Here is a 56,128-nt window from a genome sequence, read left to right as displayed (position 1 = left end):
TGCTGGAAGGCACGCTCGATGTCGCGATGGGCAGCTTCACCGCTGCGCAACCCGTCCTGCAAAGCGATCGCGGCACTGTATTCGCAGTGCATTCGAAAAAGGTCGACGCACTTCCGAACGTCAAGACTCTGCCTGAACAAGGCGCGACTTCGAAGTTCTTCACCGTGAGCGGCTTCACCGGCTGGGCGCTGCCGAAGGCCACGCCGCAACCGATCGTCGATCGGCTGGCGCAGCTCTGCGTGGCGGCCAACAGCGATCCGAAGGTGAAAGAAGTTCTCGCGACTTTCGTGCTGGAGCCGGCGCTGGGCTTCAAGGAAACCAACGCTTTGTATCAGCAGGAATTGCCGATCTGGATGGAAAGCGCCAAGGCGCTCGGCCTGGAGCCCGTCTAGGCGAGTATTGTTCCTGAAACCTGAACGCCGCTGACGCGTATCCTGTTCACGGTGTGCGATCCCTGCGAGGATAGCCGCCGGTCAGGATCGTTCTCATGCGCGCGTTTACTTTTGCGATCGCACTTATGTTCAGCGGCGTGCCCGGCGTGCGGGCGGCGGACGATGCCGGGTCCGCGCAAGCGGTCATCGCCTCCCAGCTTGAGGCTATCGGCCGCGGGGATGCCGCCGCGGCCTATTCCCACGCCGCGCCGGCGATCCAGGGACTTTTCACCGGGCCGGACATTTTCATGAGCATGGTCCGGCAAAGCTATGCGCCGCTCGTTCGTCCGAAACGCGTCGAGTTCGGCAAGTCGGCGGGGTCCGACGGAAAGATCGCGCAGCATGTGCACATCGTGGACAGCGACGGTGTGGCATGGGAGGCGCTCTATACACTGGAGCAGCAGCCGGACGGGACCATCAAGATCACCGGATGCTCGCTTCTGAAAGCCGATCAGGAAGCGTGAACTCGTTTCAGTTGAAATGACAGTTCACGCCGATGCGGACGATACCGCTACCGGCCGGTCTTTCCGACGCGTTCATAGGCTTCGACCAGATGACGGCGCATCAGGTCGGCGGCCGCGTCGCCGTCGCCGCGGATCATCTCTTCGAGAATGCGGCCGTGTTCTTTCCAGACGCTGATCGACATGCCCGGATGGCGCAGCACTTCGCCCATCGCGCGGCGCAGATGCCGCCAGTGCAGCCGCATGGTCTCGGCTATCAGGGGATTGCCGGAAAGATCGTGGATGAATGAGTGGAAGTCCATATCGGCCTGAAGGCTGGCGCGGCTGTCGCCGGCGGCCACCAGCTTGCGGCCGTTTTCAACCAGTGCACGCCCGCGCGCGATGGATTCCCTGGTCAGGCGCGGAGTCGCCAGCTTGACCGCAAGCGGTTCGACCGCCGAGCGGATCTGGTAGATCGCCTCGAAGAAATCCGGATCGACCGCGGTGACGGTCAATCCCTGACGCCCCTGCGCAAGAAATCCCTGCGCCTTCAACACCGCCAGCGCGTGGGTCACCGGCTGCCGTGAGACATTCAGGCGCGCGGCGATGTTCTCCTGGGTGAGGCGCTCGCCCGGCTTGAACGTGCCGTCGCACAGGGCATCGAGGATCACCTCATAGACCTGATCGACCAGACTTTTCGGCGGGGCCAGGGACTCGAGCACTTCTCCTCCGATGGAATCATCGCTGTGCGGCTGCATGGTTGCTGCTTGACAGGGTGGGGCGCAAGCCGCATCCTGAGTTTAGAATACTGAATTCAGAATGCAATACTGACTTACCGTAGGGTGGTTCGCACCGCCGACGGCCGAGGGTGCAGAAGCGCTCCGGGACGAAAAACAAGATCCGGGAAACGACCTGAAACAAACAAGGAGGATCGTCATGAAACTGACCCCTGAGCAGCTCGAGCAGTTCCGTACCGAAGGCTGGCTGTTCCTGCCTGAGCTTTTCAACGCCGAGGAAGTCGATGTCCTGCGGCGTGAAGCCGTGTCGATCTATGACGAGCAGCGCCCCGAAGTCTGGCGCGAGAAGAGCGGCGCGCCGCGCACCGCCTTTGCCGCGCATCTTTATAACGAGGCGTTTCGCCTGCTCGGCGCGCATCCGCGCATGATCGAGCCGGTCGAGCAGATCTTCGGCGAGAAGGTCTACATGCATCAGTACAAGATCAACGCGAAGTCCGCGTTCACCGGCGACGTCTGGCAATGGCATCAGGATTACGGCACGTGGAAGCGCGACGACGGGATGCCAAAGCCGCTTGCGATGAACATCGCGGTGTTCCTGGATGAAGTGATGCCCATCAACGGCCCCCTGATGCTGGTGCCGAGAAGCCAGAACGCCGGCGACCTCAAGGCATCGCACGATCTTGCGACCACGTCGTATCCGCTCTGGACGCTGGATGAGGAGACCGTAACGCGCCTCGTCAAGGAGGGCGGCATTGTCGCGCCGACCGGCAAGCCGGGCGGCATGCTGATGTTCCACGGCAATTTGGTGCACGGCTCGGCGGGCAACATTACGCCGTATCCGCGCAAGATCGTCTATCTCACGCTGAACTCGGTTTCGAACTACATCCGCACGCCGACGCGGCCGGAGTTCATCGCGCATCGCGATTTCACGCCGATCCAGACCGTGGATGACGATGCGCTGGTTCGCTACGCGCGCAGCCATCGTCAGGCGGCGGAATAGCACTCCTCGTCATTGCGAGGAGCCACTAGCGCGTTTACGCGCGTCTTCCACGCGCTATGGCGACGAAGCAATCCAGTCAGTTCGAGAGTGGATTGCTTCGCTTCGCTCGCAATGACAAGGTGACGGCCATCTTTCTTCCGAGAGTTCGTCTCCATGAATCTGCATCACCTTCTCGAAAAGCGCCGCGTGGCGGGAAAGCCCGTGCGTGTGGCGCTGATCGGCGCCGGAAAATTCGGCTCGATGTTTCTCTCTCAGGTGCCGCATACGCCGGGCCTTGAGGTGCCGGTGATTGTCGATCTCGATCCGGAGCGCGCGCGGGACGCCTGCCGCACGGTGGGCTGGGACGATGCGCGGATTGCCGCCACCACCTTCACCAAGGATGGCGCCGCAGCGATCGCAGGCAATGTGGAAGTGATCGTCGAGGCGACCGGCAATCCGTCCGTCGGCATCCGCCATGCCCGTGCGGCGATTGCGGCGGGCAAGCACATCGTGATGGTCAATGTCGAAGCCGACGTGCTCGCGGGTCCGCTGCTGGCGGATGAAGCGCGCAAGGCGGGCGTGGTCTATTCGCTCGCTTACGGCGATCAGCCGGCGCTCACCGCCGAGATGGTGGACTGGGCGCGCGCCACCGGTTTCAAGGTTGTCGCTGCGGGCAAGGGCACCAAGTACCTGCCGATCTATCACGACGTGACGCCCGCCGGGGTGTGGGGTCACTATGGTTTGACCGCTGCCGAAGCGCAGTCGGCCGGCATGAATCCGCAGATGTTCAACTCGTTTCTGGACGGCACCAAGTCGGCCATTGAAATGGCGGCGATTGCAAACGCCACCGGACTTGATGTGCCCTCCACCGGCCTGCTGTTTCCGCCGTGCGGCGTCGATGATCTGCCGCATGTGATGCGCCCAACCGACAAGGGCGGCGCGCTGGAGAAATCCGGCGTGGTGGAAGTCGTCTCGTCGCTGGAGCGGGATGGCCGTCCCGTGTTCCGCGATCTGCGCTGGGGCGTCTATGTCGTGCTGGAAGCGCCGAATGATTACGCCGCCGACTGCTTCCGTCAGTACGGATTGAAGACCGATTCCTCAGGGCGTTATGCCGCGATGTACAAGCCGTATCATCTGATCGGGCTTGAGCTGAACATCTCGGTGCTGTCGGCCGCGCTGCGCGGCGAGCCGACGGGGCAGCCCCAAGGTTTCCGCGGTGATGTCGCGGCTGTCGCCAAGAAAAATCTGCGCGCAGGCGAAATGCTCGACGGCGAGGGCGGCTATACGGTGTGGGGCAAGCTGATGCCGGCGGCCGAAAGCCTCAAGACCGGCGCATTGCCCATTGGGCTCGCGCATCATGTCAAATTGACCAGGGACGTTGCGCATGGCGCGGTGGTTCGCTGGTCGGATGTGGAAATCGATGCCAAGAACGATGCCGTCGCTTTCCGCCGCGCGATGGAAGCAAAGTTCTCTCACTAGCAGAGCCCATCCATTGAAGTGCTGCAAATGCGATCTGACTCCCTCTCCCGTGGGGAGAGGGTTGGGGTGAGGGCGTAGAATCTATCTCGAGGCGCTACCGCGTCACATGCGCCGAGACGGCGAGCCACTGGCCGCCGATCTTCGCCCACACATCGGTGTAGCGCCCGCCGCCCGCGCTGCCGTCCGGCATCACATAGCTCGTGCGCGCGTGGATGATGGCCGCGTCGCCGATGATCCGGATCAGCACGTCCTCGGCCTTGAGATTCCTGATCGCGATGGGCCTGGCGGTCTGCTTCAGGAATCCGGCGCGATCGACCAGCGAGCGATCGGGATTCGAGCAGTAGAAGTCAGGCGCCAGGATTTCATCGAAGCGTTTGACGTCGCAGGTCTGCACCGAATTGATGTAATCGCGGTTGAGAGCAGTGAGGATGTCGTGATCCGAACTCATGGCAGAACCTCCGTCTCCGGCTTCGCTTTCGGCCCGATGGATGTGAACACGTAGCGCCATCCGATCAGCAGGCTGCGCAGCGCAAGCCATCCGATGATCAGATTGGAGAGCACAAAAATCGGCAACGCCAGATGGGCGATGACGCCGGTTTCTCCGCGCTCAATGAACCGCAGCGCGGCGAGCGGCAGGGCCGAGACGCCGAAGCTGTAGGCCCACGCGGCGAGCGAGAACGGCTGTTCGCGCAGCCATGGAATCAGCCGCAGCATCACCAGGGCCTGAAACAGCGCATAGCCGAACAGCATGTGGGCGAGATGATCGGGCGGTCCGCTGGTCACGGCGAGATAGGCGACCGAGCCAACCGCGGGCGGCGCGAGATGGATTCCCATGGTGGCGCGGAGTGCAACCGGAATGCCATGCGCGAGCAGCCGCGTGAGGATGACCGATTCCATCACGATGATGGAAAAGAAGCCGACACCGAAGAACAGCAGTCCCGCATCGGGATAACCGAAAAGGCCGCAGGCGATAGCGCTGACAAAACTGCCGCCGACGGTCGGCATGTAAAGCACCGGGGTTGTGGTTTCGGTCGTCCGGCCTCCGATCCACAGCCCGCCGACGCCCCAGACAGTAAACGCAAGCTGTCCGGCCACGCCGCAGATAAACAGGCCGAATGCAATGCGCGGCAGGTACGGCGCGATTGACCAGGCGGCGATCATTGTCGTCATGGGAATGAGCACGACAAAGAAGGACTGGATGGGATGAACGATCTCGGCCATCGCGGCTTCGGGGGCCTGAATCCATTTCAGGATGTAGACCGAAAACCAGATCAGCCAGATGGCGGACGCGGTCAGGGCCAGCGTTTCGCCGATGATGCCCGGCACGCCCCAGACATGGGAGGCGCTACGCCAGCCGGCGCCAAGCCCACCGATGCCAAGAACCATACCGAACATGGTCGCGGAAAATTTCGAGATGTCGATACGCACGGCTTGCCTGTTCTTTTTGGGATTGTCCGGAGGGCTGCTTAGGCCGTAAGGGTTTCTAGCAATCGGGAGGATCGATCACAATGGACTTCGCCCTGAACCCGCAGCAGGAATCCATTCGCGATGCGATTATGAAAATCTGCGCCCGCTTCGACGATACCTATTGGCTCGAGAAGGATCGCACCGGCGGCTTTCCGCACGAGTTTTACGACGCGATGGCGCAGGCCGGCTGGCTCGGCATCTGCATTCCCGAGGAATTCGGAGGCTCCGGTCTCGGCATCATGGAAGCCGCCATCATGATGCGCGCAATCTCCGAATCCGGCGCAGGCATGTCGGGCGCCTCCGCGATCCACATGAATGTGTTCGGGCTCAATCCGGTGGTGGTGTTCGGCAACGATGCGCAGCGCGCGCGCATGCTGCCCGGCATTGTCGAGGGCCGCGAGAAAGCCTGCTTCGGGGTGACCGAGCCGAACACCGGACTCAACACCACGCAACTCAAAACCCGCGCGGTGCGCAAGGGCGACAAATACATCGTCAACGGCCAGAAAGTCTGGATCTCGACCGCGCAGGTCGCGCACAAGATTCTGCTGCTGGCGCGCACCACACCGCTGGAAGAGGTGAAGAATCCGACCCACGGTCTCAGCCTGTTCTATGCGGATTTCGACCGCGAGCGGGTGAAGGTGCATGAGATCGAGAAGATGGGCCGCAAGGCTGTCGACTCCAACGAACTCTTCTTCGCCGACTTCGAGATTCCAGTGGAGGATCGTATCGGCGAGGAGGGCCGGGGGTTCGAATACATCCTGCACGGCATGAATCCCGAGCGGGTGCTGATCGCGGCGGAAGCGGTCGGTCTCGGCAAGCTCGCGCTCGATCGTGCAGCGGCTTACGCGAAGCAGCGCATCGTGTTCAACCGGCCGATCGGACAGAATCAGGCGATCCAGCATCCGCTGGCGAAAAACTGGATCGATCTCGAGGCGGCGTGGCTAATGACCATGTCGGCAGCGTGGCAATACGATCAGGGATTGCCGTGCGGCCCGGCCGCGAATGCGGCAAAATATCTTGCGGGCGAGGCGGGTTTCGACGCCTGCCAGCAGGCGGTGATGACCCACGGCGGTTTCGGCTACGCCAAGGAATATCATGTTGAGCGTTATCTGCGCGAAGTGATGATCCCGCGCATTGCGCCGATCAGCCCGCAGCTGATTCTTAGTTTTATCGGCGAGAAAGTTCTGGGGCTGCCGAAATCGTATTGAAGCACGCAAGAAAAAGACCGGCCCCAAAGGACCGGCCTCTCAAAGTTGTCGCGTCGCCAAACGCAATTACAGTTTCTTGTTTACGGCATCCGCGGCTTTGTTCACCGCGTCCTTGGTGGCTTCCTTCGCGTCGCCGACAGCCTTCTGGCCATGACCCTTGGCTTCCTGAATGGCGCCTTCGCCCTTCAGCTTGTCCGAGCCGGTAGCTTCGCCGATACGCTGCTTGGCCTTGCCGATAACTTCGTTGGTAACGCCCTTGATTTTGTCGGTGGTGCCGCTCATTACAATCTCCTTTTGAATGTTCGCGGACACAACGGGCGAGTTGACGAGATGTTCCTCATTTGCTGATTTGCCATGAACACGCGCTTGTGACGCGTTACTGAAATTCGGGAAGGGACCCGCGATGTCACACGATCATCATCATCACGATCATTCGCATGATCATTCCCATGCGCACGACGACGAGCGCTGGAAGCATGACGGTGTGCGCGTGATTCCCGGCAATCAGCTCGACTCGAATGTGCCGTCCACCAGCGGCATGGACCGCAAGGCTGCGATCAATTTCGCGCGGGTCGGCGCGCAGAAGCTGTGGGCCGGAACGGTGACGATCAGGCCGGATGCAAAGACCGGCGCGCACCATCACGGTCATCTGGAAAGCGTCATTTATGTCGTGAAGGGCAAGGCGCGCATGCGCTGGGGCGAACATCTCCAGTTCACCGCCGAGGCAGGGCCGGGCGATTTCATCTTCGTGCCGCCTTACGTGCCGCATCAGGAGATCAACGCCAGCCCGGACGAAGTGCTCGAATGCGTGCTGGTGCGCAGTGACGGCGAAGCCGTCGCCATCAATCTGGACATCGAGCCGGTGGAGAAGCCGGAGACCGTGTTGTGGGTCGATCCGATTCACCGCGACCCTGCGGAGAAGGCCTGAAATCACCGGTATCCGGGGATGGACAAAGGGCGGTTCCGCGGCGGTCCCGAAAACGCCTTTGAAGCCAAGTGTTTGCAGTGCGACATTCTGACTACTGACGAATATTGACAATCGTCAGTCGTTACTAGAAGCTCCCGGGATAATCCCAAGGGAGCTTCCGATGCGCCGCATCTCCGAATTCGCAAGCCAACGCAATGGCTTGGCCATTCTCGCCTTGATTATTCCTGCCCTGGCGCTCGGCGCCTGCAGCAAGGAGCAGGCCCAGGAGGGCGAGAAGGGGCGCCCGGTTCTGGTGGCGACGGTCCACTATCAGTCGCAGTCGCCGGAGCGCAGCTTCGTCGGCACCATCCGCCCCCGCATCGAAACCGACATGGGCTTCCGCGTGCCCGGCAAGGTGGCCAAGCGCCTCGTCGAGGTCGGGCAGATGGTCGATGTCGGTCAGCCGCTGGCGACCCTCGACGAGGTCGATCTCAAATTGCAGGCCGAGCAGGCCGAGGCTGAATTCCGCGCCGCGACCGGTGTGCTGGCGCAGGCAAGCGCGGCCGAGGGCCGCGCCAAGGAACTGCGCGCCAGGGGCTGGTCAACCGAAGCGCAGCTCGATCAGGTGAAGGCGGCAGCCGACGAGGCGCGGGCGCGTCTCAACCGCGCCGAGCGCTCGGTCGAACTCACCAAGAACAGCCTGTCCTACGCCCATCTGGTCGCCGATACGCGCGGTGTGGTCACCGCGACGCTGATCGAGCCGGGTCAGGTGGTGGCGTCGGGTCAGACCGCGATCCGCGTGGCGCGCTCCGCCGAGAAGGAAGCGGTGGTCGCGATTCCGGAAACCATGGTCAGCTTTGCCAAGACCGGCGAAGCGAGCGTGACGCTGTGGTCCGAGCCGAACAAGAAATATGTCGCCAAGCTGCGCGAGATCGCGCCGGCCGCCGATCCCGCAACGCGGACCTATCTGGCGAAGTTCTCGCTGCCCGGCGCGGATGACGCGGTTTCGCTCGGCATGACCGCGACCCTGACGCTGGCCGATCCGGTGACCGAGCGCGTGGCGCGGCTGCCGCTGTCGGCGCTGTTCAGCCAGGGCGACGGACCCTCACTCTATGTCGCCGACGCCAACACCGGCGCGGTGTCGTTGAAGCCGGTGGCGGTGAAGGCCTATGAGACCAACGACGTCATCATCACCAGCGGCGTCGAGGAAGGCGCCAAGGTCGTGGTGCTCGGCGTGCAAAAGCTCGATCCGGCCCAGAAGGTCCGTGTCGTTTCGTCGCTGTCGTTCTGATTTAACGCACAGACATACCGAGGGTCCGATGAAGCGATTCAATCTTTCCGCCTGGGCCGTGGCGCACCCGACGCTGATCCTGTTCTTCATCGTGATGCTCGGCATCGCGGGCTTTTTCTCGTACGAGCGGCTCGGCCGCGCGGAAGATCCGTCATTCACTATCAAGGTGGTCATCGTCAACGCGATGTGGCCTGGCGCGACGGCCAAGGAAATGCAGGAGCAGGTCGCCGATCCGATCGAGAAAAAGCTTCAGGAACTGCCGTACTTCGAGAAGGTGCAGACCTACACCAAGCCTTCCTTCACCGCGATGACCCTGACCTTCAAGGACTACACGCCTGCGAAGGAAGTGCCGCAGCTTTTCTATCAGCTCCGCAAGAAGCTCAGTGACATCAGGAACGATCTTCCGCCGAACCTGATCGGTCCGAATATCAACGACGAATACGGCGACGTCGATTCGATTCTCTACATGCTGACGGGCGAGGGCACGGACTATGCCCAGCTCAAGAAAGTGGCCGAAGGCCTGCGCCAGCGCCTTCTCAAGACGGAGAACGTCACCAAGGTCAACCTGTACGGCACGCAGGACGAGCGCGTGTTCGTCGAGTTCTCGCACGCCAAGCTGGCGACGCTCGGCATCACGACGCAGGCGCTGTTCGATTCGCTGGCCAAGCAGAACGCAGTGGTTCCGGCGGGCACGGTTGAAACGTCGTCGCAGCGCGTGCCGCTGCGCGTCACCGGCGCCTATGACAGCGTCAAGGCCGTGGCCGAAACTCCGGTCGAGGGCAATGGCCGCGTGTTCCGCCTTGGCGACATCGCCATGGTCACCCACGGATTCGTCGATCCTCCGACCTATCAGGTGCGCCAGGAAGGCAAGCCCGCGATCGGCGTCGGCGTGGTGATGGCGAAGGGCGCCAACATTCTCGAGCTTGGCGAGAGCATCAAGAAGGCGACCGCGGAATTCATGGCGGCCGTGCCGCAGGGCATCGAGATCGAGCAGATCGCCGATCAGCCGAAAGTGGTCGAGCACGCGGTCAGCGAGTTCGTGCATTCGTTCGTGGAGGCGCTGGCGATCGTGCTGTTCGTCAGCTTCCTCGCACTCGGCTGGCGCACCGGTATCGTCGTTGCATTGTCGGTGCCGCTGGTGCTGGCGATCGTCTTCATCGTGATGAATGCGATGGGCATGGACCTGCATCGCATCACCCTCGGTGCGCTGATTATCGCGCTCGGCCTTCTGGTCGACGACGCGATCATCGCGGTCGAGATGATGGTGGTGAAGATGGAGCAGGGATGGGACCGCGTGAAGGCGGCCTCCTTTGCCTGGGAATCTACCGCGTTTCCGATGCTCACGGGAACGCTGGTCACGGCCGTTGGCTTCCTCCCCATCGGCTTTGCCAATTCGTCGGTCGGCGAATATGCCGGCGGCATCTTCTGGGTGGTGGCGATTGCGCTGATCGCGTCATGGTTCGTCGCGGTGATCTTCACGCCCTATATCGGCGTCAAGCTGCTGCCGAACTTCAATCATGGCAAGCATAACCATGATCCGCACGCGATCTATGAGACGCGGATGTATCGCGGCCTGCGCCGCGTGATCGAATGGTGCGTGCGCCGCCGCGGCACCGTCGTGCTGGCGACGGTCGGTGTGTTCGCGCTGTCGATCGTCGGCTTCGGTCATGTGCAGCAGCAGTTCTTCCCGCTGTCGGAACGGCCGGAGCTGTTCCTCCAGTTGCGGTTGCCGGAAGGCACCGCGTTCAACGTCACCAAGGAGAGCGTGAAGAAGGCGGAAGCGCTGCTCAAGGACGACAAGGACATCGCCACCTACACGACCTATGTCGGTCAGGGGTCGCCGCGTTTCTGGCTCGGCCTCAATCCGCAGCTTCCGAACGAGGCGTTCTCGGAAACGGTGATCGTTTCGAAGGACGTTGCCGCGCGCGAGCGCATCAAGTCGCGGCTGGAGAAGGCCGTGGCCGATGGCGCGCTATCTGAAGCGCGTGTGCGCGTCGACCGCTTCAACTTCGGCCCGCCCGTCGGCTTCCCGGTTCAGTTCCGTGTTGTCGGCCCGGACACAACGACTGTGCGTGACATCGCCTACAAGGTGCGCGAGGTCATGCGCGGCAACGACAAGGTGGTCGATCCGCATCTCGACTGGAACGAACAGACCCCATACCTCAAGCTTGCCGTCGATCAGGATCGCGCCCGTGCGCTCGGCCTGACGCCGCAGGACATTTCGCAGTCGCTGGCGATGCTGATCTCCGGCGTGCAGGTGACGACGCTGCGCGACGGCATCGAGAAGGTCGGTGTTGTCGCCCGCGCCGTGCCGTCGGAGCGGCTCGATCTCGGCCGTGTCGGCGATCTGACGATCTATTCGCGGGGCGGCGTTGCCGTGCCGCTGTCGCAGATCGCCAAGATCGAATACGCACACGAGGAGCCGATCCTGTGGCGGCGTAACCGCGACATGGCGATCACCGTGCGCGCCGATATTGTCGACGGCGTACAGGCGCCGGACGTCACCAATGCGATCTGGCCGAAGCTTGAAGGCATTCGCAAGAGCCTGCAACCGGCTTACCGCATCGAGATCGGCGGCGCGATCGAGGAGTCCGAAAAGGGCAATGCGTCGATCAACAAGCTGTTCCCGCTGATGGTGATCGGCATGCTGACGCTGCTGATGATCCAGTTGCAGAGCTTCTCGCGGCTGGTGCTGGTGTTCCTGACCGCGCCGCTCGGCATCGTCGGCGCTTCGCTGGGCCTGAATGTTGCTGGAAGCCCATTCGGCTTCGTGGCGCTGCTCGGGCTGATCGCGCTGGCCGGCATGATCATGCGCAACTCGGTGATTCTGGTTGACCAGATCGAGACGGACGTCGAGCATGGCCTGACCCGGCGCGAAGCCATCGTCGAAGCCACGGTTCGCCGTGCGCGGCCGGTGGTGTTGACGGCGCTGGCTGCGATCCTGGCGATGATTCCGCTGTCGCGGTCGGCCTTCTGGGGCCCGATGGCCATCACCATCATGGGTGGATTGTTCGTTGCAACATTCCTGACCCTGCTGTTCCTGCCCGGCCTCTATGCGCTATGGTTCAGGAAGAGTCTGGACGAACGGGGCGAGGGTGTGGTTCCGGCGCCCGCGCAGCCGGGCCAGATCCGGCAAGCGCCGCCGCTGGCGACCGCCGCCGAATAATCGAACCTTGAGTATGACACTGACATGACTCTGCTTCACGACAGCGATACCGATTCCGAAAAGAAGGCGTGCATTCTCGCGACTGCGGAGCGCCTGTTTCGCGATGTCGGCTATCTCAAGACCACGGTCGCCGACATCGCCAAAACGCTCAAGATGTCGCCGGCGAACATCTATCGCTTCTTCGATTCCAAGAAGTCGATCCATGAAGGTGTGGCGCGGCGGCTGATGGCTGAGGTCGAGGATGCCGCGGACGCGATTGCGGCCAAACCGACGCCGCCACGCGAGCGGATGAAGGAATTGCTCGCCACGGTCAGTGTGATGAATGCCGAACGCTTCGTTGGCGATGCCAAGATCCACGAGATGGTCGCCATCGCAATGGAAGAAAGCTGGGATGTATGCGATGCGCATATCCAGCGCATCGTCATGGCCATCGGCGCAGTGATCGCGGACGGCGCCAAGAGCGGCGCGTTCAACGTCAAGGACGTAGAGCTGGCCGCCAAGTGCGTCTGCGCCGGGATGCTGCGGTTCTTCCATCCGCAGATGATCGAACAGAGCGCCAAAAAGCCGGGGCCGAGCCTCGATCAAATGATAGACTTTATTATCGCCGGCCTTACGCTGGGCACCCCCGACCTCTCGGGTGGCACAGCTGCAGGCAAAGCTATTTATGGCTGATTTTCACTACTACGAACCCTCAAAAGGCCACGGCCTCCGGCACGATCCCTTCAATGCCATTGTTGGTCCCCGGCCGATCGGCTGGATTTCATCGAAGGATGCCAAGGGACACATCAATCTTGCGCCCTACAGCTTCTTCAACGCCTTCTGCTATGTGCCGCCGATCATCGGCTTTTCCTCGACCGGCTGGAAGGACAGCGTTTCTAATATTCAGGAGACGAAGGAGTTCACCTGGAATCTGGTGACCAAGCACGTCGCCGAGCAGATGAACATGACGTCGGCGAGCGTGCCGCACGAAACCGACGAATTTACGATTTCCGGGCTGACCAAGGCGCCGAGCCGCAAGGTCGATGTGCCACGCGTCGGCGAAAGTCTCGTCTCGTTCGAGTGCAAATTGACCCAGATGATCCAGCTCGAGGGCGCTGACGGAAAAAAAGCCGACGCCTGGGTCACCTTCGGCGAAGTTGTCGCGGTCCATATCGACAAGAGCCTGATCAGGGACGGCGTCTATCAGACTGCCGAGGCCTATCCGATCCTGCGCGCGGGACGGATGGGCGACTACGCCCAGATCCGGCCCGACATAATGTTCGAGATGATCCGGCCGCGGTAGCGGCGTTTTGGCTCAAGTCTTGGTGATTTTTGACCGTTTTCCGATTGTTCGGGAGGCCGGCGCGGAACGCTGCGCCGCTCTGCAGGTTATTGAAACATAGGAATTTTTGGGGGCTTTCGCTTTAAACGCGACACACCGCCGAAGCTATTTTCAGCACTACCGCCGCTAGAATGAGGCATGATCTAAACGAAATCTACTCCCGCATTTCGGGTTCATGCCCTAGCATTTCAGCCCCGTGGTTACGCTGGCCTTTCCACAAAAGGATCGTCCCATGAGCTTCTCCTTCCGCCGCGATCTCATCACCCGTCCGATCTTCGCGTGGGCGCACAAGGCGCTGCCGCCGATGTCCGACACCGAGCGCGAGGCGCTCGAGGCCGGCGACGTCTGGTGGGACGCCGATCTGTTCACCGGCAATCCCGACTGGTCGAAGCTGCTGGCCTTCGCTCCGGCAAAACTCACCGACGAAGAGACGGCTTTCCTGAACGGCCCGGTCGAGCAGCTTTGCGAGATGGTCGACGAGTGGAAGGTGAACTGGGAATGGCGCGACCTGCCGCCCGAAGTCTGGGAGTTCATCAAGCGCAACAAATTCCTCGGCATGATTATCCCGAAGGACTATGGCGGCCTCGGCTTCTCGCCCTATGCGCATTCGGAAGTGGTTCGGAAAATTTCGTCGCGGTCGGTGACGGCGGCGGTCACGGTGATGGTGCCCAACTCGCTCGGGCCGGGTGAACTGCTGATGCACTTCGGCACCAAGGAGCAGCGTGACAGGTGGCTGCCCGGTCTTGCGGAAGGCCGCGAGATTCCCTGCTTCGGGCTGACCAGCCCGGAGGCCGGCTCCGACGCCGCGTCGATGATCGACACCGGCATCATTTGTAAGGGCACGTTCAACGGCAAGGAGACACTCGGCCTGCGGCTGAACTGGCACAAGCGCTACATCACCCTTGGCCCGGTGGCGACGCTGCTGGGTCTTGCGTTCAAGGCCTACGATCCAGATCACCTGATCGGCAGCGAGGAAGAACTCGGCATCACGGTTGCGCTGATTCCGACTGACCTGCCCGGCGTCAGCATCGGTCATCGCCATCTGCCGGCGATGCAGGTGTTCCAGAACGGTCCGAACTGGGGCAAGGACGTTTTTATTCCGATGGACTTCATCATCGGCGGACAGGAGCGCATCGGCCAGGGCTGGAAGATGTTGATGACAGCGCTGGCCGCGGGCCGCGGCATCTCTCTGCCGTCGCAATCCTCCGCAGGTGCGGCGTACTGCGCGCGCGCCACGGGGGCCTATGCGCGCATCCGCGAGCAATTCCATGTGCCGATTGGAAAGTTCGAGGGTATCGAGGAGCCGCTGGCGCGCATCGCGGGCACGGCCTACCAGCTCGACGCCGCACGACGGCTAACCTGCGCCGCGCTCAATCAGGGCATTCATCCGGCTGTCGTGTCGGGCATCATGAAGCTGCACGCCACGGAGCGGCTGCGCATCACGGTGGATGATGCAATGGATATTCATGGCGGCAAGGCCGTGATCGACGGGCCGCAGAACTACATGGGCAATCTCTATCGCTCGGTGCCGGTCGCCATCACGGTGGAGGGCGCAAACATCCTGACACGCAATCTCATCGTGTTCGGGCAGGGATCGGTGCGCGCGCACCCCTATCTGCTTAGCGAAATGAATGCGATCGGCGATCCCGACCGGAAGAAGGGTCTCGCCGATTTCGATGCGTCGTTCTGGAAGCATGTCGGCCACGCCATCACCAATACATTCCGCGCATGGGGCCGGAGCTGGACCGGCGGCGCGTTTGCTCCGGCGCCCGAGGCTGGCGCCGCGACCGGTTACTACCGCCAGCTCTCGCGTTATTCGGCAGCGTTTGCGCTCTGCTCCGACATGGCGCTGCTGACGCTCGGCGGTGCGCTCAAGCGCAAGGAAATGCTGTCGGCAAGGCTCGGCGACATTCTCTCCGAACTGTATCTGCTCTCGGCGGCATTGAAACGCTGGGAGGACGAGGGCCGTCAGGACGCGGACTTCCCCGCGCTCCAATGGGTGATGGCAAACGGCATCCGCACCATCGAGAACCGTCTTGCGGAGGTGATTGCCAATCTGCCGAACCGCTTTGTGAGCGTGATCCTCAAATTCCTGATCCAGCCGCTCGGCGCCAATCCGCTCGGTCCGTCGGACAAGGTTGTGCACCACTGCGCGCAAATGATCCTTGCGCCGGGTGCGGTGCGCGACCGGCTGACCGCGGGCCTCTATCATGGCAACGACGATGGTCCGCTGGCGCGGCTGGAGCGTGCGTTCCTGCTGGTCACCGCCAACGAGCCGATCGAGAAGAAAATGCATGCTGCAAAAATCCGAGACTGGAGCGAAGCCGTGAAGAAAGGTGTCATCACCGCCGACGAAGGCGCAAAGCTCAAGGCCGCGCACGATGCGGTCGCGCTGGTGATCGAGGTCGACGACTTTGCACCCGAAGCGCTGTCGCCGATCTACAGGAAGCGGCAGGAGCTGAAACAACCAGATCTCAAGCAGACCTCGCCGGACCGGGCGGCAAGCTGATGGCGCGTCCGGTTTATATTGTTGACGGCGCACGCACGCCGTTCCTGAAAGTACAAGGCGGGCCGGGGCCATTCACCCCGGTCGATCTCGCAGTTCAGGCCGGGCGGCCCTTGCTGGCGCGGCAACCTTTTGCGCCAAATGCGTTCGATCAGGTCATTCTCGGCTGCGTCAATGTCATCGCCGACGAGATGAATCCGGCGCGCGTCGCGGCGCTTCGCCTCGGCATGGGCAAGCGCATGGTGGCGTTCACCGTGCAGATCAATTGCGGCTCCGGCATGCAGTCGATCGACACGGCGTACCGCTACATCGAGGCTGGCAAGGCCGACATGATCCTGGCGGGCGGCGCGGAAGCGCTGAGCTACGCACCGCTGGTATTTCCGCTGTCGGGCGTGCGCTGGTTCGCGAAATTTGCGGGCGCCAAGGACACGCTGTCGAAGGCGGCAGCGTTTCTCAAGGCGCGGCCTTCGGACTTCAAGCCGATCATCGGTCTTGAACGCGGATTGACCGATCCGATCACCGATCTCAACATGGGCCAGACCGCCGAAGTCGTCGCGCATCTGATGGGCGTGACGCGCGAGCAGGCCGATGCCTACGCGGTGGAAAGTCACCGGCGGCTGGCGAATGCGCAGGAGCAGGGATTCCTGAAAGGCGAGGTCGAGACCTCGTTCGCGCGCGACGGCAAGTTCTACGACCATGACGACGGCGTGCGGCCCGATTCGTCGATGGACAAGCTGGCAAGACTGAAGCCCGCCTTCGAGCGGCCATGGGGACAGGTGACGCCGGGCAATTCGTCCCAGATCACCGACGGCGCATGCTGGACCATTCTGGCGTCCGAAGACGCCGTAAACAAATACGGCCTCAAGCCGAAGGCGATCATCGTCGACAGCCAGTGGGCGGGGCTCGATCCGAGCATCATGGGTTTCGGCCCGGTGCTGTCATCCGCCGAACTCATGAAGCGCAACAAGCTCAAATTGCAGGACATCGAGACTTGGGAAATCAACGAGGCGTTTGCCTCGCAGGTGCTGGCGTGTCTGGCGGCATGGAACGACGACAAGTTCTGCCGGGAGGTGCTCGGTCTCGACGGCGCGGCGGGCGAGATCGACCGCACAAAGCTTAACGTCGACGGCGGTGCGATCAGCCTCGGGCATCCGGTCGGCACCAGCGGCAACCGCATCGTGCTTCATCTGGTCAACGCGATGAAGCGGCTCGGCACCCGGCGCGGCATCGCCACCGAATGCATCGGCGGCGGCCTCGGCGGCGCGATGCTGATCGAGACATTGTAAGGGAACGGACATGGACTCACGCATCATGGATGTTCTCAAGGACCGCGTCCTCGAACTCGGACCGGAGCCGCAGGCTGGACCGTACAGGAACTTTAAACTGACGCGCGACAGCGATGGTATCGCCTGGCTACTGTTCGACCGCGAGGGCACCAGCGCCAACACGCTGTCTGCGAGCGTGCTCGAAGAGTTCGAGACCGTCATTGCCGCGCTGGAGCAGGACCGCCCGGCCGGCCTTGTCATTCGCTCGGCCAAGCCGTCGGGCTTTATCGCGGGTGCCGACGTCAACGAATTTCGCGGCGTGACCGATCCGCGCGAGGTCGAAACCCCGATGGCGCGTGCCCATGCGGTGATCGACCGGCTGGAAGCGCTCAAGGTTCCAAGCGTCGCGGTGATCCACGGCTTCTGTCTCGGCGGCGGCCTCGAAGTGGCGCTGGCGTGCAACACGCGCATCGCCATCGACAACGCCCGCTTCGGATTTCCCGAGGTGATGCTCGGCCTGCATCCGGGGCTTGGCGGCACCGCGCGCTTCACCCATCTCGTCAGTCCGCTCGAGGCGATGACGATGATGCTGACTGGCAAGACCATCGATGCACGCAAGGCGAAGTCGCTCGGCCTGGCCGATGCGGTGACGCAGGAGCGGCATGTCCGAAATGCGGTGAAAGACGCGATCTTCGGGCGGCTGCGGCCGCACAGGCAGGGCCTGCTTGCGAGAGCGATGAATCTCGGCCCGGTGCGCGGCCTTCTTGCCAACAGGATGCGCGGCGAGGCCGCGAAGACCGCGCCGAAGGATCATTATCCCGCGCCTTACGCGCTGATTGATCTGTGGGAAAAGCACGGCGGCGATCGCAAGGCGATGCTGGCGGCGGAGCAGGTCTCGTTCGCCAATCTGATGGTGACGCCGACTGCGCAGAATCTGATCCGCGTGTTCTTCCTGCGCGAACAGATGAAGAAGCTCGCCGACGGCCGCAACACCGTGAAGCATGTTCATGTCATCGGCGCGGGTGCGATGGGCGGAGATATAGCCGCGTGGTGCGCCTATCAGGGCCTGCGCGTGACGCTGGCCGACATGAAGGCTGAACCGATCGCCGGCGCGGTCAAGCGCGCTTCCGATCTGTTCGGCAAGATCATCCGCAAGAAGACCGATCTGCGCGATGCGCTCGACCGGCTGATGCCGGACATGACCGGGGAAGGCGTGCGCAACGCCGATCTGATCATTGAGGCGGTGCCGGAAAAGCTCGAACTGAAACAGAAGGTCTATGCCGGGCTCGAGCCTGTGATGAAAGCCGGCGCGATCCTTGCCACCAACACCTCCAGCATTCCATTGCAGGATCTGCGCACCACGCTGAAAAACCCCGAGCGGCTGCTGGGCCTGCATTTCTTCAATCCGGTGTCACGTTTGCAACTCGTCGAGGTGGTGAGCCACGACACTGTCGATCCGCGTGCATTAGCGACGGCTTTGAAGTTTGTCGGTGCCATCGATCGCCTGCCGCTGCCGGTGAAGAGTTCGCCGGGCTTCCTCGTCAACCGCGCACTGACGCCGTACATGCTGGAAGCGATGGTGATGCTCGACGAGAAGGTCGACAAGGCCGTCATCGATGCTGCTGCCGAGAAGTTCGGCATGCCGATGGGGCCCATTGAGTTGGCCGATCAGGTCGGGCTCGATATCTGCCTTGCCGTGGGCGATATGCTGCGCTCGAAGTTCGGCGAAGCCGCGCTCCCGCCAGCACCGGACTGGCTGCGCGAAAAGGTGAAGAAGGGCGAACTCGGCCGCAAGACCGGCAAGGGATTCTACGAGTGGAAGGACGGCAAGGCGGTGAAACTGCCGTCGCCGGTCCAGCCCACCGAGGAGATGATCGACCGCCTCATCCTGCCGATGTCGAATGTCTGCGTCGCCTGTCTGCGCGAAGGTATTGTGGAGAATGGCGATGTGGTGGACGGCGCCATGATCTTCGGCACGGGATATGCGCCGTTCCGTGGCGGTCCGCTGAACTATGCACGCACCCGCGGCGGCGCGAACGTTGTCGCGGCGCTGAAGGCGCTGGAAGCGAAGTTCGGCGATCGCTTTAAACCGGACGCCGGGTGGGATACGTTCGCCTGACACATATTTTCGTTCAGCTTCATTTGACGGATTTCATCGATGGCAGACACGCCCGTTCACGCCGCGCCCGCCCCAGCCGCGCCAGAGGGCGAACTCTCCATTCGCACCATGGCGATGCCTGCGGACACCAACCAGAACGGCGATATCTTCGGCGGCTGGCTGCTCAGCCAGATGGATATTGCGGGCGGTATTTTTGCGTCCAAGGTTTCGAAGAGCCGCGCCGTCACGGTTGCGATTGAAGCTATGACGTTCCGCAAGCCGGTCAATGTCGGCGATGTGGTTTCGGTTTTTTGCACCACGGTCCGGCTCGGCCGCACCTCGATCACCGTCCATATCGAGGCCTGGGTGCAACGCCGGAAGGAATCGCAACTGATTCTCGTGACCGACGGGAACTACACCTACGTCGCTATCGATGACGAGGGCCGTCCGCAACCCATCGGGCAGCGTTCTCCATCCGTCAGCGTCTGACGAGGGATTCTTCCTCAAGACGTTAGGTAATTTTTCGCAACTGTGACGGTTGTACGAATGCGTTCGTCCCGTTTTGTTGCGCTGCACGGAGCCGGCATTGCTATTTTGTCGCGCTGTCCCCGACGATCTTCCGGTCTATGCATTCCAGTTATAAAACTGTCGCGCGAAGCGCCTACAGGTTCGGCGCACTGCACACGCGGGAGTCACTCACCGTTTGTTTTCCGGTCATTTCGGGCTGAATACAGGCTCTCTGCTGTTGGCCCGGGATGTGCATACCAGATCGGTATGAGTCGGAAAGAGGCGGTGTGTTGAAGGCTTCAAGGGGCTGAAACCTTTTCAGCCCTTCGGGGTTATAGCGCGTGAGAAACCCTAAGGACGGGGCACGGGATAGAACATGTCGGACACCTACATCATCGAAGTCAGTTCGGAAGCCGCAGGTATCGTTGTTCGCGAGAAGTCGGGTTTTCGCTTCTTCGCGGCGGTGCATAAGTTCAATCCGCTCGATGGGCGCGTTTTCAAGAACGCGCGCGAAGCTGAACGCGCCGCGACGCGGTTCCTTGCCGGGCAGCTCGATCCGCTTCCTGCATAAACTCTTCCCAAAACGAAAGAAGGCCGGGGTGCAATCCGGCCTTCTTGATTCAGGATACGCGTGAGCGCGTTATTCCGCCGCGGCCTGACGGCCGAGCACCGGATAGTCGGTGTAGCCCTTCGCGCCGCCGCCGTAGAACGTGGCCTTGTCGAAATCGTTCAGCGGCGCGCCCAGCTTCAGCCGCTCGACGAGGTCGGGATTCGAAATGAACGGCTTGCCGAATGCGATCAGGTCGGCCTTGTTCTTGTCCAGCACTTCGGTCGCCAGCTTGAAGTTATAGCCGTTGTTGGCGATGTAGGTGCCGCTGAAGCGCTTGCGCAGGCTGTCATAGTCGAACGGTGCGTTGTCGCGCGGACCGCCGGTCGCGCCTTCAATGACATGGATGTAGATGAGCTTCAGGGCATTGAGCTGATCGACGATGTGGTCGAACAGCGGCTGAGGACTGCTGTCGGACACATCGTTGGCAGGTGTCACCGGCGAGATGCGGATGCCGGTGCGGTCGGCGCCGGCTTCGGCGGCGACGGCCTGTGCCACCTCGATCATCAGGCGCGCGCGATTCTCGATCGGGCCGCCGTAAGCATCCGTACGCTTGTTGCTGCCGTCCTTGGCGAACTGGTCGAGCAGATAGCCGTTCGCGCCATGAATTTCGACGCCGTCGAATCCGGCTTCGAGTGCGTTGGCCGATGCGCGCTTGAAGCTGTCGATGATGCCGGGGATTTCGCCGAGTTCGAGCGCACGGGGCTCGGAGACGTCGGCGAATGAGCCGCCGACAAAGGTCTTGGTATTGGCGCGGATCGCGGAGGGCGCAACCGGCGCGCCGCCGTTGACCTGCAGGCTGGTGTGCGAGATGCGTCCCACATGCCAGAGCTGGATGTAGATGTGGCCCCCGCGCTCATGCACGTGGTCGGTGACCTTTCGCCAGCCCGCGACCTGTTCCTTGGTGTAGATGCCGGGCGTGTCCTGATAGCCCTGGCCCTGCTGCGAGACCTGACTCGCCTCGGTGATCAGGAGCCCGGCGGATGCGCGCTGTCCGTAGTACTCGATGGCAAGCGGATTGGGAACGAAGCCCGCGACAGCGCGGTTGCGCGTCAGCGGAGCCATGACGGCGCGGTTCGAAAGGGTGACGGCGCCGAGCTTGTAGGGATCGAAGAGTTTGGAAACGGACATGGCTGCTTTTCCTGAGGGTGACTTCAATGCAGGTGCATGTAAGTATCCCGGCTCTGAAAACGCAAGTCTCGGCCGGTTGAAAAGTCCTGATTCAGGCAGGCTGAATGGCAGTCATGTGTTCCGTGTTTAAAACACAGGCGCGCGCCGCGAAGAACGATTTCCCTCGCCATGGAGGCAAGGCGATGCAAATCGTCTTCACGCCGTCGATGGGACGAAAAGAAAGCAGCGTAACGCTGCTTTCTTCGCGATTCTTACGCGCCGAGGAAGTCGCGCTTGCCGAGTTCAACGCCGTTGTGGCGCAGGATGTCGTAAGCGGTGGTGCAGTGAAAGAAGAAGTTCGGCAGCGCCATGTGGTTGAGATATTCCTGGCCAGTCACCGTTCGCGTCGTGCCGGGTCCCGAAGGAAACGTAATCTCGCGCGTCCCTGCGCCCTCGAATTTCGACGGCTCGATCGTCTTGATGTTGCTAAGGACCTTCTCGATTCGAGCCTGCAACTCGGCGAATGTATTCTCGGTGTCGGGGAATGACGGAAGTTCAAGCTGCGCGAAGCGTGCAGATGCGCGCACCGCGGCATCGCACGCCGCCATCACCTGCCGCTTGAGCGGATACATGGTCGGGTGCAGCCGTGCGTTCAGCAAAACATCAGGATCGATTGATTTTTCCTTCGCAAAGCTTTCGGCCTTGGCGAGAAATGCAGACATGGCCGTCAGTGTGTGGACAAAGACCGGAACGGAGCCGTCATAGAATGACATGGGGGACCTTTCGGGGAAAATTTTGCCGTGAAGCAGACTGGCCCGATGTAGATGTTCTCTTTGTGCTTGCAAGTGCCGGCAGTTGACAATCAGCCGCCACGCATGCGCGCCAGCAATTCGGCGGTCGGCCATGAATCGGCCGGGAGGCCGTACTTGACCTGCATGGTCTTGATCGCGATGCGGCTTTGCTGGCCGAGAATGCCGTCGATCTTGCCGACGTTGTAGCCCTGCCGCGCGAGCAGCTGCTGCAATTCCTTGATCTCGTTGAACGGCAGTTGCGCAACCGGCGCTGCAGGTTTTCGCATCGGACCTGCGCCTGCGATGCGGGTAGCGAGATAGCCCGCCGTGGTCGAATAGATCAGCGAGTTATTCCACTCGGTGTAGGCGGCGAAATTCGGATAGGCGAGAAACGCCGGCCCGGTGCGGCCCATCGGCAGCAGCACGGAAGCGGGCAGTTCGTCCTTCGGCAGCGGACGCCCGTCGGCATATGTCACGCCCCAAGCCGCCCATTTCGAGCGTGGGTGCTTGATGGTGAGATCGGCCTGATCCCACGGCAGGTTCACGGGCACGCGGATTTCCTGCAGCCACGGCTCGCCGCGCCGCCATTTCAGTCCGTTCGCGATGTAGTTCGCGGTCGAACCGATTACGTCCGGCGCGCTGCGCAGCATGTTGCGATGACCGTCGCCGTCGTAGTCCACGGCGTAATCGAAGTAGTGGCGCGGCAGGAATTGGGTCTGGCCGAGCTCGCCGGCCCATGACCCGATCATCTCGGAGGGCGAAAGATCGCCGCGGTCGATGATCTTCAGCGCGGCGATGGTCTCCTGCCGGAACATCTCGGAGCGGCGGCAGTCATAGGCCAGCGACACCAGCGAGCGCAGCGTCGGCAGCTTGCCCTGCACCGCGCCGAAGTCGCTCTCCAGCGCCCAGAATGCCGTGATCACCGCAGGCGGAACGCCGTATTCTCTTTCGGCGCGCGCAAAGGCCTGCGCGTAGGTCTGGATCAGTTGCTGGCCTTTGACCCTGCGGCCTTCGGATGCCATGCGGCCGGAGAACTCGGTGAAGATCTGGCCGAACACGCGCTGGCCCCGGTCGCGGTTCACGATGCCCTGATCGTACACCATGTAGGGCGAGGCGGCGGCAATCGCGCGCTGCGACACGCCGGCGGCGACCGCGTCCTGTTTCAACTGCGCCAGAAACTGATCGAAGCTCTGGCCGCCATGGCAGCGTGCGCCGGATTGGGCATGGGCGGGGGAGGCGAACGCAGCAGCGCCGACAAGCAGAACGCCAAGCATGGAAGGAAAGCGCAGCATGAGAGTTTCCCCTGAATGTCATGGCCGGGCTTGACCCGGCCATCCATCTAAAATCTTCGTCGATTTGTGCTGCGATGGATTGCCGGGTCAAGCCCGGCAATGACGAATTGGATGTTGTTTACAATTCCCTTGCGTGGCCGAAGCGACACGCGGAAACCAGCTTCCGCAAAAGAAAATGCCCGGCTTTGAGGCCGGGCATTTCGTTGTTGTGATTGTGTCGAGCCGTTCGTTTAGCCGAACTGGTTCATTGTGTTGTGAGCGCCACCGGCCTTGAGGGCCGCTTCGCCAGCGAAGTATTCCTTGTGGTCGTCGCCGATGTCGGAGCCGGCCATGTTCTGGTGCTTCGCGCAGGCGATACCCTGGCGGATTTCCGCACGCTGAACGTTCTTCACGTAGCCGAGCATGCCCTGGTCGCCGAAGTATTCCTTCGAGAGGTTGTCGGTCGACAGCGCAGCCGTGTGATAGGTCGGCAGCGTGATCAGGTGGTGGAAGATGCCGGCGCGCTTGGCCGAATCCGCCTGGAAGGTGCGGATCAGCTTGTCGGCTTCGATCGCCAGCGGCGTGTCGTCATACTCCACCTTCATCAGGTCGGCGCGGTTGTACTTGCTGACGTCCTTGCCGGCCGCCTTCCACTCGTCGAACACCTGCCAGCGGAAGTTCAGCGTCCAGTTGAACGACGGCGAGTTGTTGTAGGCCAGCTTCGCGTTCGGGATCACCTCGCGGATGCGATCGACCATTTCGGCGATCTGCGCGATGTTCGGACGCTCGGTTTCGATCCACAGCAGGTCAGCACCGTGCTGCAGCGAGGTGATGCTGTCGAGAACGCAGCGATCGACGCCCGTGCCGGAGCGGAACTGGTACAGGTTGCTCGGCAGGCGCTTCGGACGCAACAGCTTGCCGTTGCGGCTGATGATCACGTCGCCGTTGCCGACGTTGGATGCGTCAACTTCGTCGCAGTCGAGGAAGCTGTTGTACTGGTCGCCGAGATCGCCCGGCTTGTGGCTGACGGCGATCTGCTGGGTGAGGCCGGCGCCGAGCGAGTCGGTGCGGGTCACGATGATGCCGTTGTCCACGCCGAGTTCGAGGAACGCATGGCGGCAGGCGCGAATCTTCGCGATGAAGACCTCGTGCGGCACAGTGACCTTGCCGTCCTGATGGCCGCACTGCTTTTCGTCCGACACCTGGTTTTCGATCTGCAGGGCGCATGCGCCTGCCTCGATCATCTTCTTGGCGAGCAGATAGGTTGCCTCGGCGTTGCCGAAGCCTGCGTCGATGTCGGCGATCACCGGCACGACGTGGGTCTGGAAGTTGTCGATCTTGTCGATCAGCGCGGCTTCCTTGGCCTTGTCGCCAGCCTTACGGGCAGCGTCGAGCTCACGGAAGATGTCGTTCAGTTCGCGCGCGTCGGCCTGACGCAGGAAAGTGTAGAGTTCTTCGATCAGCGCCGGCACCGAGGTCTTCTCGTGCATCGACTGATCCGGCAGCGGTCCGAATTCGGAGCGCAGCGCTGCGATCATCCAGCCCGACAGGTAGAGGTAACGGCGGTCGGTCTTGCCACCGAAGTGCTTCTTGATCGAGATCAGCTTCTGCTGGGCGATGAAGCCGTGCCAGCATCCGAGCGACTGGGTGTACTTGGTCGGATCAGCATCGTACGCCGCCATGTCCGCGCGCATCACGTCCGCGGTGTAGCGGGCGATGTCGAGGCCGGTCTTGAAACGGTTCTGCAGGCGCATGCGGGCAACCGCCTCGGCGGTCACGCCGTTCCAGGCCGGATGGTCCTTGAGGAGAGCCTCAGCCGCAGTGAGTTCCGCCTTGTATGAAGACGGGCCTTGAATTGCCTGGTCGGAGATTCCGCGCGATTGATAATTCATGGTGGTGTTCCCTTGTGAAGTTGTCCCTGTTTCAACCCATTACGCGGACATTCGCTAGAGGGATTGAAGATAGCTTGTCAGACTTTACAAACTTTCGTTGTAATGCTGTAATTATTTTACAATAGAGGTAAGTCAGTAGGACGATTCCCATGGCAACAGCCACAATCCGCTCGGTTTTCATGGGTCCGCGCCTGCGGCGGCTGCGACGCGATCTGGGGCTGACCCAGGCCGACATGGCGGCGGATCTGGACATTTCCGCGCCTTATGTGGCGCTTCTGGAGCGCAATCAGCGGCCGGTGACGGCGGATATGCTGCTGCGCCTTGCCCGTACCTACAAGATCGATCTCGCCGATCTCGCGGGCGACGGCGGCGCCGATCATACCGCGCGGATGCAGGCGGTTCTGAAAGAGCCGATGTTTGCCGACATCGATATTCCGCCGCTTGAAATCAGCGATATCGCTATCGGCTATCCCGGATTGGCGGAAGCATTCCTGCGGCTCTACACGGCCTACCGCGAAGAACAGCTCGCACTGGCCGATCGCAGGAGCCCCGGTCTGACAGGGGCTGCATCGCGCTCAGGGCCTGGCGGTTTGGACGCCAACGATCCGGTCGCGGAAGTCCGGCGTTTTCTGGCCGCGCGCCGAAACAACTTTGCGGATATTGACGATGCGGCAGAGCGCATTCTTCAGGGGCCCGCGGATCAGGCCTGGCTGATCGAGCGGCTGCGCTCGCGGCATAATCTCCGCGTCCGCCATTTGCCGCCCAATGTCATGCTCGGCTCGGTGCGGCGGCTGGATCGTCACCGCAAGGAAATCCTGTTCGATGACTCGCTCGACACCGCGAGCTTCAACTTCCAGTTGGCTCAGCAACTCGCCTATCTCGAATTTGAAGATGAGATCGGTGCAGCGTTGAAAGCCGGCCAGTTCACCACCAAGAGCGGCGAACTCCTGGCGCACCGGTCGCTCGCGAGTTACGCTGCGGCGGCGCTCATCATGCCGTATTCCGCATTCGTGAAAGCCGCGGAGACGCGCCGCTACGATATGGAAGCGCTGGCGCGCCAGTTCGGAACCAGTTTCGAGCAGACCGCGCATCGCATCACCACGCTGCAAAGGCCGGGCTCCGAGAAGGTTCCGTTCTTTTTGATCCGCGTCGATCCGGCAGGCAATATTTCCAAGCTGCTCGACGGCGCCGGCTTTCCCTTTGCGAAGCACGGCGGAGCCTGTCCGCTGTGGTCGGTGCACGGGGTGTTTAAAACGCCGCGCCAGATTGTGACGCAGTGGCTGGAATTGCCTGACGGCCAGCGCTTTTTTTCCATTGCCCGCACCGTCACCGCCGGCGGCGGCTCGTTCGGCGCGCCGCGTGTGGAGCGCGCCATCGCCATCGGATGCGCGGCTGAACATGCGGAAAAGCTGATTTATACCAGCGATGACTCCGGGCCCCGCGCTGACGCGCCGACGCCGATTGGCGTCGCGTGCCGCGTCTGTCATCGTCCGACATGTGCTGCGCGATCCGAACTTCCGATCGGGCGCGAACTGTTGCCTGACGATTACCGGCGGCTCAGCGTTCCGTTCGGATTTTCGTCCGATTGAGAGTTCATCGCGCGACGGTCTCTTGAGCGCAAGTTCGCCTTATTTTGCAGTGCTTTCTGTGGCGATGACGCGGACCCGCGAACCGCCGGACTGGATTATTGCAAAATTTCCATTACAAAAGCCGCCGACGTGATTAGATAGTGTTCAGATCAGTACACGACGAGAAGCGCAGCGGCTGAAATGCCGGGCATGACTGGAAGCGGATCCGTTTCCGAAACATGCTCACAAAAACAGTCTGGTGCGCTCAAGCTAACGAACGGAGACTCACATGAGCGGCGGCAGCATTTTCTGGGTGATCGGCGGAGAGTTCGGCTCGATGAACTTCCACAAACTCGTGGCGGGCTCGGCACAGGTTCAGGGCCCCTTCAAGACCCGGAAGGAAGCCGAGGACGCCTGGCGTGTCGTCTCCGAAGAGAACCGTCATCGCGGCAGCGTTCGCTTTTCCATCGTGGAAGAGCCGAACCGCTCGAATACCTGACACCGACAACTCCCGGGCGGGTGCGTCGCCCGCCCCAATTTACGGCCCTGTTCCGCTTCCGGACGGGGCCGTTTTCATTTTGGGACATGAACAACGCCATGAAACCACGCGCGAAACGGCCCGAGGCCTTGGCGCGGGAACAGGGTTACTGATAGATTAAGCGTGTCGAAACAAACCTATCGAACCCTAAGGTTTTCAGGTCATGGCGGAACAGAGCGTCCCGAGCGATTCAGCCGGCAAACTGAACCCGTTCCGGTTGCGCGACGCCCTGCGGAAGGCTCGCATCGAGGCCGCCGACCGCACCAGCGTGGTCGTCGATCTGCGCGACGCCGAAGTCGCCCGGCTGGAAATTCTCAACGACGCGCTCGATTCGCTGTTCTCCGAGATTCCGGCCGGAGTCGATCTGTTCGATCGCGGCATCAGCCAGGGCGACACGCCGCGGCTGTGGATCGACGCCGTCGCGCATATCGCGATGGGCCGCGACAAGCGCATCTACCGCTTCGTCCAGGACACCCGCTTCGGGCGCATTGTGATTGCCGAGTCGCACGACATCCCGGTGATGGTCGATGCGGTGACGGATTATATCGCGCGCCGCCTGATCGAACGCGAGCACGCGATGGTGGTGACGCCGGCTCCCGCACCCGTGACGGCTGCCGCTATCCCGGCGAAGCGCCGCAGTGCTGTCTGGACCTTCGCGTTCGGATTCGCCGCAGGTCTCGCCGCGCTGTTCGGCTTCGCGCTGGTGATGGCGCTGCGCGGAATCTAGATCAGTTTCTCATCCTTGATCTCGCCGAGCATCATGCCATCGGCGAACCCGCGCACGCGATGCTGGCAGCGCCACGCATCGCCGTTTCGTTCGATTGAAAACAGATTGTAGGCGGCGGGATGATTGTGCCCGTGCGCCATTGCGGAGGCGGACGGCACGCCGATCGCGGGAATCCGTCCGCGCGGTCCGTCGAGCCAGACGGTGGCATGGCGGTGATCGTGGCCGTGCAGCACGAGTTCGACGCCGTGGCGCGCAACCAGACCCAGCAGTTCATCGGAATCGCGCAATCGCGCCGCCCAGCGGCCCGGCGTTGTCACCGGCGGATGGTGGATCATCAGCACGCGAAACAGCTTCTCGGAGGCAAGCTTCGGCAGCAGCTTCTCGAGATCGCCCCGCTGCTGCTGCCCGAGCCGCCCGGTCGCCATGAAGGGTGCTGTGGGAACAGCAGTGGACACGCCAATCAGCGCAAGCGGGCCGCGCCGCCGCAGATAGGGGAATGTCGCTTCGCTGTTCTTCGCTGCGCCGTCGCCGCGAAGATAGTCCGCCCAGGCTTGCGGAAAATGGTCACGGATGCCGCGCACATAGGCGTCGTGATTGCCCGGCACCAGCGACACATCCTCCGGCGTGCCGACGCTCGTGAGCCATCTGCGGGCTTCGGCAAATTCCAGCGGCAGCGCGATGTTGACGAGGTCGCCGGTGACGGCGATGTGGTCCGGCTGCTGCGCGTGCATGTCGGCCACGAGTTCGCTGAGCACTTCGCGGCGGTGGACCATGTGCCGCTTGCGCCGCCAGTTGAGATAGCCGATCGCGCGCTTGCCCACGAGTTCGCGCAGACGCGGCCGCGGCATCGGGCCGAGATGCGGATCGGACAGATGCGCGAGCACGAACGACGTCATAACCTTTTGTTACATGCGTTATCTCGAAATGTCATGATATTCAGAATGCCGCACATCGTCGTGCCCGGGCTCTTGACGCGGGCATGACGACTTTCTTGATGGTTTGCTGGACGTGGATCGCCGGATAATCCGGCCATGACGGCGTCGGAATTTCGGAACTGATTTTGACGAAGGACATCTCAAACGTTCGCATGAAAATCGAGCCTCTGCTCCGGCGCATGTTTCACGTCTACTGGCGCTTCGCCCGTGGTATGACGCTCGGCGTGCGCGCGGTCGTGCTCGATGGCGAGAACCGCGTGTTTCTGGTGAAGCACAGCTACGTCTCCGGCTGGCATCTGCCGGGCGGCGGCGTCGAGACCGGCGAGACTTTCCTGAGTTCGCTGAAGCGCGAACTGATCGAGGAGGGCCGGATCGAGATGACCGGCGAGCCGCTCCTGCATGGCCTGTTCTTCAACCGCCGGGTGTCGCCGCGCGACCATGTCGCAGTCTATGTCGTGCGGCAGTACCGGCAGGACCGGATGCCTGAGCCCAACCACGAAATCGTGGCCTGCGGCTTTTTCAGGGTCGCGGATCTGCCATCCGACACCACCCAAGGGACAAGGGCGCGGATCGCCGAAGTGCTGGATAACCGGCCTTTGACCGAGGACTGGATTTAACCGCCTCCGTCATTCCAGGGCGCGAGCGTCAAGCGAGCGCACGCGGAATCCAGTCGTTCTGGATTCCGGGCCTGCGCGTGAAGGACGCGCATCCGGAATGACGGCGGGTGAACTCGTGATTGGGCGGAGATTTCAGCTCAGTCGATCCGGTGGGCCGTAGACCGTGCCGACGCCAGATGCTAATTCGCGGTCCATCATGTCCGACCTTTCCCTGACCATCCTGGCCGAAACCCCCGGCGACGAGCAGGCCATCGAGCGCCTGCACGAGCGCACGTTCGGGCCGGGCCGCTATGCGCTCAGCGCCTATCGTCTGCGGGAGCATGTCGATCATCTGCTCGATCTGTCGTTCACCGCGCGGATCGGCACACTGATGGTCGGATCGGTGCGGCAACTGCCGGTCTGCATCGGCAACACGCCGGCGTTGTTGCTGGGGCCGCTCACCGTCGAGCCGCCGTTCCGCGATCGCGGCGTCGGGCGGGCGCTGCTCGATCGCGCGCTGAAGGATGCGAAGGCAAAGGGTCACCGGCTGGTGCTGCTGGTCGGCGACGAAGCCTATTACAGCCGCGTCGGCTTCAAGCGGATTCCGAAGGGGCAGGCGACGATGCCCGGACCGGTCGATCACGCGCGCCTGCTGGTGCATGAACTCGTCGACGGCGCTTTTGAAGGCGTCAGCGGAGCGATCCGTCCGGACTGGACGTTCGCTCCCTCTCCCCGCTGAGCCGCACATCCGATGTCATCCCCGCGAAAGCGGGGATCCATACTCCCTAAAGGTGGAGGTGTGCGCGGGACGTTGCGCCTCTGTGCAGAACAGAGACGCCGATGGTTATGGGTCCCCGCTTTCGCGGGGACGACCCTATGGTGAGATCGCTCAGTACTTCACATTTGCAAACATGCGCACGCCGATGCCCGGCAGCAGCACCTGATCCTTGCTGTAGGATACGGAGTTGCGGATGTCTTCATTGAGCAGGTTGTCGCCGACAACACCGAAGGTGAATTCCTTCGCGCTCCACCAGTCGCTCCTGGCGAGCTTTGTGGTGTAGCTCAGCTCGGCTCGCAGACGGTTATAGCCCGGTGTCGAGGTTTCGATGCCGCCGATGTCGTTCTGCGCGAAGGCGTGCAGCAGGTTGACGCGCGCGAGCCAGTTGGCGTCGCGATAGTAGACGCCGCCGCCAAGCCGCTGCGGCGGGATGCGTGGCACGTTGGTGCCGTCGGTGAAAGTGGCGCGCACGACGTCATACTGTCCCTCGATGCCGAACTGACCCGCCCACACCGGCAGCACGTCATACTGGAACTGGAATTCACCGCCGCGGAAGGTCGCGTCCTTCTGCGAGTAGATCGCCTGATTGAGTTCGAGACCTGGCCCGGCCTGACATGTCACGTCTTCGCAGGTGTTGCCGGTCAGCCGCCGGTAGATAAAGCCGTCGAAGCGCGTGTAGTAGCCGGTCAGTTCGAACCGGAACGGTCCCGTCGCGCGGCGCAGTCCGACCTCGACAGACTTCGCGGTCTCGATGCCGAGATTCGGATTTCCGATATCGAAGGTCGTGGTTGCATCGTGGCCGCCGCGCGAGAACAGTTCGGCGGGTTTGGGCGCGCGTTCGGTGTACTGGCCGGTGATGCTGGCCGCCAGATTCCATGGCAGATTCTGGATCAGGCCGACGCTGCCGCTTTTCGGTGTGAAGTTCAGGTTGCGCGGCGTCGCCGGGCCGATGTCGGCCGGGTTTAGGTTGAGATCGAAAAGGTCCGGAATGAAAGCGGGCGTGGTGCCGCTCAAATTCACATGCTCGACGCGCGCTGCCACCTGCGCCTTGGTGATCTCGCTGAACTTGAACTCATTGAAGATGTACCCGGCGACCTTGGTGTTCCTGTTCGGGTCCCACAGGCCGTTGAGCGGGCTGCCCGGATCGTCCGGGCTCGGCGCGGTCAATTCCTGATGCGAGGCCTGCACGCCGACCGCAGTGGTAAAGGCCGCAAAGCGCAGATTGAGCGGCGCGAACTGCACCTCGAGGCGGCCCTCCTGTTCCTTGTTGGTGAAGGTCTGGCGCACGCCGTCGCTTGAAAAATCAGCCGGATCGGCCAGGCCGATTTCGTTGTGTTTGTAGTCGGTGGCGCCGGCCCAGAACCGGATCACGTCGATCGCCTTGGTGTCGGGGTGATAGTCGCCCTTCACCGTCAGCTTGGTCTGCCGCGCACTGATGCGGGTGCGGTGGTCTTCGCCGTCCTCACCGGGGATGTGATAGATGCTGTTGTTCTGCTGGATGGCTGCGCCGATGAAGCCGCCCGCGAAGAAATACGATCCGCCGATCGATGCGCCGTCGGATTGTGATGAGGAGTTCGGCTGCTTGCCGGCGAATGGCCGCGTCGGATCGAAGCGGTAGGGCGAATTCGGAATGCTGTAGTCTTCGGTCTTGCGCGCAAACGCATCGGCATGGATCGCGACGTTGTTCCCGGCGGCATCGAGCAGCACCGCGCCTTCGCGCCCGAGATCCACGCTGGAGAGCGAAGAGCGCGTCTCGAAACTGGCGCAGGGATTCGACGGCGAGAGTTGCGGCGTCTTGACATTGTATCCGTAGGTCTGGATCGACGGCACCGCGCTGCAGGGCAGGGTGTCCGGAATGCGGTTGTTGCTGGCGCTGACCACGCCGCCGATCGACTGCGACCCGTAGCGCAGCGTTGCCGGTCCGCGGATGACCTCGACCTGATTGGTCGAGAGCGGATCGATCGGCACGAAATGATCTTCGCCAAGATCGGACGCGCCGTTGCTGCCGATGCCGTTCTCGACAATGCCGACGCGATTGACGTCGAGGCCCCGAATGATCGGACGGCTCGATGCGCCGGGCGCGAAGGACGAGCCCGTGATGCCGGGCTTGTTGTTCAGGAGATCGCCGAGCGTCGAAGCCGCGCTGCGCCGGATTTCCTCATTGGGCACCACGGTAACGGTGGCAAACTGATCGGTGACAATCGGCAGTGTGCCCGCAAAGGTTTCGGGGTTGGGCGCAGGGGCAGCGGCTGGCGCTGCGGCCGTGGTGCGGCCCGGCTGCGCGCTATGCCGATGCGGCCGCTGGATCGGGCTCGGCGCCTGCACGACGATTTCGGGCAGCGTTTCGCCGCCGCCAGGGTCAGCCTGCTGCGACCGCGCGGCGCCGTTGACGAGAAGCGCCATGGCGACGGCGGAGCCGCCGGCCAGCGAGGCGCGAAGAAACTTGTACGACATGATGCTTTGATCCTGATGCCGCCTCCGATCCATCGTGTGGGACCGGGCGGCTCACCTCGAATGTCCCGCGATCACCGCTGCGCGGCGACCGTCGGGATCGGACAACAATTCGAGTCAGGCTTGCGGAGGTGCGCGGGAGCGGAATGCGCCGCGGCGGGCGTCGTCCGCGACGGTTTCATAATGGAAGGCGGTCCGGAGCGCCGTGACCGTCAGCGGCATCGTCAGAGAGGGTGGAACTGCTGCGACGAGGGTGTTGGCCATCGCCATGGTTGCGCAGATGGCGCACAGGTCGCGATGGACATCCTGGTCGTGGTCTGTATCGGGCGTCGATGCTTGCGACTGGCTCGCCGCGATACCGGCAACGGCGACATCGTGGTGGCAATGGCCGAACGACAGGCCGAGTTGCAACGCCAGCGCGAACAGCGCCAGCAGCGACAATCTCTTTGCCTTCGATCGCAGCCAGTTCATGAGCCGATGCGCCCCACACCATCCGGTTAGACCCATCCGGTCCGGTTGCCGATGTTATAATATAACATCGCTGGCCGAGGCCAGGGTGTCAACACAGGGGGCTGGAGGGCGTGGCCGAAAGCGGCGGCGCGCGACCCAAAGGACACAGGGCGCGGCTGTTACATGGCTGTCATGGTTGACCGAATCGTAACGAACGGCTGTTCTCATTCGCGCGAGGAGAGCGTGAATGCTCAAGTATTTTGAGAACGTCCGTCTTGTGCGAATGGCGGACGGTAAAACCTACAAGCTCATTCGTGATCTGGGCCTGGTCAAGGGCGGGAAGGGGCTTCGCTGCCACGAAGCGATCATGACCTTCCAGCTCAAGCTGAAGCCGGTCAGCATCCATGTTCCATTGTCGGAGCTGATCTCGATGCTGTCGGTCGCGATGGCCCGGCGTTCGGCCGCTTAACTTTCCGCCGCGTCTGAATTTGCAGCCAGCTTGCTCATTGGCCCAGTCGGCCAATGGCCGAGAAACTAGCGGCCTTCGCGCAGCCAGGTGCTGGCGAATGCGCCGAGCAGCAGCAACAGGCCAATCAGGCCGGCGAAGATCGGCAGCACGCCGATGCCGCGCACCACGCTCGCATCGCGCATCTTAACGCCGAGCCAGCCCTCGCCGCGAAACACGGTCGAGGCGCGCACCGGCAGCACGCGCGGCAGATCGATGCTGCCGCTGTCGGCCACGCGGCGCGCATCGCCGCCGGTCGCCTGAAGCAGCGGACGCAGCGCTTCCGTCGTCGATGTGACTTCCGCGAATTCCTTCGGATTGACCGGGCCGACATTGATCAGCGCCTTCAGCGACCCGTCGGTGGCCTGCCAGAGGCCAAGCTCGTCGGCGCTCACCGACGCGCGCCATTCGCCGGGTTCGCCGGCGTTCAGGGTCACCTGGCGCATCACACCGGATGGAGAGGTAATGGTGACCGGCGACACGGTGTCGGCCATGGTCTGGCGCACCGCGACGAGATCGCGGCCCTCGACTTTCAGCCGCAGTGCTTCCTCGTCGAGATCCGGCTGCTTCATCAGCCAGTGCGACATCCGCCGCAGCAGATCGAGATGCGGGCCGCCGCCTTCATAGCCGCGTGCCCACAGCCAGATGTGGTCGGACAGCAGCAGCGCGACGCGGCCTTCGCCCTGCCGTGACAGCAGCAGCAGCGGCTTGCCGTCGGCGCCTTCCATGATCGGCGGGTTGGCGGGGTTGCGCGTGTCGATCAGGCGGAAGAAGCGGCTCCAGTGCGGCGGCTCGCTGCTGGAGCCTTCAAGCCCGCGCGTCACCGGATGGCGCTTGCCGATATTGCTCAGGCGTGCCGTGAAGGCCTGTTCGCTGACACCGACCGGCTCTGCGGGGAGGATCGCATCGAGCGGCGTGCGCCAGATGCTGGTCGGGCTCGCATAGTCGGGTCCCGCCGAAACCAGAACCGCGCCGCCGTTGCGCACATAGCGGGTGATGTTGTCGAAATACGAAATCGGCAGCACACCCTGCCGCGCGTAGCGGTCGAAGATGATGAGCTGGAATTCGTTGATCTTCTGCTGAAACAGTTCGCGCGTCGGAAATGCGATCAGCGACAGTTCGTTGATCGGGGTGCCGTCCTGTTTCTCGGGCGGGCGCAGAATGGTGAAATGCACCAGATCGACGCTGGCGTCGGACTTCAGCAGGTTGCGCCAGGTGCGTTCGCCGGAATGCGGTTCGCCGGACACCAGCAGCACGCGCAGCTTGTCGCGCACGCCGTCGATGGAAACCACGGCGCGGTTGTTCACCGGCGTCAGTTCATCGTCGAGCTTCGAGGCTTCGATCTCGACAATGTTCGGCCCCGCATGCGGTATCTCGATGGTCACGCTGACCTGCTCGCCGCTGCGCACCGCGCGCTCGCTCAGCACGTCACCGTCGCGCCGGACCACAACCCGGGCGCTCTGGCTGGTGACGCCCTGATCGTCGAGGCGATAGGTGATGGTCTGGGTCTGCCCGACAATGCCGAAACGGGGGGCGGCGACAATGGCGACGCGGCGGTCGCGCTCGTTGCTGCGCCCGGTGATCAGCGCATGCACCGGCGCATTGAAGCCGATGGCGGCGGTAGTGGCGGGAATGTCGTGCACCCGTCCGTCGGTGATGAGAAACGCACCGGCCACGCGGTCGGTCGGCACATCGGACAGCGCCGAGGTGACCGCCGAGAACAGCTTGGTGCCGTCGGTTTCGCCGTCGGCCTGTCCGGCCTCGACGACGCGCACCTCAAGTCCCTTGATGTCTTTCAAACGGGCGACCAGTGCCTCGCGTGCCCCGTTGGTCTCGCGGGTGCGCTCGCCGAAATTCTGGCTCGGGCTTTTGTCGATCACGACCGCCGCGACCGAGGTCAGCGGTTCGCGCTCTTCGCGCGTGAACGACGGATTGGCCAGCGCAAGCAGGATCAGCGCCAGCGCAGCAACACGCACCGCTGCGCCGCGCGCGCGCGCCAGCATCAGGACAGCCGCGATCACGACGATGGCAGCGAGGCCGACCCACAGCACGAGCGTGGGAACGAGGGGCGCGAATGCAATGCCGTACTGCATATTATTGCCCCAGCCGTTCGATCAGCGCCGGTGCGTGCACCTGATCGGCCTTGTAGTTGCCGGTCAGGGTGTACATCACGATGTTGACGCCGGCGCGGAAAGCCATTTCGCGCTGGCGCGGATCGCCCGGCGTCAGCGGCAGCATCGGCAGGCCGTCAGCCCGCATCGCCCATGCACCTGCAAGGTCGTTCGAGGTGATGATGATCGGCGAGACGCCATCACCGCCGCGTGCGGGACGGTCGGCGGCCTCTTCATCATCGCCGCGCGGCAGCGTTTCGACCCAGGTCTGTCCCGAGTTGAAGCGGCCGGGAAAATCGCGCAGCAGGTAGAACGTCTTGGTCAGCACGTGCTCGCGCGGCACCGGCTCGAGTTCGGGAATGTCGAGCGATGAGAGAATTTCACGCAGCGTCAGCATGCCGGGCGTCTGCGATTCACCGCCGGGACCCGGCGGCGCCTCGATGGCGTCGCGGGTGTCGAACAGCACCGTGCCGCCCTGCTTCATGTACGCGTCGAGCTTGTTGATGGCGTCCTGCGACGGCTTCGGCGCGCCTGTGATCACCGGCCAGTACACCAGCGGGAAGAACGCGAGTTCATCGCGCGCCGGATCGACGCCGACCGGTTCGCCGGCTTCCAGCGCGGTGCGCTGCGCGAGAAACAGCGTCAGGCCGGACAGGCCGGCCTTCACAATCGAATCCACATCGGCGTTGCCGGTCAGGACATAGGCGAGGCGCGTCTGTGCGACGGCCTTGATGGCGAAGTCGTCGTTCGCAGGGTTGCTTGCGGGCGGTTTCGCGGGCGCGCTTTTGGCCGGACCTTTCGGGGCCTGTGCGTAAGACGACGAGGGCACGCCGCTTACGGAAGCGAGCGCAAATGCGATGGCGAGTGCTGCAGCTGCGGCGCGGCGCCGGAACAGTGCGGCCAGCCCGCCTCCGAGAATGGCGACGATGATGGCGTCGATCAGGAACAGCGCCAGCGCCGTGGAGAGCAGGATGCCGCGCAGGTCGCGCGGCTCGGCGTTGGTGTAGGTCGCGCGGCGCGCTTTCAGTGCGGACGTGTCGAGCGGCGCGAGCCGGTCAGCGGCAGCGAGCGCGTTCACTGCGAGTGGACCGTCGGCGGGTCCATAGAGACCGGGCGGATGATCGAGCGAGGCGCGGTCGCGGTAATCTGCGCGCACCGGCTTTGCGGTGGAGGGCGGCGGACCGAACGCACCGAAGCCGTCGAGGGTGCGAATCGGCGCAACAGTCTCCGCTCCGGCCTCGGCGGCGACACCTGCGCCCACGTTGGCCGTGTAGCCCGACATATCGACGATTCGCCGCAGCATCTCGACAAAGGTGCCAGACAACGGCAGGTCCGACCAGCGCATATCGGCGCTGATATGGAACAGGGCGAGCATGCCCCTGTCGCGATGTTCGCCGGTCACCAACGGCGTTCCGTCGGCGAGCGACGCCCAGCTTCGCGAGGCCAGCGCCGGATCGGGCTCGGCCAGCACCTGACGCGTCACCGTAATATCCTTCGGCACGCTGAGGCCCGCGAACGGGCCATCGGGGGCGAACGACGCCAGTGGCTGCGGCTTCTCCCACGTGAGACTGCCGCCCAGGCTGCGCCCGCCGCGCCGCAGTTTCACCGGCACCAGATCGTCGTCACCGGCTGCCAGACGCGGCCCGGCGAAACGCACCAGCACACCGCCCTGCGCGATCCATGTATTGAGGCGGTCGCGGATGTCCGGCGTCAGCGTTCCGACGTCCGCGAGCACGATCATCGGCAGTTTCTGATCCAGAAACTGCCCGATCGCCAGCGCAGGCGAGCCGCGCTCGCCCAGCCGAACGTCGGCGAACGGCGCCAGAGCGCGCGTCAGATAAAAGGTTGAGGCCAGCAGCGGCTGCGCGGTGTCGCTGGTCGCGCCGGAAACAATGCCGATGGCACGGCGGCGCCAGCGCTTGTCGAGCAGTTGCACAGCGCCGGCCGAGCGCTCCCCGGAGACTTCCAGCCGCGTGATGTCGTTGCGCAGTTCGACCGGCAGATCGAAGCTCGCCTCGGTTTCGCGATCCTGCGCGCCGAATGCAAACTTTGCTTCGCCAATCGGCGAACCTTTCTGATCGAGCGCGCGGACGAGTCCGGTATCGCCGCCGCCGCTTCCGGCGCGCAGCACCTTCACCGTCATTTTCGCGGCAGCATTCTCGGCCGCGACCAATGCATGCGCAGGCGGAGTGCCGCTTTCGAAAATCGTCAGCGTGCGATCCTGAATTGTTTTCGTCAGGCCTTCGGTGAATTCGCTGCCGCGCCCGGTATCGATGCCGTCGCTGAGCCAGACGATTTCACTGTCGCCGGTCTTGGCGAGAAAGCGCGCCAAGGCGGGCAGCGCCTCGACGCGCTCGACGGCGTACGGCTTCGGCGCGAACTGGCGCAGCGCCACGCGCGCGGTGCCGGCCGGCATCAGCGTGATGTCGCGCGTCGCATCGGACAGCGGCACCAGCGCCACCGCGCGCCGGTCGGATTCCGCATTGGTGACCAGTTCATCCGCGGTTCTGATGCGGGCATCCCAGTTGGACGCGGCGCTCCAGCCGTCGTCGAGCAGCAGCACCAGCGGCGCGCTGGAGCGCGTCACGCCTTCGCTCGGATTCCAGACCGGACCGGCGGCGGCGAGGATCACCAGCGCAGCGGCGAGCAGGCGCAGCAGTGTCAGCCACCACGGCGTGCGCGACGGAGTTTCTTCCTTCGGCGCGATATCGAACAGCAGGCGCGTCGGCGGAAAATCGATGCGGCGCGGGCGCGGCGGCATCACGCGCAGCAGCCACCATAGTGCGGGAAGGCTCAGCAGGCCCGCCAGCAGCCACGGTTCGGCGAACGAGAGCGGCAGGCCCATCATGAGGTGCGCCCCGCTGTTATAGCGACGCGGCCGACACTGCCTTTGGTGACCATCATGCCGCTGTGCAGATACAGCAGCAGTTCGGCGGCCGAGCGATCGGTGGTGTGGGTCGAGAACAGCCAGCCGAGCTTGCTGGTTTCCTGGCGGATCGCGGCGCGATGGGCGGCAACGCGCGCGGTGTAATCCCTGGCCCAGGTCTCGGCGCGTCCCGCGGTGATGACCTCGCCGCCCTCGGGCTCGACGAATTCGATGCGGCCGGAATAGGGGAACGTTTCTTCGGCGGGGTCGACGACCTGCAACAGCGTCCCATGCGCGCCCGACGAGGAGAGGCCGCCGAGCATGGCGCGGATGTCACTGAGGGGCGACCAGAAATCCGACAGCACCACGACTTCCGCGAGCGCGGACGGCACGAACGACGGCGGCAGGCTGGATCGGGTGGCGGTGTCGTGCAGGATCGCCTGCGCCATCTTGTCGACGATGTTGCTGCTCGAACTCGGCGACATCAGTCCGGGAATGCCGACACGTTCGCCGCCGGACACCAGGAGATCGGCCAGCGCGAACGTGACCACCAGCGCGCGCTCGAGCTTGCTGTCGCGCGCGGTCTTCGAGGCGAACGCCATCGACTTCGAGCGATCCGGCCACAGCCACACGGTGTGCGCGGCTTCCCACTCCTGCTCGCGGACATAGAGATGATCGTCCCGCGCCGAGCGGCGCCAGTCGACGTTCTGCGAGGCCTCGCCGGAGACGAAGCGGCGGTACTGCCAGAAGTTCTCGCCGGTGCCGGCCCGGCGGCGGCCGTGCAGGCCGTGGATGACGTTGGCCGAAATGCGCCGCGCTTCCAGCACGAGACGGGGCAGCGACGCGGCGAGCGAACGGCTTTCACCATCTGCGCGTCGGACTGCTTCGATCTCCTGGAGTGCGGGTTGCGGCCGTGGTGCCATCAGCCGATCCGTGATTTCAGCTGCTTGATGACGTCGGTCACGGTGCGGCCCTCGGCACGCGACGAGAAGGTCAGCGCCATGCGGTGCTTCAGAACCGGCTCCGCGAGATCGAGCACGTCGTCGATCGAGGGCGCGAGCCGCCCGTCGAGCAATGCGCGTGCACGAACCGCGAGCATCAGCGCCTGGCTGGCGCGCGGTCCCGGTCCCCATGCGATCGATTTGCCGATCTCGCCGCTGTCGTCGCCGGGGCGTGCGGACCGGACGAGAGACAGAATGGCCTCGACCACGGAATCGCCGACCGGCAGACGACGCACCAGCCGCTGCGCGGTAATCAGCGTCTCGGCGGTCATGGCCGCCTTCGCGGCGGTTTGTTCGGCGCCTGTGGTCTCGAACAGGATTCGGCGTTCGGCGTCACGGTCCGGATACTCGACATCGATCTCCATCAGGAAGCGGTCGAGCTGGGCTTCCGGCAGCGGATAGGTGCCTTCCTGCTCCAGCGGGTTCTGCGTGGCGAGCACATGGAACGGTTTCGGCAGATCGTGCCGCGCACCGGCGACCGTGATGTGCTGCTCCTGCATCGCCTGCAACAGCGCAGACTGCGTGCGCGGCGAGGCGCGGTTGATTTCGTCCGCCATCAGAAGCTGCGCGAACACCGGTCCCGAGATGAACCGGAACGAGCGCTTGCCGCTGACGCTCTCGTCGAGCACTTCGGCGCCGAGAATATCGGACGGCATCAGGTCCGGCGTGAACTGCACTCGCTTGGCGTCGAGGCCGAGGGTGATGCCCAGCGTCTCGACCAGCTTGGTCTTCGCCAGACCGGGAACGCCGATCAGCAATGCGTGACCGCCGGACAGGATCGTCACCAGCGCATTTTCGACCACGCGTTCCTGGCCGAAGATGACAGTCGAGACCGCCTCCCGCGCGGCGCGGATGTTACCCGCGATCTGCTCGGCCGAACGCACGATCACGTCTTCCAGTTTCTCGACACCTTCTGCGCCAGCCATATTCTTCGCTCCTTATCGGGCCGCACGAGGCCGCCTTCGGGGTTCCGCGGACTCACGCCGTGACTTCGGCCCATGCTAAACCGGCGCAAAGACCATGTATTCTTTTATGTATTCGCCGATTTCGGCTGTCCCCACATTAGCGGGTGGGGGGCTTGAAACTCATCACGATGTGGCGAGTAATCCCGCCGCACTCAGGTATGATTGGTCGGCTATGTCATCGTTCCGGGTTTCTCAGCTTTCGGTTTCAAGGCGTGCACCAATCGTGCCAAACAGAAGCGTCAACGGTCAGGGCAAACAATGGCGAACCAAGGGCAGAAACAGGAGCTGAATCCGGTTCAGCGCCTTGACGGGCTCACCCAGGCGGCGCGCGGTGCTGCGACAAAAGGCCTGCCGCCGGTTCATCTGTGGAATCCGCCGTTCTGCGGCGATCTCGATATGCGGATCGCGAGCGACGGCACGTGGTTCTATCTTGGGACACCGATCGGGCGTGCGGCGCTGGTGAAGCTGTTTTCCACAATTCTCAAGCGCGAGGACGGCAAGTATTTTCTGGTCACGCCGGTTGAGAAAGTCGGCATCCGCGTCGATGACGTGCCGTTTCTCGCCGTCGAGATGGAGAAGGACGGCGAAGGCGCAGGGCGAACGCTGAGCTTTCGCACCAATGTCGACGAATGGGTGCCATGCGATGGCGCGCACCGGTTGCGCTTCGAGGCCGCGGCAGACGGCGGCCTAACGCCTTACCTCCATGTGCGGTCGGATTTGTGGGCAAAAGTCACGCGCGCGCTCTATTATGATCTGGTCGAGATGGGCGAGGTTCGAGTCGTCGATGGCCATGAGATGTTCGGGGTCATGTCCGGCGGCGAGTTCTTCTCGATGGCGGATGCAGCACAGGCGCGAGACCCCGTTTGAGACAAGAGGATTTGGGTTGACGAAAAGTGTTTTGAAGGACGCTGCATCCGCCAGCACTGCGGCTCCGCTCGACATGAGCTCCGGCGAATTCTTTCGCAGGGCGCACGAGCGGCTGAACTTCGATGTGCCGCCGGGATTGACCGATGCCGCGGTGCTCGCGCCGACCGGCGATTTCGGCACCGATGCGATGTTGCAGATCATTGCGCAAGAACGTCCGGTGCGTCCGGCCGCGGTTCTCGTTCCGATCGTGGAGCGCGATGTGCCGACCGTGCTGCTGACCAAGCGCGCCGAACATCTCAACGAACATGCCGGACAGGTTTCGTTTCCCGGAGGCAAGATCGATGCGACCGATGCTTCGCCGATGGATGCGGCGCTGCGCGAAGCCGAAGAAGAAGTCGGCCTCAAGCGGAATTTCGTCGAACCGATCGGCTATCTCGATGTGTATGCGACCGGCTTCGGATTCCGGATCTTGCCGACGCTGGCGCGGGTCCGGCCGGGGTTTGAACTAACGATCAACACCAACGAAGTCGATGCCGCGTTCGAGGTGCCGCTGGCGTTCCTGATGGACCCGGTCAATCACAAGCTCGGCAGCAAGGAATTTCGCGGCATGCAGCGCTCGTTCTACGAGATGCCGTTCGAGCAGCATTACATCTGGGGCGCGACCGCAGGCATGCTGCGTGCGCTTTACGAGCGGATATATCTTGCATGATTCGTCCCGTCCTCACCGAGATCGGAATCTTCCTGATTCCATTCGCGGTTTATGCGGCATTCCTTCTTGCAAGCCGTTCCGGTGTCTGGGTCAAGTCCTCATGGCCGCTGCACATCGTCGGCAAACTGGCGGTAGCCGCATTCGTGTTGGTTATCGTCAGCCTCATATTGCTGGCGCATTTTTCCGGCGCGCCTCCGGGGTCGACCTATACCCCTGCGCACGTGGAGAACGGCAAGCTGATCCGGGGATCTGAGAAATGAACGCCCCGGATTCGCTGCGTGACGCTCCATGGTTGAGATCAGGCGCGACGGCGCGGGTGCTGACGCTGCTCAATTCCGGGGGCGAGGAGGCGAGGGTTGCGGGCGGCGCGGTGCGCAACGCACTGCTCGGACTCCCTATCGGCGACATCGACATTGCGACCACAGCGCTGCCGGAGGAAGTGATCCGGCGGGCCAAGCTTGCGCATATCAAGGCGGTTCCGACCGGCGTCGAGCACGGCACGGTGACGCTGGTCATCGAAGGCCAGCCGTTTGAAGTGACCACGCTGCGCGAGGATATCGAAACCTTCGGGCGCAAGGCCAGGGTGGCGTTTGGGCGCGACTGGACGCGTGACGCGATGCGCCGCGATTTCACCATCAACGGCCTGACGGTGACGCCTGACGGCACGGTTCATGACGAGGTCGGCGGGCGCGCGGACATCGCGGCACGGCGGGTGCGGTTTATCGGCGAGCCGTCGCAGCGGATTGCGGAGGACTATCTGCGCATCCTGCGTTTCTTCCGCATTCATGCTGCTTACGGCGAGGGCGTACCGGATCGTGCCGGATACGAGGCCTGTATCGCCGGACGTGACGGGCTTGCAGAACTGTCGGCCGAGCGCATTCGGTTGGAAATGCTGAAGCTGATGGTCGCGAAAGGCGCCGCCGAGGCGCTGGTGGCGATGGATGATGCCGGGCTGCTGCTGCGGCTCACGGCGGGGGTGGTCTATCACGGCGCTTTCGCCAACATGATCGTGGCCGAGCAGCAAATGGGCCTTGCGCCGGATGCCATCCTGCGCCTCGGTGCATTGGCGGTTGCCGTCACCGAAGATGCCAAGCGGCTGTCGCAGCGCTGGCGGCTGTCCAATGCCGAAACCAAGCGCCTCGATTCGATGGGGCATCGCTGGTGGCGCGCGGCGGGAATGGACGAGGCCATCGCGCAGCGGCGGCTGTACCGGCTGGGCGCTGCGCGCTACCGCGACCGGATGATGCTGGCCTGGGCGCGGGCGGGTCGCGATGCGGCTTCCCCATCGTGGCGTGAACTTGCGACACTGCCGGAGCGCTGGACGCCGCCGGTGTTCCCGCTCAAGGCTGCGGCCTTTATTGCGCGCGGTATCGCCGAAGGCCCGGCACTCGGTCACGTGCTGACACTGGCCGAGGATGCGTGGCTGGCGTTGCAGTTTCCGCTGGATAGCGCGGCGCTCGAAACCATCGCCGATGACACCGTCGCGAAATTCACGCGGGATCATCGGCTGTAGGTGAGCCGCCGGGTTGTCCCGGCGGCAACATTCAGTGCAATGAGGCTATGGCCTCAGGCGACTTCCGCCGTCTTCTTGGCGTGATGGTCGTCGCCTTCGTCTTCGTTCTCTTCGCCGTCCTCGTCTTCTTCTTCGTCCTCATCGTCGGACATGTCGATGTGGGCGAGTTCGAGAACCGAAGCCGGAAGCTTCTCGCGGAACAGATCGCCTTCCTCGCCGATCCAGACACATTCGATCATCTCGTCCGTGACTTCGGAAACGGTCAACGCCTGACCGCCTGATTTGAGAACAACGACGTCGCCTGCTTTCAATCCCATGACCGGCTCCCTGCTGGTGTGAGGCACGCCGACAAAGAGTAGCCGACAAAACGAAAAAGCCCCGGACAATGTCCGGGGCTTTTGACGTCCAGAAAGGCTTCGGTACTTAGCGAACAGCGCCGAGGAAGTAGCCGAGCACGTCGAACTTGTAGTTCAGGCCGACCTTGGCGGTGTGGATGCCGGGGAGGCTGGTCGTGGTGAAGAGCTGCGGGGCACCGCCATTGAAGTTGCCGGTGGTGGTGATGTTGTTGTCGAAGCCGAGATAGAGGTACTCAGCCTTCACGCTCCACTTGTTATCGAAGGCGTATTCCCAGCCGCCGCCGATCGCGTAGCCGAGGCGGTACTTGCTCTGCATGGTGTCGATGTGGGTGCCGGGCGTTCCGTTGGATGCACCGGTTTCAAAGTCGACCAGCGCGGCGCCGCCCTTGACGTAAATCAGCGAGCGATCGAAGGCGTAACCGAAGCGGGCAGCCCAGACACTGTAGATGCCGTCAGCACGGGTGGTCGCAGTCGTTGTCGCCAGGCCAGCGTAAGTGGTTGCACCCTTGACGCCGATGTAGCCGGTTTCACCTTCGTAGCCGATCACCCAGTTCGGAGCGAACTGCCAGTTGTAGCCGCTGGTGTAGCCGGCGATCACGCTCGAGTCGTAGCTGTACGAGGCGGCCGGGCCACCGAAGAGCGGGGTGTTAGCGGGTCCAAAGACCGGAACGCCGGTCGTTGCATCCTTGGCACCGAAGGCGCCGCCGACGTAACCGCCAATGTAACCGCCGGTCCATGAGAAGACCTGCACCGGAGGTGCCTTGCGATAGATCGGCGCAGTGCCGAGATCGGCTGCGGAAGCTGCGCCAGCCAGGCCAACGCCTGCGGCAGCGAGGAGAAGTACAGCAATCTTGCGCATCTGAGCCCCTTAAGAAAACTTCGGTGGCAGTACGATTCCGCCACACCTATGAGCAGCAAAATACGTTGGGGGCTGTCCGGGCTCAAATGGTTTCCGGCCTGTTGGGTGGTATCCGGCACCGTTCTTTGCCGGGTGTGCTATCTCGGTGACACGTCAAAACCGTCCAAAAGTGCCCGTTTCTTAAGCTTTCGTGAATTTCACCTGAGGGCGGAAGCCGTTACGGCCACTTCACCTCGGGTGGCATCGACGACAGGATCGAATCGACGTTTCCACCTGTCTTCAGGCCGAAAATGGTCCCGCGGTCATAAAGCAGGTTGAACTCGACATAGCGGCCCCGCCGCACCAGTTGCTCCTGCCGATCCTTGTCGGTCCAGGCGTCTTTGAAATTCCGCCGCACCAGCTCGGGATAGATCCCGGCAAAGGCCCGGCCGACGTCCCGGGTGAAGGCCAGGTCGGCATCCCAGTCCCCCGAATCGAGCCAGTCATAGAAGATGCCGCCGATGCCGCGGGCTTCCTTGCGGTGGGGCAGATAGAAATACTCGTCGCACCAGCTCTTGTACTTGTCGTAGGGCGCGACCGCCGCGTGGGCGTCGCAGGCCGCCTTCATGGCGGCGTGAAAGGCGGTTGTGTCGGGGTCGTCCTGGGTCCGCCGCCGGTCCAGCACCGGGGTCAGGTCGGCGCCGCCGCCGAACCATGCCTTGGTGGTCACCACGAAGCGGGTGTTCATGTGGACCGCGGGCACGTTCGGATTGCGCGGATGGATGATCAGCGAGATGCCCGAAGCCCAGAAGCGCGGATCGTCCGCGGCGCCCGGAATCTGCGTCCGGAATTCCGGCGCGAACTCGCCGTGCACCGTCGAGCAATGCACGCCGGCTTTCTCGAAGAGCCGCCCGCGCAGCACCGACATCACGCCGCCGCCGCCGGGTTTTCCCGAATGATCGGTGCGATCCCACGGCGTGCGGGCAAAACGGCCGGCGTCGCCGGGATAGAGCGCGGACGGCGCGTCGGCCTCGAGTTTTTCCAGCGACAGGCAAATATCGTCACGCAGGTGTTCGAACCACGCGCGGGCCTTTTGCTTGCGCTCTTCGATCATTGTTACAGGCTTTTCCAATGGGATCGTCTCCATCTAGTGTGGTGGTTTGCAAGTCCGCAACATCCTCGCAGCACGGCCATTTGCGGACTTGCAAACCAAAACCACGCTAGAATTTATAGTTTCTAGTGTCCTTTCGAATTCGAAGTTCGCTCGGAGAGTGCTGCAAGGTGAAGCGAACTTCGAATTCGGGACACTAGGCGGGTGTTTAACCCTGCGGGCCGAAATACGTGCAGCTTTCGTTGCAACTGTCGCGATGGACACTGACGCGGTTGACCTTGCCGGCGTGCTGAACCCGCTCCCAGATGAAGCGCGTGAGGTTTTCCAGCGTCGGGGCACCCAGCGCCTCGACCTTGTTGAGCAGCTTGTGGTCGAGCATTTTCTGCACCTCGGCCATCCGCTGCTCGAGCACGCCCAGATCCGTCACCATCCCGGTCGCGGGATCGGGTATGCCGCGAATGGAAACCTCGGCGCGGAACGAATGGCCGTGGATTTCGTCACCGGCCTCGCCCAGCGTCGTGCCGGGCAGCGAATGCGCGGCCTCGAAACGGAACGATTTCGTCAATTCCCACATCGGTTGTGTCCGGTTTACCTGATACCAAGCGTCTTGTGTGTCTGAACGCTGAGCCGCCACTGCGGATGGCGCAAGCAATACGCGATCGCGGCTTGCGTGCTTTGCGCTATGTCAGGTCCGTCCATCGGCTGCAACGAGAACCGCTCGAATTCCAGACCCGCGAAATCCTCAGGTGTGTTCTCCGCCTGCGGATAAACCAGTTTCAGTTCGTGGCCCTTGCGGATGACCAGTTCCGATCCGGCCTTGGGGCTGACGCAGATCCAGTCGAGGCCGGGCGGCGGTTCGATGGTGCCGTTGGTCTCGATGGCGATGGTAAAGCCCTGCGCATGCAGCGCCTCTATTAGCGCGGTATCCACTTGCAGCAACGGCTCGCCGCCGGTCAGCACGGTATAACGATGACCCTCGGGCCCTTGCCACTGTGCGGCAATCGTCGCGGCAAGCTCGTCGGCGTTCGCGTAGCGTCCGCCGAGCGTACCGTCGGTGCCGACGAAATCGGTGTCACAGAACTGGCAGACGGCGCTGGCGCGGTCCTGCTCGCGGCCGGTCCAGAGATTGCAGCCGCTAAAACGGCAGAACACGGCGGTGCGCCCGGCATGGGCGCCTTCGCCTTGCAATGTCAGGAAGATTTCCTTCACCGCGTAACTCAACTCGCCGTTCCTTCTGGCTTTGGCGTGGCTGTGCCCCTTGTCTGCCGGAGCGCCTCGCCCAGCGCCATCGCGACCGTCATCGCCACGTTCAGGGACCGCATTCCGGGCGCGATCGGGATGACCAGCCGCTCGTCGGCGGCGTTTACCACGTCATCGGTGACCCCGGCAGATTCACGGCCGAACAGCAGGATGTCATCGTCCCGATAGATATGATCGAGATAGGGCGTTGCAGCCTTTGTCGAAAAAAGAAGCAGCCGGCCGCCGGATTTCGCCCGCCACCCCTCGAAGGCGGCCCAGGAATCATGGCGGACGATGGTCACCTGGTCGAGATAATCCATTCCGGCCCGGCGGAAATGCCGGTCGGAAATGGGGAAACCGGCCGGCTCGATGATATGGGCCTCGACGTCCAGGCAGGCGCAGAGCCGCAGAATCGTCCCGGTGTTTTGCGGGATGTCAGGTTGAAAAAGGACAACACGCATCGGGAGCGGCCTTCGGCACCGGTGGAAAACTTCAGGAAAAATCTCCGCCACAGGCGGTTTTAGTGCGTCGCACTAAATGTGCCGATAGCGGGCTTGCGCTCTCCCGGCAAGGGTGCCAATAGATCGATTCTAGATCGTATGTTCTGCCCGGTTGAGTAGGACAAGTGGTCATTCTGCCACCGCGGGGCCCGCGGGCACCGGCTTACTCTCCCGGCGCGTCCGTTGCGTCGAACGGGGATGGGTCCGCCGGTTGCAGTTCGGAAAGGGTTTGCAATCGTGACGTCTTCATCCTCGGCCGAGCCGACACGCCGTGATTTTCTTTATGTAGCGACGGGATCCGTAGCCGCCGTCGGCGCTGCGGCAGTGGCCTGGCCGCTGATCTCCCAGATGAACCCGGACGCCTCGACCATCGCGGCGGGCGCTCCGATCGAAGTCGATCTGACGCCGATCGCGACGGGACAGGACATCAAGGTGTTCTGGCGCGGCAAGCCGATCTACATCATGAACCGCACCAAGAAGCAGATCGACGAGGCGCGCGCCGTTCCGACCGCGAGCCTGCCCGATCCGCAGAGCGACCAGTCGCGCGTCAAGGAAGGCCACGACCAGTGGCTCGTCGTGATCGGCATCTGCACGCATCTCGGCTGTATCCCGATCGCCCATGAAGGCAGCTACGACGGCTTCTTCTGTCCGTGCCACGGATCGCAGTACGATTCGTCCGGCCGCATCCGTCAGGGGCCCGCGCCTGCTAACCTGCCGGTGCCGCCGTACTCCTTCGTCTCCGACACCAAAATCAAAATCGGCTGATTCTTAATCTGACCCGATTGCGTCGCTTCTTCTTTGTCAGGATCGCATCATGAGCGGACCATCGAACTACAACCCGCAAAACCCCGTCTTGAAGTGGGTTGAACGGCGTCTCCCGATCGGGGGACTGATCCACTCGTCCTTCGTTGCCTACCCGACGCCGCGTAACCTCAACTACTGGTGGACGTTCGGCGCGATCCTTTCGATGATGCTCGGCGTGCAGATCATCACCGGCATCATCCTGGCGATGCACTACACCCCGCATGTCGATTTCGCGTTCAAGTCGGTCGAACTGATCGTTCGCGACGTCAACTACGGCTGGCTGCTGCGCTACCTGCACTCCAACGGCGCGTCGATGTTCTTCATCGCCGTCTACATTCATATGTTCCGCGGTCTCTACTACGGGTCGTACAAGGAGCCGCGCGAGGTGCTCTGGATCCTCGGCGTCATCATCTACCTCTTGATGATGGCAACCGGTTTCATGGGCTACGTGCTGCCGTGGGGCCAGATGAGCTTCTGGGGCGCCACCGTCATCACCAACCTGTTCGGCGCGATCCCCTACGTCGGCGACAGCATCGTGACGCTGCTGTGGGGCGGCTACTCGGTCGGCAACCCGACGCTGAACCGCTTCTTCTCGCTGCACTACCTGCTGCCGTTCGTGATCGCCGGCGTCGTCGTGCTGCACATCTGGGCGCTGCACGTCGCAGGTCAGAACAATCCGGCCGGCGTCGAGCCGAAGACCGAGAAGGACGTTGTGCCGTTCACGCCTTACGCGACCCTCAAGGACGCGTTCGGCATGTCCTGCTTCCTGCTGTTCTTCGCCTGGTTCATTTTCTACATCCCGAACTATCTCGGCGATCCGGACAACTACATCCCGGCCAACCCGGCGGTGACGCCTGCGCACATCGTGCCGGAATGGTACTACCTGCCGTTCTACGCGATCCTGCGTTCGATCCCGAACAAGCTCGCCGGCGTTATCGCGATGTTCTCGGCGATCATTGTGCTGGCGTTCCTGCCGTGGCTCGACAGCGCCAAGACCCGCTCGTCGAAGTATCGTCCGCTGGCCAAGCAGTTCTTCTGGATCTTCGTGGCCGTGTGCATCGGCCTCGGCTATCTCGGCGCCAAGCCGCCTGAAGGCATCTATGTCGTCGCTGGCCGCGTCCTGACGTTCGCTTACTTCGCCTACTTCCTGATCGTGCTGCCGATTCTCAGCCGCATCGAGAAGACGCGTCCGCTGCCGAACTCGATCGCCGAAGACGTGCTGCGCAAGACGGGCAGGACGCCGGTGTCGGCCGTGATCGCGCTTGCCGTCGGCGGCATGCTGATGCTCGGCGGCATGAACAACGCGAAGGCCGAGGAGGGACACGGTCCAACCCCGCCGTCGCTGAAGTGGTCGTTCGCGGGTGCCCTGGGCAAGTTCGATCAGGGCCAGTTGCAGCGCGGCCTCAAGATCTACAAGGAAGTCTGTTCCTCGTGCCACGGGCTGTCGTATGTCGCATTCCGCAATCTCGCTGACCCAGGCGGGCCGGGCTACTCGCCGGCGCAGGCTGCTGCGTTTGCCTCGGAGTACAAGGTCAAGGACGGTCCGAACGACGCAGGTGACATGTTTGAGCGCCCCGGCCGTCCGGCTGACTACTTCCCGTCGCCGTTCCCGAACGAGCAGGCCGCCCGCGCTGCCAACGGCGGCGCCTATCCGCCGGACCTGTCGCTGATCGCCAAGGCGCGCGGCTATGAGCGCGGCTTCCCGCAGTTCGTGATCGACGCGCTGCCGGGTTTCTCATTCCAGGAGAAGGGCCCGAACTACATCGACGCGCTGTTGCAGGGCTACGAGGAGAAGGCGCCGGCCGGCTTCACGCTGCCCGAGGGGTCGTACTACAACAAGTATTTCCCCGGCCACTCGATCAAGATGCCGAAGCCGCTCAGCGACGGTCAGGTGACGTTCGACGACGGTTCGCCTGCGACCGTGCAGCAGTACGCCAAGGACATCGCCGCATTCCTGATGTGGGCGGCCGAGCCGCATCTCGAGGCCCGCAAGCGCCTCGGTTTGCAGGTCATGATCTTCCTGATCGTGCTGTCGGGCCTGCTGTACTTCACCAAGAAGAAGGTCTGGGCTGACGCTCACTGAGCCTTCTTGAGATGAGAGTTGTGAAAGGCCCCCGCTGCGGGGCCTTTTTGCTGCGTGAATGCTTCATTGCAGCATTGTGCGCTCCACCAGTGATCCGGTTCTGACATTCGTATTGCTTCTCAGCCGCACCCTTTACGAATGTCAGAACCAAAGGATCACTGGAATCATAATTTGCCGGTGTCCTTTCGTATCCGATGTTCGCTCTGAAGGCGCTGCAAGGTGAAGCGAACGTCGGATACGGGGCACTGGCGTCCTTTCATCCGCTCAACTAACCTTATCGATCCAGGCTGAGGGACATATGACGGGCGCACCGATCGACGGCATTCTGCTCAACATCAATCCGACGGGACAGCTTGTCCTTGGCGGGGTGCTTGCGCTGATCATCTACGGCGTGGCGCTTGATCTGCGCATCGGCGATTTCATTGAAGTGTTCCGCCGCCCGGTTGCACCGGTCTCCGGTCTGCTGGCGCAGCTTGCGATGCTGCCTGCGGTGACATGGGCGATCACCATGCTGCTGAAGCCGCAGCCGAGCATCGCACTCGGCATGATCGTGGTGGCGGCCTGTCCGGGTGGCAACATTTCCAACCTGATCACGCACATGGCGCGCGGCAACACCGCGCTCTCGATCAGCATGACCGCGATGTCGAGCCTGCTCGCCATCGTGACCACGCCGCTCAACATCATCTTCTGGGCAGGGCTTAATCCGGACACCAATGCATTGCTGCGGCAGGTGAGCATTGAGCCGCTGTCGTTCCTCGGCTCGACCATGCTCATCCTCGGCATTCCGATGATGCTGGGGCTGGCCACGGTGCATTACTGGCCGCGCCTCGGTCACCTGCTGCGCCGGCCGCTGCAAATCCTGTCTTTCCTGTTTCTGGTGGCCTTCATCGGCGGCGCGATCTTCACCAATGCGCGTTATCTGACGACCTTCGTGCAATCGATCCTGCCGTTCGTCATCCTGCACAACGCCATCGCCATCGGGCTCGGCTGGGGCACGGCGAAGCTGCTGCGGCTCAGCGACTATGATACCCGCGCGATGACCATCGAGGTCAGCATGCACAATTCGGGACTGGGTCTCGCGCTGATCCTCAACCAGTTCGACGGCATCGGCGGCGCGGCGCTGGTGGCTGCGGGATGGGGCGTCTGGCATCTGATTTCCGGATGGGCGCTGGCGGCATGGTGGAAGCGCCGCGATCCGCATCCGCGCGAGAGTCAGATCCCACGTACGGACACGGCGGAATGAGCGACGCCCACGCAGGACAATACGCCATGAACGGCGGCGTGCTGGTCACCGGCGCTGCCGGTTTCATCGGCAAGTCGCTGATCGCCGAACTGGCGCGCGTCAATCTGAATTCGGAGATCATCGCGCTCGATATGCGCGAGATTGTCGCCGATGAGCGGCTTCCCAACGTCACTTATCTGACGGGCGATGTCCGCGATCCCGCGCTCAGGGAAATTTTTCAGGCGCGCCGTCCGCAGACCGTGGTGCATCTCGCGTCGGTCGTCGCGGTCGGCGGAGATCCGCAGCGCGACTGGGAAATCGACGTGCTCGGCACCAAGAACGTGCTGCAAGCGTCACTCGATGCGGGCGTCGAGCATCTGATCGTCACTTCAAGCGGCTCGGCCTACGGTTATCACGCGGATAATCCGGTGCCGCTGCGTGAAAGCGATCCGCTGCGCGGCAATGCGGACTTTCCCTACGCGCGCAACAAGCGCGAGGTCGAGGAAATGCTGATCGAGTGGCACGACCTCTATCCCGATCTTCAGCAGACGGTGTTCCGTCCCTGCACGGTGCTGGGGCCCACGACCAACAACCAGATCACCGCGCTCTTCGAGCGGCCGGTGGTGATGGGCGTCAGCGGCACCGCGACGCCGTTCTCGCTGATCGCCGACAGCGATGTGGTCGAGGCACTGGTGCAGGCCGTGCGGGAGCCGAAACCCGGCACCTACAATCTCGCCGGTGACGGCACGCTCAGCCTGCGCGAGATCGCCGAACTCAATCACCGGCCCTATGTTTCGATCCCGCCGTCGCTTCTGAAGTCCGCGCTGTGGCTGCTGCATCTGCTGCGCATCACCAAGCTCGGGCCGGGCCATGCCAAGTTCATCCAGTACCGGCCGGTACTGTCCAACGACAAGCTGAAAGCCGAGTTCGGGTTCACGCCGCGCTATGATGCGCGCAAGGTGTTCGAGCGTTATCGCGACGGCCGCGAGGAGCTGAGGAGATGACGACACTCGTCATCGGTGCGGGCCCCGCGGGTCTTGCCGCCGTCAGGAGCCTCAAGCAGGCTGATCTGCCGGTGAAGTGCGTGGAGAAGAACGCGGATGTCGGAGGGCAGTGGCTGTATGGCGCGGCGCCCAGCGCGGTCTATGCCTCGACCCATCTGATTTCCTCAAAGCGCACCACCGCCTATGCGGATTTCCCGATGCCGGAGGACTGGCCCGCCTATCCGGGCCACGAGCGTGTATTGGAATATTTCAAGTCGTTCGCGAAACATTTCGATCTCTATCCCTCGATCCGTTTCAATACCGAAGTCAGCAAGATCGAGCAGCGGGACGGAAGCTGGCGCGCCACTTTCGATGACGGCACCGCCGACGACTATGAAAGCGTCATCTTCGCCAACGGCCATCTCAGCGATCCCCTGATGCCGAAGATTCCGGGCGACTTCAGCGGCAAGCTGATGCACGCGAAGGACTACAAGACGGCCGACATCTTCGAAGGCAAGCGTGTGCTCGTCGTCGGCATGGGCAATACCGGTTGCGACATCGTTGTCGATGCCATTCACCGCGCCAGGCAGGTGCTGTGGAGCGTGCGCGGCGGCAATCATTTCGTGCCGAAGTTTCTCGCCGGAAAGCCGGCGGACGAGGGCAACCACAGGCCGAAGCGTTTCATCATTCCCAAACGCCTGCGCTCGATGCTGCATGAGCCGATCCTGCGGTTTCTGGTGGGGCCGCCGGAGCGCTTCGGCCTGCCGAAACCCGAGCACCGGCTTTATGACAAGACCCCGATCGTGAACTCGCTCGTGCTCCAGCATCTGGGGCAGGGCGATGTCACATTGCGCAAGCCGATCAAGGAATTCCGCGGCGACACGGTTGTCTTTACCGATGGGCAGGAAGATCAGGTCGATCTGGTGCTGCTTGCGACAGGCTACGAGATCACGTTTCCGTTTCTTGAAGACCTCACCGAACTGAACTGGCACCCGGAGAAAGGTGCGCCGCGTCTCTATCTCAACATTTTCCCGTCACGTCCGAACGGTCTTTATGTCGCCGGGCTGCTCGAAGGCGCAGGTGTAGGCTGGCCGGGCCGCGCATTACAGACCGATCTGATCGCGGCCTATATCAAGGCGCAAAAGGAAAGCCCCGATACGATCGCGGACTTCCGCGACAAGATCGCCGCCTATCACACACGGCCGGTCGCCAAGGATCGTGGGGAACACGGTATTTTCGTCGACTTCCTGCAATACAAACGTGATCTTCAGAAAGCCATCGCGAGCTTGAGCGTTGCTTCGCCCGCGCTATAACCACACGAAACATTTCGGAGGACATCATGGGCACGAACGTTACTTTCAAGCGGCCAGACGGCAAGGACGCCACCGGCTATCTCTCCAACGCCGCGCGCGGCAATGCGCCAGGTGTTGTCGTTATTCAGGAATGGTGGGGCTTGTCCGAGAACATCATGGGACTTGTCGACCGCTTTGCGCTCGCAGGATTCGATGCCCTCGCGCCCGATCTCTATGACGGCATTGTGGTGCCGTACCACGATGCCGATGCGGCCGGGAAAGAGATGAACTCTCTGAATTTCATCGAAGCGACCGAGCAGAACGTGCGCGGCGCCGTGCAATACCTGAAACGCAATGGCGCGAAGGTCGGCCTCACCGGGTTCTGCATGGGCGGTGCAGTCACGATCATCGGCGCAGCGAAGATTCCCGAACTGACGGCCGGTGTTGCGTTCTACGGCATTCCGCCGGAGCAGGCGGCGAAGCCGGCCGACGTCAAGATTCCCCTGCAGGGTCATTTCGCCAACAAGGACGACTGGTGCACACCGCAGGCGGTGGATGCCTTCGAGACGGCGATGAAGGCCGCGGGCAAGGATTTTGAGGCGTTCCGCTATGATGCCGATCACGCCTTCGTCAACGAGGAACGCGCGGCGGTCCATGACCGTCAGGCCGCCGAGCTCGCTTGGGGCCGCGCCACGGATTTCTTCAAAAAGCATTTGGGATGAACGTCACCATCTCCGACCTGCGGCAGCAGCCGGCGTTTTTCGACACGGTTGCTGACCGCATCTGGCGGACATGGTGGAAGGAGCGGGGCTTTCCGGCGGATTACATTGCCGGACGCCTGCGCGAAAATATGAATCCGTCACCGATCCCGTTCGCGCTGGTGGCGCACCGGGATGAGACCTTTATCGGGACGGCATCGGTCATTGCCGCCGACCTTGAGGAGCGCCCGCAATACTCGCCCTGGGTAGCGGCGGTCTGGGTCGATCCGAAATACCGGATGCAGGAGATCGGCACGGAACTGGTCGGTCGCGCGGTCGGCGAGGCCTTTGCCCTCAATTTCCGGCGGGTCTATCTATGCGCCCAGAAGGAGAGGCGCCGGTTTTACACTCGGCAGGGCTGGGTGCCGATCGAGGAAGACGTCGGCGAGCGGAAACTGACCGTTTTTGTGAAGAACGCCGGGTCTTGACTTCGCCCGCTCCGGATGGTGTTTTGCCCCCATGAGCACCCTGTCCAACCCGACCCGTCTCTGGTGGCGCACCTTCTGAAGGTGGCCGGTGCGATTTATGTGAAATTCAATCGTCGGGGCCGTCATCGCAGAGCGACGGCCTTTTTCGTTTGTCCTGTGTGGCGTTCCTCCAGCAAGTCTCGTAAGAGGACCAGATGAACAGGACCCTTTTTTCCCTCCCCGCGCAGAGCGAATACCGGACCGCCCGGGGCCTCGACGTGGCCCGTTCCGTCGAGCATTTTACCGGCGGAACGGCGCTCGACCGGCTGATCGACCGGCTGGATACCCGCCGCGGCGTGGTGCTGTCGTCGGGCACCACGGTGCCAGGGCGCTATGAGAGCTTCGACCTCGGTTTTTCCGATCCGCCGCTGCGGCTGGAATCGACCAGCACGGATTTTTTCATCGAGGCGCTGAATGCGCGC

At 62.9% G+C, this 56,128-nt stretch carries 54 protein-coding genes (2 of these 54 only partly in view); 33 read left to right on the top strand and 21 right to left on the bottom strand.

The features are described 5' to 3' along the window. Positions 1–392, top strand: the 3' end of a protein-coding gene (locus tag ACP7AL_RS14000) for a Bug family tripartite tricarboxylate transporter substrate binding protein (RefSeq protein ID WP_425992198.1). It extends 598 nt beyond the left edge of the window; 392 of the gene's 990 nt are visible here — the last part of the coding sequence; its start codon lies off the left edge, out of view; its stop codon occupies positions 390–392. A 95-nt stretch (positions 393–487) separates the two neighbouring features. Beyond that, positions 488–895: a DUF4864 domain-containing protein gene (locus ACP7AL_RS13995; RefSeq protein WP_425992196.1), complete on the top strand. Its 408-nt coding sequence runs from the start codon at positions 488–490 to the stop codon at positions 893–895. A gap of 47 nt (positions 896–942) precedes the next feature. On the opposite strand, the gene ACP7AL_RS13990 is transcribed toward ACP7AL_RS13995, so the two are convergent. After that, complete coding sequence (locus tag ACP7AL_RS13990; RefSeq protein ID WP_425992194.1) at positions 943–1,593, bottom strand: GntR family transcriptional regulator; 651 nt, start codon at positions 1,591–1,593, stop codon at positions 943–945. A gap of 214 nt (positions 1,594–1,807) precedes the next feature. On the opposite strand from ACP7AL_RS13990, the gene ACP7AL_RS13985 reads away from it, so the two are divergent. Beyond that, a complete protein-coding gene (locus ACP7AL_RS13985; RefSeq protein ID WP_425992192.1) occupies positions 1,808–2,608 on the top strand; it encodes a phytanoyl-CoA dioxygenase family protein in 801 nt (266 codons plus the stop codon). A gap of 153 nt (positions 2,609–2,761) precedes the next feature. Continuing rightward, on the top strand, positions 2,762–4,066 hold the full coding sequence (locus ACP7AL_RS13980; RefSeq protein ID WP_425992190.1) for an NAD(P)H-dependent oxidoreductase: 1,305 nt from the start codon (positions 2,762–2,764) through the stop codon (positions 4,064–4,066). A gap of 94 nt (positions 4,067–4,160) precedes the next feature. Here ACP7AL_RS13980 and ACP7AL_RS13975 read toward each other — a convergent pair whose 3' ends face one another. Together ACP7AL_RS13975 and tehA are read right to left on the bottom strand one after the other, a co-directional pair. Continuing rightward, positions 4,161–4,514, bottom strand: a complete 354-nt coding sequence (locus ACP7AL_RS13975) for a nuclear transport factor 2 family protein (RefSeq protein WP_425992188.1) — start codon at positions 4,512–4,514, stop codon at positions 4,161–4,163. Further along, a complete protein-coding gene (tehA, locus tag ACP7AL_RS13970) occupies positions 4,511–5,494 on the bottom strand; it encodes a dicarboxylate transporter/tellurite-resistance protein TehA (RefSeq protein ID WP_425992186.1) in 984 nt (327 codons plus the stop codon). Before tehA ends, ACP7AL_RS13975 begins: the two co-directional genes overlap by 4 nt. 80 nt (positions 5,495–5,574) lie before the next feature. Between tehA and ACP7AL_RS13965 the strand changes: the two genes are divergently transcribed. Beyond that, the gene (locus ACP7AL_RS13965; RefSeq protein WP_425992184.1) at positions 5,575–6,741 is read left to right on the top strand and encodes an acyl-CoA dehydrogenase family protein; all 1,167 of its coding nucleotides are present in this window, start codon (positions 5,575–5,577) and stop codon (positions 6,739–6,741) included. A gap of 66 nt (positions 6,742–6,807) precedes the next feature. Here ACP7AL_RS13965 and ACP7AL_RS13960 read toward each other — a convergent pair whose 3' ends face one another. Beyond that, positions 6,808–7,023: a CsbD family protein gene (locus ACP7AL_RS13960; RefSeq protein ID WP_425992182.1), complete on the bottom strand. Its 216-nt coding sequence runs from the start codon at positions 7,021–7,023 to the stop codon at positions 6,808–6,810. 121 nt (positions 7,024–7,144) lie between these two features. On the opposite strand from ACP7AL_RS13960, the gene ACP7AL_RS13955 reads away from it, so the two are divergent. From ACP7AL_RS13955 to ACP7AL_RS13910, 10 genes are all read left to right on the top strand, one after another. Next, positions 7,145–7,669: a cupin domain-containing protein gene (locus tag ACP7AL_RS13955; protein WP_425992180.1), complete on the top strand. Its 525-nt coding sequence runs from the start codon at positions 7,145–7,147 to the stop codon at positions 7,667–7,669. A 160-nt stretch (positions 7,670–7,829) separates the two neighbouring features. Continuing rightward, complete coding sequence (locus ACP7AL_RS13950) at positions 7,830–8,939, top strand: efflux RND transporter periplasmic adaptor subunit (RefSeq protein WP_024919440.1); 1,110 nt, start codon at positions 7,830–7,832, stop codon at positions 8,937–8,939. A 28-nt stretch (positions 8,940–8,967) separates the two neighbouring features. Continuing rightward, a complete protein-coding gene (locus ACP7AL_RS13945) occupies positions 8,968–12,105 on the top strand; it encodes an efflux RND transporter permease subunit (RefSeq protein WP_425992177.1) in 3,138 nt (1,045 codons plus the stop codon). Positions 12,106–12,129: 24 nt separating this feature from the next. After that, entirely contained in the window at positions 12,130–12,777 is a 648-nt protein-coding gene (locus ACP7AL_RS13940; protein WP_425992175.1) for a TetR/AcrR family transcriptional regulator, read from the top strand. Further along, positions 12,770–13,387 carry a flavin reductase family protein gene (locus tag ACP7AL_RS13935; protein WP_006018947.1) on the top strand — a complete coding sequence of 206 codons (618 nt, stop codon included), beginning with the start codon at positions 12,770–12,772 and terminating at the stop codon, positions 13,385–13,387. Before ACP7AL_RS13940 ends, ACP7AL_RS13935 begins: the two co-directional genes overlap by 8 nt. 271 nt (positions 13,388–13,658) lie before the next feature. After that, the gene (locus ACP7AL_RS13930) at positions 13,659–15,935 is read left to right on the top strand and encodes an acyl-CoA dehydrogenase (RefSeq protein ID WP_425992173.1); all 2,277 of its coding nucleotides are present in this window, start codon (positions 13,659–13,661) and stop codon (positions 15,933–15,935) included. Next, entirely contained in the window at positions 15,935–17,218 is a 1,284-nt protein-coding gene (locus tag ACP7AL_RS13925; protein ID WP_425992171.1) for an acetyl-CoA C-acetyltransferase, read from the top strand. The genes ACP7AL_RS13930 and ACP7AL_RS13925 overlap by 1 nt, the downstream gene beginning before the upstream one ends. Positions 17,219–17,228: 10 nt before the next feature. Then, positions 17,229–19,316, top strand: a complete 2,088-nt coding sequence (locus ACP7AL_RS13920) for a 3-hydroxyacyl-CoA dehydrogenase NAD-binding domain-containing protein (RefSeq protein WP_425992169.1) — start codon at positions 17,229–17,231, stop codon at positions 19,314–19,316. 39 nt (positions 19,317–19,355) lie between these two features. Beyond that, entirely contained in the window at positions 19,356–19,784 is a 429-nt protein-coding gene (locus ACP7AL_RS13915) for an acyl-CoA thioesterase (protein ID WP_006018952.1), read from the top strand. 394 nt (positions 19,785–20,178) lie between these two features. After that, positions 20,179–20,373 (top strand): hypothetical protein, encoded by a 195-nt coding sequence (locus ACP7AL_RS13910; protein WP_006018953.1) that lies wholly within the window; start codon positions 20,179–20,181, stop codon positions 20,371–20,373. A 69-nt stretch (positions 20,374–20,442) separates the two neighbouring features. On the opposite strand, the gene ACP7AL_RS13905 is transcribed toward ACP7AL_RS13910, so the two are convergent. From ACP7AL_RS13905 to ACP7AL_RS13890, 4 genes are all read right to left on the bottom strand, one after another. After that, positions 20,443–21,540, bottom strand: coding sequence for an alkene reductase (locus ACP7AL_RS13905; protein ID WP_425992167.1), 1,098 nt, complete (start codon positions 21,538–21,540; stop codon positions 20,443–20,445). Between the two features lie 251 nt (positions 21,541–21,791). After that, complete coding sequence (locus tag ACP7AL_RS13900) at positions 21,792–22,292, bottom strand: DUF1993 domain-containing protein (protein ID WP_425992165.1); 501 nt, start codon at positions 22,290–22,292, stop codon at positions 21,792–21,794. 89 nt (positions 22,293–22,381) lie between these two features. Beyond that, positions 22,382–23,602 (bottom strand): lytic murein transglycosylase, encoded by a 1,221-nt coding sequence (locus ACP7AL_RS13895; protein ID WP_425992163.1) that lies wholly within the window; start codon positions 23,600–23,602, stop codon positions 22,382–22,384. Between the two features lie 230 nt (positions 23,603–23,832). Further along, positions 23,833–25,473, bottom strand: coding sequence for an isocitrate lyase (locus tag ACP7AL_RS13890; protein WP_024919432.1), 1,641 nt, complete (start codon positions 25,471–25,473; stop codon positions 23,833–23,835). Between the two features lie 149 nt (positions 25,474–25,622). Here ACP7AL_RS13890 and ACP7AL_RS13885 point away from each other — a divergent pair, with 149 nt between their 5' ends. The 3 genes from ACP7AL_RS13885 to ACP7AL_RS13875 all read left to right on the top strand — a co-directional run bounded on the left by ACP7AL_RS13885 (position 25,623) and on the right by ACP7AL_RS13875 (position 28,306). Beyond that, on the top strand, positions 25,623–27,062 hold the full coding sequence (locus ACP7AL_RS13885; RefSeq protein ID WP_425992161.1) for a helix-turn-helix domain-containing protein: 1,440 nt from the start codon (positions 25,623–25,625) through the stop codon (positions 27,060–27,062). A gap of 268 nt (positions 27,063–27,330) precedes the next feature. After that, positions 27,331–27,540, top strand: coding sequence for a DUF4170 domain-containing protein (locus ACP7AL_RS13880; RefSeq protein ID WP_006018959.1), 210 nt, complete (start codon positions 27,331–27,333; stop codon positions 27,538–27,540). Between the two features lie 202 nt (positions 27,541–27,742). Continuing rightward, the gene (locus ACP7AL_RS13875; protein WP_024919430.1) at positions 27,743–28,306 is read left to right on the top strand and encodes a hypothetical protein; all 564 of its coding nucleotides are present in this window, start codon (positions 27,743–27,745) and stop codon (positions 28,304–28,306) included. On the opposite strand, the gene ACP7AL_RS13870 is transcribed toward ACP7AL_RS13875, so the two are convergent. After that, positions 28,303–29,202: a metallophosphoesterase family protein gene (locus ACP7AL_RS13870; protein ID WP_425992158.1), complete on the bottom strand. Its 900-nt coding sequence runs from the start codon at positions 29,200–29,202 to the stop codon at positions 28,303–28,305. The two genes, ACP7AL_RS13875 and ACP7AL_RS13870, sit on opposite strands and share 4 nt — an antisense overlap. Before the next feature lie 191 nt (positions 29,203–29,393). Between ACP7AL_RS13870 and ACP7AL_RS13865 the strand changes: the two genes are divergently transcribed. Both ACP7AL_RS13865 and ACP7AL_RS13860 read left to right on the top strand, forming a co-directional pair. Next, complete coding sequence (locus tag ACP7AL_RS13865; RefSeq protein ID WP_425992156.1) at positions 29,394–29,858, top strand: NUDIX domain-containing protein; 465 nt, start codon at positions 29,394–29,396, stop codon at positions 29,856–29,858. Positions 29,859–30,054: 196 nt separating this feature from the next. Further along, the gene (locus ACP7AL_RS13860) at positions 30,055–30,576 is read left to right on the top strand and encodes a GNAT family N-acetyltransferase (RefSeq protein ID WP_425992154.1); all 522 of its coding nucleotides are present in this window, start codon (positions 30,055–30,057) and stop codon (positions 30,574–30,576) included. 150 nt (positions 30,577–30,726) lie between these two features. Here the strand turns inward: ACP7AL_RS13860 and ACP7AL_RS13855 are convergent, their stop codons facing one another. Both ACP7AL_RS13855 and ACP7AL_RS13850 read right to left on the bottom strand, forming a co-directional pair. Next, on the bottom strand, positions 30,727–33,069 hold the full coding sequence (locus ACP7AL_RS13855; protein ID WP_425992152.1) for a TonB-dependent receptor: 2,343 nt from the start codon (positions 33,067–33,069) through the stop codon (positions 30,727–30,729). A gap of 114 nt (positions 33,070–33,183) precedes the next feature. Further along, positions 33,184–33,537, bottom strand: coding sequence for a DUF2946 family protein (locus tag ACP7AL_RS13850; protein WP_425992150.1), 354 nt, complete (start codon positions 33,535–33,537; stop codon positions 33,184–33,186). A gap of 226 nt (positions 33,538–33,763) precedes the next feature. Here ACP7AL_RS13850 and ACP7AL_RS13845 point away from each other — a divergent pair, with 226 nt between their 5' ends. Next, positions 33,764–33,985 carry a hypothetical protein gene (locus tag ACP7AL_RS13845; RefSeq protein WP_024575995.1) on the top strand — a complete coding sequence of 74 codons (222 nt, stop codon included), beginning with the start codon at positions 33,764–33,766 and terminating at the stop codon, positions 33,983–33,985. Positions 33,986–34,050: 65 nt separating this feature from the next. Here ACP7AL_RS13845 and ACP7AL_RS13840 read toward each other — a convergent pair whose 3' ends face one another. The 4 genes from ACP7AL_RS13840 to ACP7AL_RS13825 are packed head-to-tail and all read right to left on the bottom strand — an operon-like array spanning position 34,051 to position 40,925. Further along, positions 34,051–36,114: a hypothetical protein gene (locus ACP7AL_RS13840; protein WP_425992148.1), complete on the bottom strand. Its 2,064-nt coding sequence runs from the start codon at positions 36,112–36,114 to the stop codon at positions 34,051–34,053. A 1-nt stretch (position 36,115) separates the two neighbouring features. Further along, positions 36,116–38,980 carry a DUF4159 domain-containing protein gene (locus ACP7AL_RS13835; protein ID WP_425992146.1) on the bottom strand — a complete coding sequence of 955 codons (2,865 nt, stop codon included), beginning with the start codon at positions 38,978–38,980 and terminating at the stop codon, positions 36,116–36,118. Next, the gene (locus tag ACP7AL_RS13830; protein WP_425992144.1) at positions 38,977–39,921 is read right to left on the bottom strand and encodes a DUF58 domain-containing protein; all 945 of its coding nucleotides are present in this window, start codon (positions 39,919–39,921) and stop codon (positions 38,977–38,979) included. Before ACP7AL_RS13830 ends, ACP7AL_RS13835 begins: the two co-directional genes overlap by 4 nt. Beyond that, entirely contained in the window at positions 39,921–40,925 is a 1,005-nt protein-coding gene (locus ACP7AL_RS13825) for an AAA family ATPase (protein WP_006018970.1), read from the bottom strand. Before ACP7AL_RS13825 ends, ACP7AL_RS13830 begins: the two co-directional genes overlap by 1 nt. Before the next feature lie 297 nt (positions 40,926–41,222). On the opposite strand from ACP7AL_RS13825, the gene ACP7AL_RS13820 reads away from it, so the two are divergent. From ACP7AL_RS13820 to ACP7AL_RS13805, 4 genes are all read left to right on the top strand, one after another. After that, entirely contained in the window at positions 41,223–41,831 is a 609-nt protein-coding gene (locus ACP7AL_RS13820) for a DUF1285 domain-containing protein (protein ID WP_425992142.1), read from the top strand. Between the two features lie 73 nt (positions 41,832–41,904). Next, positions 41,905–42,540 carry a CoA pyrophosphatase gene (locus ACP7AL_RS13815; protein ID WP_425992958.1) on the top strand — a complete coding sequence of 212 codons (636 nt, stop codon included), beginning with the start codon at positions 41,905–41,907 and terminating at the stop codon, positions 42,538–42,540. Further along, positions 42,537–42,800, top strand: a complete 264-nt coding sequence (locus ACP7AL_RS13810; protein ID WP_425992140.1) for a DUF6111 family protein — start codon at positions 42,537–42,539, stop codon at positions 42,798–42,800. The genes ACP7AL_RS13815 and ACP7AL_RS13810 overlap by 4 nt, the downstream gene beginning before the upstream one ends. After that, positions 42,797–44,053 (top strand): CCA tRNA nucleotidyltransferase, encoded by a 1,257-nt coding sequence (locus ACP7AL_RS13805; protein WP_425992138.1) that lies wholly within the window; start codon positions 42,797–42,799, stop codon positions 44,051–44,053. The genes ACP7AL_RS13810 and ACP7AL_RS13805 overlap by 4 nt, the downstream gene beginning before the upstream one ends. 53 nt (positions 44,054–44,106) lie before the next feature. On the opposite strand, the gene ACP7AL_RS13800 is transcribed toward ACP7AL_RS13805, so the two are convergent. The 6 genes from ACP7AL_RS13800 to ACP7AL_RS13775 all read right to left on the bottom strand — a co-directional run bounded on the left by ACP7AL_RS13800 (position 44,107) and on the right by ACP7AL_RS13775 (position 48,058). Next, positions 44,107–44,370: a YodC family protein gene (locus ACP7AL_RS13800; protein ID WP_425992136.1), complete on the bottom strand. Its 264-nt coding sequence runs from the start codon at positions 44,368–44,370 to the stop codon at positions 44,107–44,109. Between the two features lie 106 nt (positions 44,371–44,476). Beyond that, positions 44,477–45,268, bottom strand: coding sequence for an outer membrane protein (locus ACP7AL_RS13795; RefSeq protein WP_425992134.1), 792 nt, complete (start codon positions 45,266–45,268; stop codon positions 44,477–44,479). Positions 45,269–45,485: 217 nt separating this feature from the next. Then, entirely contained in the window at positions 45,486–46,361 is an 876-nt protein-coding gene (gene hemF / locus ACP7AL_RS13790; protein WP_425992132.1) for an oxygen-dependent coproporphyrinogen oxidase, read from the bottom strand. Between the two features lie 205 nt (positions 46,362–46,566). After that, a complete protein-coding gene (locus tag ACP7AL_RS13785) occupies positions 46,567–46,932 on the bottom strand; it encodes a 6-pyruvoyl trahydropterin synthase family protein (RefSeq protein WP_425992130.1) in 366 nt (121 codons plus the stop codon). 14 nt (positions 46,933–46,946) lie between these two features. Continuing rightward, a complete protein-coding gene (gene queE, locus ACP7AL_RS13780) occupies positions 46,947–47,579 on the bottom strand; it encodes a 7-carboxy-7-deazaguanine synthase (protein WP_425992128.1) in 633 nt (210 codons plus the stop codon). Further along, positions 47,576–48,058, bottom strand: a complete 483-nt coding sequence (locus ACP7AL_RS13775; RefSeq protein WP_425992956.1) for a tRNA (cytidine(34)-2'-O)-methyltransferase — start codon at positions 48,056–48,058, stop codon at positions 47,576–47,578. Before ACP7AL_RS13775 ends, queE begins: the two co-directional genes overlap by 4 nt. A 273-nt stretch (positions 48,059–48,331) precedes the next feature. On the opposite strand from ACP7AL_RS13775, the gene petA reads away from it, so the two are divergent. From petA to ACP7AL_RS13735, 8 genes are all read left to right on the top strand, one after another. Continuing rightward, positions 48,332–48,862: a ubiquinol-cytochrome c reductase iron-sulfur subunit gene (gene petA / locus ACP7AL_RS13770; protein ID WP_283804974.1), complete on the top strand. Its 531-nt coding sequence runs from the start codon at positions 48,332–48,334 to the stop codon at positions 48,860–48,862. Between the two features lie 49 nt (positions 48,863–48,911). Further along, complete coding sequence (locus ACP7AL_RS13765; protein WP_024919412.1) at positions 48,912–50,984, top strand: cytochrome c1; 2,073 nt, start codon at positions 48,912–48,914, stop codon at positions 50,982–50,984. Positions 50,985–51,282: 298 nt separating this feature from the next. After that, the gene (locus ACP7AL_RS13760) at positions 51,283–52,227 is read left to right on the top strand and encodes a bile acid:sodium symporter family protein (RefSeq protein ID WP_425992126.1); all 945 of its coding nucleotides are present in this window, start codon (positions 51,283–51,285) and stop codon (positions 52,225–52,227) included. Beyond that, complete coding sequence (locus tag ACP7AL_RS13755; RefSeq protein ID WP_425992124.1) at positions 52,224–53,210, top strand: SDR family oxidoreductase; 987 nt, start codon at positions 52,224–52,226, stop codon at positions 53,208–53,210. The genes ACP7AL_RS13760 and ACP7AL_RS13755 overlap by 4 nt, the downstream gene beginning before the upstream one ends. Continuing rightward, positions 53,207–54,502 carry a flavin-containing monooxygenase gene (locus ACP7AL_RS13750; RefSeq protein WP_425992122.1) on the top strand — a complete coding sequence of 432 codons (1,296 nt, stop codon included), beginning with the start codon at positions 53,207–53,209 and terminating at the stop codon, positions 54,500–54,502. Before ACP7AL_RS13755 ends, ACP7AL_RS13750 begins: the two co-directional genes overlap by 4 nt. A 26-nt stretch (positions 54,503–54,528) precedes the next feature. Continuing rightward, entirely contained in the window at positions 54,529–55,203 is a 675-nt protein-coding gene (locus ACP7AL_RS13745) for a dienelactone hydrolase family protein (RefSeq protein ID WP_425992120.1), read from the top strand. Beyond that, complete coding sequence (locus tag ACP7AL_RS13740; RefSeq protein WP_425992118.1) at positions 55,200–55,667, top strand: GNAT family N-acetyltransferase; 468 nt, start codon at positions 55,200–55,202, stop codon at positions 55,665–55,667. Before ACP7AL_RS13745 ends, ACP7AL_RS13740 begins: the two co-directional genes overlap by 4 nt. A gap of 194 nt (positions 55,668–55,861) precedes the next feature. Further along, positions 55,862–56,128 carry the beginning of an anthranilate synthase component I gene (locus ACP7AL_RS13735; RefSeq protein WP_425992116.1) on the top strand. It continues 1,893 nt past the right edge of the window, so 267 of the gene's 2,160 nt are visible here — the first part of the coding sequence; it begins with the start codon at positions 55,862–55,864; its stop codon lies off the right edge, out of view.

It is taken from the genome of Afipia sp. DC4300-2b1 (assembly GCF_049895725.1).
GTDB lineage: Bacteria > Pseudomonadota > Alphaproteobacteria > Rhizobiales > Xanthobacteraceae > Afipia > Afipia broomeae.
The sequence above is the reverse complement of the archived record's forward strand: the minus strand, read 5'-3'. Positions and strand labels throughout refer to the sequence as shown.

Bases quoted from the DNA above. Each gene is read 5' to 3' on its own strand.
- ACP7AL_RS13995 (WP_425992196.1), top strand. From the start codon at position 488: ATGCGCGCGTTTACTTTTGCGATCGCACTTATGTTCAGCGGCGTGCCC.
- ACP7AL_RS13985 (WP_425992192.1), top strand. From the start codon at position 1,808: ATGAAACTGACCCCTGAGCAGCTCGAGCAGTTCCGTACCGAAGGCTGG.
- ACP7AL_RS13980 (WP_425992190.1), top strand. From the start codon at position 2,762: ATGAATCTGCATCACCTTCTCGAAAAGCGCCGCGTGGCGGGAAAGCCC.
- ACP7AL_RS13975 (WP_425992188.1), bottom strand. From the start codon at position 4,514: ATGAGTTCGGATCACGACATCCTCACTGCTCTCAACCGCGATTACATC.
- ACP7AL_RS13965 (WP_425992184.1), top strand. From the start codon at position 5,575: ATGGACTTCGCCCTGAACCCGCAGCAGGAATCCATTCGCGATGCGATT.
- ACP7AL_RS13960 (WP_425992182.1), bottom strand. From the start codon at position 7,023: ATGAGCGGCACCACCGACAAAATCAAGGGCGTTACCAACGAAGTTATC.
- ACP7AL_RS13955 (WP_425992180.1), top strand. From the start codon at position 7,145: ATGTCACACGATCATCATCATCACGATCATTCGCATGATCATTCCCAT.
- ACP7AL_RS13950 (WP_024919440.1), top strand. From the start codon at position 7,830: ATGCGCCGCATCTCCGAATTCGCAAGCCAACGCAATGGCTTGGCCATT.
- ACP7AL_RS13945 (WP_425992177.1), top strand. From the start codon at position 8,968: ATGAAGCGATTCAATCTTTCCGCCTGGGCCGTGGCGCACCCGACGCTG.
- ACP7AL_RS13940 (WP_425992175.1), top strand. From the start codon at position 12,130: ATGACTCTGCTTCACGACAGCGATACCGATTCCGAAAAGAAGGCGTGC.
- ACP7AL_RS13935 (WP_006018947.1), top strand. From the start codon at position 12,770: ATGGCTGATTTTCACTACTACGAACCCTCAAAAGGCCACGGCCTCCGG.
- ACP7AL_RS13930 (WP_425992173.1), top strand. From the start codon at position 13,659: ATGAGCTTCTCCTTCCGCCGCGATCTCATCACCCGTCCGATCTTCGCG.
- ACP7AL_RS13925 (WP_425992171.1), top strand. From the start codon at position 15,935: ATGGCGCGTCCGGTTTATATTGTTGACGGCGCACGCACGCCGTTCCTG.
- ACP7AL_RS13920 (WP_425992169.1), top strand. From the start codon at position 17,229: ATGGACTCACGCATCATGGATGTTCTCAAGGACCGCGTCCTCGAACTC.
- ACP7AL_RS13915 (WP_006018952.1), top strand. From the start codon at position 19,356: ATGGCAGACACGCCCGTTCACGCCGCGCCCGCCCCAGCCGCGCCAGAG.
- ACP7AL_RS13910 (WP_006018953.1), top strand. From the start codon at position 20,179: ATGTCGGACACCTACATCATCGAAGTCAGTTCGGAAGCCGCAGGTATC.
- ACP7AL_RS13905 (WP_425992167.1), bottom strand. From the start codon at position 21,540: ATGTCCGTTTCCAAACTCTTCGATCCCTACAAGCTCGGCGCCGTCACC.
- ACP7AL_RS13900 (WP_425992165.1), bottom strand. From the start codon at position 22,292: ATGTCATTCTATGACGGCTCCGTTCCGGTCTTTGTCCACACACTGACG.
- ACP7AL_RS13895 (WP_425992163.1), bottom strand. From the start codon at position 23,602: ATGCTGCGCTTTCCTTCCATGCTTGGCGTTCTGCTTGTCGGCGCTGCT.
- ACP7AL_RS13890 (WP_024919432.1), bottom strand. From the start codon at position 25,473: ATGAATTATCAATCGCGCGGAATCTCCGACCAGGCAATTCAAGGCCCG.
- ACP7AL_RS13885 (WP_425992161.1), top strand. From the start codon at position 25,623: ATGGCAACAGCCACAATCCGCTCGGTTTTCATGGGTCCGCGCCTGCGG.
- ACP7AL_RS13880 (WP_006018959.1), top strand. From the start codon at position 27,331: ATGAGCGGCGGCAGCATTTTCTGGGTGATCGGCGGAGAGTTCGGCTCG.
- ACP7AL_RS13875 (WP_024919430.1), top strand. From the start codon at position 27,743: ATGGCGGAACAGAGCGTCCCGAGCGATTCAGCCGGCAAACTGAACCCG.
- ACP7AL_RS13870 (WP_425992158.1), bottom strand. From the start codon at position 29,202: ATGACGTCGTTCGTGCTCGCGCATCTGTCCGATCCGCATCTCGGCCCG.
- ACP7AL_RS13865 (WP_425992156.1), top strand. From the start codon at position 29,394: ATGAAAATCGAGCCTCTGCTCCGGCGCATGTTTCACGTCTACTGGCGC.
- ACP7AL_RS13860 (WP_425992154.1), top strand. From the start codon at position 30,055: ATGTCCGACCTTTCCCTGACCATCCTGGCCGAAACCCCCGGCGACGAG.
- ACP7AL_RS13855 (WP_425992152.1), bottom strand. From the start codon at position 33,069: ATGTCGTACAAGTTTCTTCGCGCCTCGCTGGCCGGCGGCTCCGCCGTC.
- ACP7AL_RS13850 (WP_425992150.1), bottom strand. From the start codon at position 33,537: ATGAACTGGCTGCGATCGAAGGCAAAGAGATTGTCGCTGCTGGCGCTG.
- ACP7AL_RS13845 (WP_024575995.1), top strand. From the start codon at position 33,764: ATGCTCAAGTATTTTGAGAACGTCCGTCTTGTGCGAATGGCGGACGGT.
- ACP7AL_RS13840 (WP_425992148.1), bottom strand. From the start codon at position 36,114: ATGCAGTACGGCATTGCATTCGCGCCCCTCGTTCCCACGCTCGTGCTG.
- ACP7AL_RS13835 (WP_425992146.1), bottom strand. From the start codon at position 38,980: ATGATGGGCCTGCCGCTCTCGTTCGCCGAACCGTGGCTGCTGGCGGGC.
- ACP7AL_RS13830 (WP_425992144.1), bottom strand. From the start codon at position 39,921: ATGGCACCACGGCCGCAACCCGCACTCCAGGAGATCGAAGCAGTCCGA.
- ACP7AL_RS13825 (WP_006018970.1), bottom strand. From the start codon at position 40,925: ATGGCTGGCGCAGAAGGTGTCGAGAAACTGGAAGACGTGATCGTGCGT.
- ACP7AL_RS13820 (WP_425992142.1), top strand. From the start codon at position 41,223: ATGGCGAACCAAGGGCAGAAACAGGAGCTGAATCCGGTTCAGCGCCTT.
- ACP7AL_RS13815 (WP_425992958.1), top strand. From the start codon at position 41,905: ATGAGCTCCGGCGAATTCTTTCGCAGGGCGCACGAGCGGCTGAACTTC.
- ACP7AL_RS13810 (WP_425992140.1), top strand. From the start codon at position 42,537: ATGATTCGTCCCGTCCTCACCGAGATCGGAATCTTCCTGATTCCATTC.
- ACP7AL_RS13805 (WP_425992138.1), top strand. From the start codon at position 42,797: ATGAACGCCCCGGATTCGCTGCGTGACGCTCCATGGTTGAGATCAGGC.
- ACP7AL_RS13800 (WP_425992136.1), bottom strand. From the start codon at position 44,370: ATGGGATTGAAAGCAGGCGACGTCGTTGTTCTCAAATCAGGCGGTCAG.
- ACP7AL_RS13795 (WP_425992134.1), bottom strand. From the start codon at position 45,268: ATGCGCAAGATTGCTGTACTTCTCCTCGCTGCCGCAGGCGTTGGCCTG.
- hemF (WP_425992132.1), bottom strand. From the start codon at position 46,361: ATGATCGAAGAGCGCAAGCAAAAGGCCCGCGCGTGGTTCGAACACCTG.
- ACP7AL_RS13785 (WP_425992130.1), bottom strand. From the start codon at position 46,932: ATGTGGGAATTGACGAAATCGTTCCGTTTCGAGGCCGCGCATTCGCTG.
- ACP7AL_RS13775 (WP_425992956.1), bottom strand. From the start codon at position 48,058: ATGCGTGTTGTCCTTTTTCAACCTGACATCCCGCAAAACACCGGGACG.
- ACP7AL_RS13765 (WP_024919412.1), top strand. From the start codon at position 48,912: ATGAGCGGACCATCGAACTACAACCCGCAAAACCCCGTCTTGAAGTGG.
- ACP7AL_RS13760 (WP_425992126.1), top strand. From the start codon at position 51,283: ATGACGGGCGCACCGATCGACGGCATTCTGCTCAACATCAATCCGACG.
- ACP7AL_RS13755 (WP_425992124.1), top strand. From the start codon at position 52,224: ATGAGCGACGCCCACGCAGGACAATACGCCATGAACGGCGGCGTGCTG.
- ACP7AL_RS13750 (WP_425992122.1), top strand. From the start codon at position 53,207: ATGACGACACTCGTCATCGGTGCGGGCCCCGCGGGTCTTGCCGCCGTC.
- ACP7AL_RS13745 (WP_425992120.1), top strand. From the start codon at position 54,529: ATGGGCACGAACGTTACTTTCAAGCGGCCAGACGGCAAGGACGCCACC.
- ACP7AL_RS13740 (WP_425992118.1), top strand. From the start codon at position 55,200: ATGAACGTCACCATCTCCGACCTGCGGCAGCAGCCGGCGTTTTTCGAC.